The sequence below is a fragment of the Devosia sp. genome (assembly GCF_028290625.1).
Taxonomy (GTDB): Bacteria; Pseudomonadota; Alphaproteobacteria; order Rhizobiales; family Devosiaceae; genus Devosia.
The window spans coordinates 57,672-115,342 of record NZ_JAQGJM010000030.1; the positions used below are offsets into that span (position 1 = coordinate 57,672).

Here is a 57,671-nt window from a genome sequence, read left to right on the forward strand (position 1 = left end):
CCAGCAATGCGACCTTCGGCCGGCGATTGACCACGAGAGCAGGCACGTTCGCCGCTGCCGTCACGGCTAGTTGCAGGGCGCCGAGGCGCGTGCCGGCGGCGACCAGAACCTGCCCGGCGGAAAAGTCATTGCCGATCGGACGAATGCTGCGGCCGGGCTTGGGCTGCTCCGCAAACTGAACGGTGCTCCCGTTTACCGTCGCCTCTTCCTGCATGATCACCGCGTTGGCGCCGGTCGGAACCGGCGCGCCGGTAAAGATGCGTACGCATTGGCCTTCGTCAACCGGGCCGGCAAAGCCCGCGCCGGCCTGCGACATGCCGATAATGGCGAGACTGCGTCCCGGCACCGCGTCCTGTGCACGCACCGCATAGCCATCCATGGCGCTGGCGTTGAACGGCGGCTGGTCGTGGCTGGCGACGACGGGTTCGGCCAATACCCGGCCCGCCGCCTCGCGCAGGGGCACGATCTCGGGCTGCGCCTCGGGCACGCGCTTCAGAATTGCGGCAATGGCGTCTTCGACGGGCAACAGGCTCATGGCGTGCGCACGAAGTCGCCGGACTTGCCGCCCGATTTTTCCAGCACGCAGATATCGGTGACCACCATGGCGCGGTCGATCGCCTTGGCCATGTCGTAGAGCGTCAGCGCGGCGGTGGAGGCAGCTACCAGCGCCTCCATTTCCACGCCGGTCTGGGCGGTGGTCTCGGCGGTGGCGTGGACGACAATTGCCGTAGCGCTTTCGGCCTCGATCTCGACGCTGATCTTGGTCAGCGGAATCGGATGACAGAGTGGAATGAGATCCGAGGTCTTCTTGGCGGCCATGATGCCGGCAATGCGGGCTACGGCCAGCGCATCGCCCTTCTTGAGCGAACCACCCATGATCGCGGTCACCGTCGCCGACTCTGCGATGATCCGAGCCTGCGCTACCGCCCGGCGCCGCGTGACCGCCTTGTCGCCGATATCGACGATATGGGCTTCGCCCTTGGCGTTGAGGTGGGTCAGGCCGCCTTGTGCCATGCCTATGCGCTCACAGTGCCCATAAGCAGGGCGCGCGTGGCGGCGACAACATCGTCTTGGCGCATCAGGCTTTCGCCGACGAGGAACGAGCCGATGCCGGATGCCTCGTCCAGCTTGCGCACATCGTCGTGGCTGAGGATGCCGCTTTCGCTGACCAGCACCTTGCCGGCCGGCACACCAGCGGCCAAGTCGATCGATGTTTCGAGGCGCGTCTCAAACGTACGCAGATTGCGATTGTTGATGCCGATGAATTCCGCGTCAAGCGCCAGCGCGCGGTCGAGCTCCAGTTGGTCGTGCACTTCTACCAGCGCGTCCATGTGCCATTCCTCGGCGGCATCGAGCAGGTAGCGCGCCACGTCGTCGCCGACGGCCGCTAGGATGATCAGGATGCAGTCGGCACCCCAGGCGCGCGCCTCTGCGACCTGATAGGTTTCGAACAGGAAGTCCTTGCGCAGGACCGGCAACGTCACGGCCGCACGCGCCTCGATCAGGTAGCTCGGCGAGCCTTGGAACGAAGGCCGGTCGGTCAGCACGGAGAGGCAAGTCGCGCCACCGGTCTGGTAAGCGCGAGCGATCTCGGCGGGGTTGAAGTCTTGCCGGATCAGGCCCTTGGAGGGGCTGGCCTTTTTCACCTCGGCGATCAGCGCATATTGCTTGGCCGCGCGCTTGGCTTTGATGGCCTTGAGGAAGCCGCGCGGCGCTGGCTGGTCATGAGCCATAGCCACGACTTCGGCCCAGGGTCGCATGGCCTTGGCCGCTGCGATTTCCTCGCGTTTGTACGCTTCGATCTGTTTGAGAATATCAGTCATGATCTCGCCCGTTGGACACCGCGATGAGCCGCGCCAGCGTCTCCTTCGCCTTGCCGCTGTCGATGATGTCGGCGGCCAGTTCGGCGCCGGTTTTGAGGTCTTGCACGCGGTCGGCGACAATCAGCGCGGCCGCCGAATTGAGTAGCACGATATCGCGATAGGCGCCGGGCTTGCGGTCGAACAATTCATGGACCGCTGCAGCGTTATATTCAGGATCGCCACCGAGCAAATCCTTGGGATCGCTGCGCTCGAGGCCCGCATCCTCTGGCGTCACTTCAAAGCTGCGCAAATCTCCACCGGATATCTGGGCCACGAAGCTGGGGCCGGTGACGGTGAGTTCGTCCAACCCATCACTGCCATGGAAAACCCAGGCCTTGATGGCACGGTTGGCGAGAAGGGCGGCAGCGACCGGCTCCACCCATTCCTGCGCATAGACGCCCAGCACATAGCGGCGCACGCCGGCAGGGTTGGATTGCGGACCGAGCAGATTGAACATGGTCCGCACGCCCATTTCGGCGCGCGCGGGGCCGACATGGCGCATAGCCGGATGGTGCGAGGGCGCGAACATGAAACCGATCCCGGCTTCATTGATGCAGTGTGAAATCTCGGCGGGGGTCAAATCCAGCTTGATCCCCAGCGCTTCGAGTACCTGCGATGCTCCAGACTTCGATGACAAAGCCCGATTGCCGTGCTTGGCCACTGGCACGCCCGCCGCTGCTACGACAAAAGCGCTGGCGGTGGAAATGTTGAGCGTACCGCCGCCATCGCCGCCGGTGCCGACGATATCGATGGCGTGTTCGGGGGCGTCGACCGTTACCATCTTCTCGCGCAGGATCGAGACGGCCGCGGCGATTTCGCCGACGGTCTCGCCCTTGACGCGCATGCCCATGAGGAACGCACCGATCTGGCTGGGCGTGGCATTGCCCTCCATGATCGTGGTCATCACGCCGCGCATTTCTTCGCCGGTGAGGTCGCGGTTGGCCGCGATCTTGTTGAGAGCTGCCTTGATATCCATCACGCGGCCTTCTTCTGGTTGAAGTCGCGGGCCAGGTTCAGGAAATTCTGCAGCAGGGCATGGCCGTTTTCGCTAGCGATGCTCTCGGGATGAAACTGCACACCGTGCACGGGCAGGGTCTTGTGCTGCATGCCCATGATGAGGCCATCATCGGTCGTCGCGGTGATTTCTAGTGTGTCCGGCAGGGTCTCTGGCTTGACGATCAGCGAGTGATAGCGCGTGGCTTCGAAGCCGGAATTGAGGCCGCGGAACAGGCCCTTGCCAGTGTGGTTGATCTTGCTGGTCTTGCCGTGCACCAGATGCGGGGCGCGAATCACGTCGCCGCCGAGGGCCTGGCCGATGGCCTGATGGCCGAGGCAGACGCCCAGGATGGGCATTTCGCCCTTGAACCGGTCGATCAGCGCCAGGCAAATGCCCGCTTCATTGGGCGTGCAGGGGCCGGGCGACAGCACGATAGCCTCGGGCGCCATGGCGGCGATTTCGTCGAGCGTGATCTTGTCGTTGCGCACGACGGTGATGTCAGCGCCGAGTTCGCCCAGGAAGTGGACGAGGTTGTAGGTAAAGCTGTCGTAGTTATCGATGACGAGGGTCTTGGTCATTTCTGAACTTTCCACTTGGACGTTTTCCAAACCACCGGGTCATTCCCGCGCAGGCGGGAAACCCTGTTTTCAGAACTCGCCCCGCCATCGCAAAACAGAGGTTCCCGCCCGCGCGGGAATGACGCCGTGAGTGTGGATGCTTCTCAAACCGCTCATTGCCCTATCCTGGCTTCGCCAGCATAGCGTAGCGCTTCCTCGGCGGCGCTGAAAAGGGCACGCGCCTTGTTTTCGCATTCGGCCTGTTCGAGTTCCGGCTGGCTGTCGGCGACGATGCCGGCACCGGCCTGCACGAACAGCTTGCCGTCCTTGAGGATGGCGGTGCGCAGCACGATGCAGGTGTCCATGGTGCCGTCGGCGCCGAAATAGCCGACGCAGCCGCCATAAATGCCACGGCGCGAGGATTCCAACTCGTCGATGATTTCCATGGCGCGCACTTTTGGCGCACCGGACACCGTGCCGGCCGGAAAGCCCGCCGCTAGCGCATCGACGAAGTCATATTTCGGATCGAGCACGCCCACCACATTGGAGACGATGTGCATGACGTGGGAATAATATTCGAGGAAGAACTTGTCGGTGACCCTGACCGTGCCGGTCTTGGCAACCCGGCCCACATCGTTGCGGCCCAGATCGAGTAGCATTAGGTGCTCGGCCAGCTCCTTCGGATCCGACAGCAGCTCAGCCGCCAGCTCCTGGTCGCGTGTCGGCGTGGCGCCGCGCTTGCGGGTGCCGGCGATGGGGCGGATGGTGACCTCGCCATCTTGCACCTTGACCAGGATTTCCGGGCTCGATCCGGCGACCGAGAAGTCGCCGAAATCGAGGAAATACATATAGGGCGATGGGTTGGTGCGGCGCAGGGCGCGGTAGAGCGCTGTCGGGGGCAGGGTGAATTCCGCCTCGAAGCGCTGGCTTAGCACCACCTGGAAGATATCCCCGGCGGTGATGTAGTCCTTGGCCCGGGCCACCATGGCAAAATACTCGTCTTTCGACGTGTTGCTGGTAACGGCGATCTTTTCCAGATCGGGAAGGGCAGGGGTCGTCGGCAGGGCCTGACCCAGCCGCTGGATGGCATCGTCGATATGCGACTGCGCCGATTCATAGGCCTGGCGGGCCGTGACCCCATCGCGGACATAGACCGGCGCGGTGAGATAGAGCTCATCCTTGAGCGTATCGAAGATCGCCAGCATGGCCGGGCGCATCAGGATGGCCTCGGGCAGGTTCAGGTGGTCCGGATTGCTGTCGGGCAGCTTTTCCATATAGCGGACCATTTCGTAGCCCAGAAAGCCGTAGATGCCGGCCGATTGCGGCGGCAGGCCTTCGGGCACTTCGATCTTGGAGCTGGCCACCAGATTGCGCAGCGCATCCAGTGGCGCCTCGGCCAGCGGCTCGAAGCGGTCGACGTCGATATGGGCGGCGCGGTTGATCGAGGCGGCGCCATGCTCGACTTTGAGGATCACGTCCGGCGCGAGGCCGACGATCGAATACCGGCCGCGAATGGCGCCGTCCTGCACGGATTCGAGCAAGAAGGTGTTCTTGCGGCCGGCCGCCAGCTTCATATAGGTGCCGATCGGCGTTTCGAGATCGGCGACTACGCGACGCCAGACGATCTGGGACTGACCAGCATCGTATTGCACCGCGAAACGCCCAAAGACCTCGTCGCCCATAGTCATTATCCGATTATAGAAGTTGCCGTTATTGCTGGACGCCGAGTTGCAGAGTCTGCGTCAGTGCCTGCTGGTTGATCCGCAACCCGGCTTCGTCGCGCACCGCGGTGACGAAATCGCCGTAAAGACCGATGCGGGCTTCGTTTTCCAGCGAAGCGTTCTGCTGGGTGGCCAGCGGGCCATCAGCCGGGGTCACGGCGCTGACCTGGAACACGATGTGATCGCCTTCCGTGTTCACCGCCGAGCCGTGATGATCCGGACCGCCAGCAAACGCCGCTGCGGCAACCGGGCCGTCGATCGACGTATTGGCTTCGCCAAACCGGGTGAAGGGCAGGCTGGCCTGCGGAACGAGGCCCAGCGCGGACGCCACGTCGATCAGGTCCTCGCCGCTATCCAGGCGTTTGACGATGCTGGCGGTCTCGGCGTCGACCGCCGCATTGACCTTCTCGGTCGTCCAGGCGGTGGCAACCGCATCGCGGACTTCATCCAAGGTCTGGTCGCGCGCCGGGTCGACCTTTTCCAGGTCGAACCACACATTGCTGTTGCCGTTCAGCGTGATCGACGGCGTCAGCTTGCCCTCGGTGGCTTTGAAAATCGCCTGCACGGCCTTGGGACGGTCGGCTTCCGCCAGCGAGGGGATCACAGCCAGTTCGGCGCCGCCCTGCGTTACAGCAGCGTTGTAAAGCGGCAAGCCGAACCGCTTGGCGATTTCGTCGAGCGGCTTGAACGCCGCGCGCAGTTCCTCGACCTGGTCGAGCACGTCAGCATATTCGGTCTTGGCCTGCGCCAGCGCCAGGCTGTGCGCGATCTCGTCATGGGCCTCCGCCGCCGTCTTGGTGTGACCAGCCTCGATTGCCGAAACATGGATCGCCCGCTTGCCGGTAACGCCGTCGATCACCGCATAGCCACCCTGGGCCAGGCCGAACGCGGCCGTCGCCAGGTTCGCATCGGTGATGTCGCGCTGGGCCAGCGTGCCGATATCGGTTGCCGTCAGGCCGTTTTCGGTGACAAGCGCTTCAAATGTTTTGCCCGCAGCCGCGCCGCCTTCGAACGCCGCGATCTGCTCGGGCGTGGCCAACGGCACTTGCTGGATGGTGCGGCGCTCCAGCGTGGTCATAGTGGCCTTGGTGCGCTCATACTCAGCGGCAATGGCCGCCTCATCGATGGTCTTGGTGGCCGCCAGCGTTTCCGGCGACAGCGCCATCAGCCGCACGGTGCGGGTCTCAACGGTACGGAAATCGGTCTGGTGTGCGGCGAGATAGGTTGCGAGATCGGTATCGGTCGGCGCAGCGGGGGTCTCGATGGTGTTTTCGCCGACCACGATATAGTCGACCGTGCGCTTGTCGGCAGCGTAGCGATTGACCAGCGTCGATGCGGCGGCCGGCAGCTTGGTGTCGCTGAACAGCGACAGAATCAATTGCTGGCGGCGCGCTGACTCGCTCTGGGTCTGAAAATACTCGGCTTCGGTGAGGCCGCTCTGGCGCAGCACGTTCTGGAACTGGCTGGGATCGAAATTGCCCAGCGTGCCGGCAAAATTGGTATCCTTGCGCAGCATCTGGCTCAGCTTGGCGTCCGATACGCCAAGACCGAAGTTATCGGCCATCTGGTCCAGCGCCGCGTCTTGCGCCAGGTTTTGCAGCACCATCGAGGGAATGCCCAGGCTCATGGCTTCCTCGGGCGAGGGGACCGACCCGATCTGCTGGGACACCTGTTGCATCTGGATTTGATAGGCTCGCAGGAAATCGCGCGACGTGATGTCGACATTACCCACCTTGGCCACATTATTCGTGCCAAGATCGGTGATCACATTATTGATGCCGAATCCGGCCAGACCTGCCAACAGGCAGACCCCCATCGCCTTGCCGGGCCAAGATTTTGCAAACAGACGCAAACTATCGAGCATGTCAGACGTTCCAGTACGCGAGGGATGGTGCATTCGCCCCAGAGGGCCGGACGCACCGGATTTGAACCGCAGGCTTTACCGCCCTTATGGCGGGATACTAGTAAAGCGTTCCGCGGAAAAAGGGAGACCCTTTTATATCCCGGAAACGCATGGACAGTCGGGGTTAGGGCAAAGCCCGTCCCGGTGCAAGAGGCAGGAGTAGCAAGAGTGACAACCACAATCACGCCGCTGATCGCGGGCAACTGGAAAATGAACGGTTCGCGGGCCTCTCTCGAAGAACTGCAGCAGCTTGCCGGATTGCTGACCACCGGCGAGGCACCCAAGGCCATGGTCGTCATTTGCCCCCCGGCAACAATCCTGCACGCCGTCGCCTCGCAGGGCTCCACCAGCGGCATTCTGGCCGGCGGCCAGGATTGCCACGCCAGCGCCTCGGGCGCCTATACGGGTGATATTTCGGCCGGGATGCTGGCCGATGCCGGCGCGCAATTCGTCATTGTGGGCCATTCCGAACGCCGCGCCGCCCATGGCGAAACCGACCAGACGGTCCGCGCCAAAGCGGAAGCTGCCATTGGCGCCGGCCTCAAGCCGATCATCTGCGTCGGTGAGACCGAAGCCGAACGCGATAGCGATAGGGCAGAAGCCGTGGTCGCCGCGCAACTGGCCGGCTCGGTGCCCGACGCCGCCGAATTGCACGAGGTCATCGTGGCCTATGAGCCGGTCTGGGCCATCGGCACCGGCCGCACGCCCACCAATGACGAGATTGCCCAGATGCACAATCGCATCCGCGCCATCCTCGTCGAACGCTTCGGCGACAAGGGCGCCTCGACCCGGATTCTCTATGGCGGCTCGATGAAACCGCAGAATGCCCGCGAGATTTTGAACATCGAAAACGTCAATGGTGGACTGGTTGGCGGCGCCAGCCTCTTGGCAAAAGACTTCTACACCATTATCTCCGCCGTATAGCCGCGTCACGCGGGGGATGGCCTGCGCCGAATTTCGGCGCAGGCGGAACCGGAGCGTTGAGATTTAGGTCAGGCCGAGCCGAAAATTGTGGGTTTCGAGCACCGGAGCGGAGCGTACAGTTAGGTACGTGAGCACCGGAGCACAGAAAGGCGCAATTTGCAGGCCGGCATCACCTGAATATCAATGCGCCGGGGTGGCATTTGTTTGCGCCCAAGTGTATGACGCCCCATCTTTTGACGGACCGAGACTGAAACACGCATGGCAAACGTCCTGATTGTGGCCTATCTGCTGATCGTTCTGGCGCTGATTGCAGTGATCCTGCTGCAGCGCTCGGAGGGCGGCGCCCTTGGTATTGGCGGCGGCGGCGGCGGCTTCATGACCGCCCGCGGCTCGGCCAATCTATTGACGCGCACTACGGCAATCCTGGCCACTCTGTTCTTCCTGACGGCCATCGGCCTGACCGTGATCAGTGAATTCGATCGCGGCAGTTCGAGCATCCTGGAGGGCGCGACCTCTACTGAAGAGGGCACCGCACCGACCAGCGTGCTGGACGCGCTCAACGCGTTGCAGAGCGATTCGGATCTCCCGGTTCCCGCCGCCGACGGCACCGTGACGCCGCCGGCCGATGCGACCGCACCGGCAGCCACCACCACTCCCGCACCAGCCGCGACCACGCCAGCACCGGCAGCGACCACGGCTCCCGCCAGTGACCTTCCGGTTCCAGTGACGCCAACCCCCGAGCCCGCCCCGGCGGCGCCCGAACCAACACCGGCCGCTCCGGCGACCAACTAAGCGCCGCAAGGCAAACCAAAGAGGGGGATGGAAACATCCCCTTCTTCTTTTTGTGTAGAGCGGTCTTGCCGCCCTGCGAATCGTTCCTGAATCTATGTAAGGTGAGCGCCCATGGCTCGGTACGTTTTCATCACCGGAGGCGTGGTCTCCTCATTGGGTAAAGGTCTTGCATCGGCGGCGCTCGGCGCGGTCCTGCAAGCGCGCGGCTTCAAGGTGCGGCTGCGCAAGCTCGACCCCTATCTCAACGTCGATCCGGGCACGATGTCGCCCACTCAGCACGGCGAAGTCTTCGTCACCGATGACGGCGCCGAGACCGATCTGGATCTTGGCCATTACGAGCGCTTCACCGGCCGCTCCGCCAACAAGCGCGACAACATCACCACCGGCCGCATCTATTCCGACATCATCGCCAAGGAACGCCGTGGCGACTATCTGGGCGCCACCGTCCAGGTCATTCCCCACGTTACCGACGCCATCAAGAATTTCGTGCTTGAAGGCAATGACGAGTTCGATTTCGTTCTGGTCGAAGTGGGCGGCACCGTCGGCGATATCGAGGGCCTGCCGTTCTTCGAGGCCATCCGCCAGATCGGCAACGACCTGCCTCGCAGCCACGCCATCTATGTCCACCTGACGCTGATGCCCTATATAACCAGCGCCGGCGAGCTCAAGACCAAGCCGACCCAGCACTCGGTGCGCGAATTGCGCTCCATCGGCATCGCGCCCGATGTCCTGCTGGTCCGCTGCGACCGCCCGATTCCCGATGGCGAGAAGAAGAAGCTCAGCCTGTTCTGCAACGTGCGCGAAAGCGCCGTGATCCAGGGCCTTGACGTCGCTTCGATCTACGACGTGCCGCTGGCCTATCACAAGGAAGGCCTCGATACCGAAGTGCTCGCCGCCTTCGGCATCACCGATGCGCCGGAGCCGGACCTGAGCGCCTGGACCGAAGTGTCCCACCGTCTCCACAACCCCGAGGGCGAGGTCAATATCGCCATCGTGGGCAAATATACCGGCCTCAAGGACGCCTATAAGTCGCTCTCGGAAGCCCTGGCTCATGGCGGCATCGCCAACAAGGTCAAGGTCAACCTGCAGTGGATCGATAGCGAGGTGTTCGAGCGCGACGAGCCCGCGCCCTACCTCGAGCATGTGCACGGCATCCTGGTGCCCGGCGGCTTCGGCGAGCGTGGCTCGGCCGGCAAGATCGAAGCGGCCCGCTTCGCCCGCATCAAGGACGTGCCGTATTTCGGCATCTGCTTCGGCATGCAGATGGCCTGCATCGAGGCCGCCCGCAACATGGCCGGCGTCAAGAATGCCAGTTCCACCGAATTCGGCCCGACGAAAGAGCCGATCGTCGGCATGATGACCGAATGGGTCAAGGGCAACCAGACCGAGAGCCGCGATGCGGCGACCGACCTGGGCGGCACCATGCGCCTGGGCGCCTATCCGGCCCAGCTGACCCGCGGCTCGCGCGTCGCCGATATCTACGGCACCACCCACATCTCCGAGCGCCATCGCCACCGCTATGAGGTGAACATGGACTACCGCAAGGTGCTGGAAAAGAACGGCCTCTTGTTCTCCGGCGTCTCGCCCGACGGCAAGCTGCCCGAGATCGTCGAACGCACCGACCATCCCTGGTTCATTGGCGTGCAGTTCCATCCTGAACTGAAGTCCAAGCCGTTCGAACCGCATCCTTTGTTCGCCAGCTTCATCGCCGCCGCGATCGAGCAGAGCCGGCTGGTTTGACGCGCATCGTCACCGACCGGCTGGTCCTGCGCCGGCCGGTCATGCACGACCTCGACGCTATGTTCGCCATCATGTCGAACCCCGGCGCCATGCGCTATTGGTCGACACTGCCCCATGCCAGCCTGGACGTGACCCGCCCCTGGCTGGAAAATATGATCGCCCGCACCGCTGCCGGCGGCGAGGACTTCCTGATCGAGTTCGAGGGCCGTGTCATCGGCGATGTCGGGGCAGGGCGCCTGCCCGATTTCGGCTTCATCATCCACCCCGATTTCTGGGGCCGAGGCTTTGCCACTGAGGCCTCAAAAGCATTTATCGACTATGCCTTCAGCCAGACCGCCGCAACCGAACTCGCGGCTGATGTCGATCCACGTAATGCGGCGTCCTTGCAAGTTCTGGCCAAGCTCGGCTTCACCGAAACCGGCCGCGCCGAACGCACCTTCCTGCTCGGCGACGAATGGTGCGACAGCATCTATCTCGCGCTGCCGCGTCCATCGCGCTAAACTGTGCGTTCAATCGCTCGGGATCCAACCATGGCCGACATCATCAACCTCCGCACCGCTCGCAAGCGTAAGGCGCGTGACGAGAAGGCCGAAACGGCCGCGCAGAACCGCATAGTCTTCGGCCGCACCAAGGCTGAGAAGGATTTGACGCAGGCCAAGGCCGAGCAGGCCGCCAAGAAGCTCGACGGGCATAGGCGCGAGGAGTAGGCGGCGCCGCCTAATGATCTTAACCACCGCAAGCCCCACCAACTCGGTGTCATACCGGCGAAGGCCGGTACCCATCCTGAGATATCGCTCCAGCCGCAAGGTGGCTGGGATAGCGACGCGATCTAGCGGTGTGCTGCACCATCTCGGGATGGGCCCCGGCCTTCGCCGGGGTGACACCGTGGATGTGGGTAACCTGTGCCCCTAGCCGGCCCAGCGTTTGCCCTACCAGTTCACCTCACACACCCCGCCAGCCCCGGCAAACTGTAGGCTCTTGTCGGTATATTCGAACAGCTCGATCTTGACGCCGTTGGGATCGGCCAGCCACGACTGCCAGGTGCCGTCGGCGCCCAGCTTCTTGTCCAGGGCGCTGACGCCATGGGCGCGAACCTGCGCCACCGCCTCATCCATATTGGTGACTTCGAGGCAGATGTGGTTGATCGCATTGGTCTCCGCGAAAGCCGCCGCGTCCTTCTGGAACACCTCGATATGCGTGGCCTCGCCCGCGTCGAGATAGTAGCCGATCAGCTTGCCGGCCTTCATGAAGCGGAACACCACCTCGATCCCCAGCACGTCGCGGTAGAATTTCTCGGTCGCCTCCAGGTCGTGCGCAAAAATGCAGACATGGGCGATTTTCTTGATGATCTTGGACAAACGGGCCTCCTCGGCAGTGCATTATCGATAATACAACCATCGATAGCCGGATCAGTGTCTGTCCACAAGCCGGCCGCATGGAACAGCGCCAGAGAAATAATTTAACCAGCGCCAATGCCTTTTCTCCGTCGCAACGAAGGTCTACACACCCCGCATTGTCGATAATGCGGAACGGACATCATGGCTAAAGTCGTCGTCATCGGAGCAATGGGACATGTCGGCACCTATCTGGTGCCGCGCCTGGTCGAGGCCGGCCACGACGTCGTCGCCATCAGCCGGGGCAGGGCCCAACCCTATTCGCCGCACCACGCCTGGTCCCGCGTCGAGCAGCGCGTGATCGACCGCACCGCCATGGAAGCCGACGGCAGTTTCGGCCCGGCCATTGCCGCGCTCAACGCCGATATCGTCATCGACATGATCTGTTTCACGCTCGCCAGCGCCCAGCATCTGGTCGAGGCCCTCGACGGCAAGGTCAGCCATTTCCTCCATACCGGGACCATCTGGACCCACGGCTTCTCGACCGTCGTCCCGACGCTGGAAGAAACGCCCAAATATCCTTTCGGCGACTACGGCGTGCAAAAGGCGGCCATCGAAACCTATCTGCTCGAGCGCGGCCGCCGCGACAATTTCCCCGCCACCCTGATCCATCCCGGCCATATCGTCGGCCCCGGCTGGTCGCCGCTCAATCCGGCCGGCCATTTCAACCCCGCGGTATTCTCAACCATCGCCCGCGGCGAAACCCTGGCGCTACCGAATTTCGGCCTCGAAACCGTCCACCATGTCCATGCCGACGACGTCGCGGTCATGTTCATGAACGCCATCGCCAACTGGAGCGGCTCGATCGGCGAAAGCTTCCACGCTGTCTCCTCCGGCGCGCTGACCCTGCGCGGTTATGCTGAACACATGTTCCGCTGGTTCGGCCACGAACCCAAGCTCAGCTTCCAGGGCTACGAGGCATGGGCCGCAACGCAGAGCGCCGACGAAGCCAAGGCCACCTGGGAACACGTCGCCCGCAGCCCCAATTGCTCCATCGCCAAGGCCCAGCGCCTGCTCGGCTACGCGCCACGCTATACCTCTCTGCAGGCAGTGGAAGAGGCCGTGAGCTGGCTGATCAAGGACGGGCAGGTGAGCGCTCCCGCCAAATAATTTGGCGCACCCTCTTTGATTCGTCACACGCCGCGTCTAGACAGGGCCAACACTGCGCAAACCCAGCCAGGAAAGGGCTTTCCATGTCTTCGATCATCCACGTCCAGGGCCGCCAGATTTACGACAGCCGCGGCAACCCCACGGTCGAAGTCGATGTGGTCCTCGATGACGGCAGCTTCGGCCGCGCCGCCGTGCCCTCGGGCGCCTCGACCGGCGCCCATGAAGCCGTCGAATTGCGCGACGGCGGCAAGGCCTGGCTCGGCAAGGGCGTGACCCAAGCCGTCGAAAACGTCAACTCGGTGATCTTCGAGGAGATTCAGGGCCTCGACGGCCTCGACCAGCTCGGCGTCGACCAGGCCATGATCGAACTCGACGGCACGCCCAACAAGTCGCGCCTCGGCGCCAATGCCATCCTCGGCGTCTCGCTGGCCGTGGCCAAGGCCGCCGCCGAATCGAGCGAACTGCCGTTCTACCGCTATATCGGCGGCCCCAATGCCCATGTGCTGCCGGTGCCGATGATGAACATCATCAATGGCGGCCAGCACGCGGACAACCCGATCGACATGCAGGAATTCATGATCCTGCCTGCCGGCGCAGAAACCCTGGCCGACGCCGTCCGCATCGGCTCGGAAATCTTCCACACCCTCAAGAAGGGTCTGTCGGCCGAAGGCCACAACACCGCCGTCGGCGACGAAGGCGGCTTCGCGCCCAACCTGAAATCGGCCGAAGAGGCCCTCGGCTTCATCATGAAGTCGATCGAAAAGGCCGGCTACCGCCCGGGCGAGGACGTGTTCCTCGGCCTCGATTGCGCCGCCACCGAATATTACAAGGGCGGCAAATACGCCATGGACGGCGAAGGCAAGAGCCTGTCTTCGGACGAGAACGTGGCCTTCCTCGCCGATCTCGCAGCGCGCTTTCCGATCGTCTCCATCGAAGACGGCATGGCCGAAGACGATTGGGAAGGCTGGAAGGCCCTGACCGACGCCATCGGCAAGAAGGTTCAGCTTGTGGGCGACGATCTGTTCGTCACCAATACCGAGCGCCTCGTCTCCGGCATCAAGATGGGCGTCGCCAACTCCATCCTGGTCAAGGTCAACCAGATCGGCACGCTCAGCGAAACCTTGAACGCGGTCGATACCGCCCACCGCGCCGGCTACACCTCGGTGATGTCGCACCGCTCGGGCGAAACCGAAGACTCCACCATCGCCGACCTCGCCGTGGCGCTGAACTGCGGCCAGATCAAAACCGGCTCGCTGTCGCGCTCGGATCGCCTGGCCAAGTACAACCAGCTCATCCGCATCGAAGAGCAGATCGGCTCCTCGGCCAAGTATGCCGGCTATTCGGTGGTCAAGGGCCGCTAAGCCAATCATCGTCCAATAGAAAAGGCCCGGCAGCGATGCCGGGCCTTTTTATTAGGCACAAATCCTCCAGTACTCCCCCTCGCCCCTTGCGGGAGAGGGACAGACCTGACGCGTTCAGCGGAAGGTCAGGGTGAGGGGTACTGCTGTCCGAGACCGCATCGCCAATCGATGCCGAAGAACCCCTCATCCGCCCTTCGGGCACCTTCTCCCGCAAGGGGAGAAGGGTGACAACTGATAACGCCGCGCCCCTACTGGAACGCCGTCTCCGCAAAGCTCCGCAGCTTCCGCGAATGCAACCGTTCCGCCGGTTGGTCCCGCAAGATCTCCATCGCCCGCAGCCCGATCAGCAAGTGCCGGTTGACCTGGGTCCGATAAAAATCCGATGCCATGCCCGGCAGTTTCAGCTCCCCATGCAGCGGCTTGTCCGACACGCACAGCAGCGTCCCGTAGGGCACCCGGAACCGGAATCCGTTGGCCGCGATGGTCGCGCTTTCCATGTCGAGGGCAACAGCACGCGATTGGCTCAGGCGCTGGGTGATCTCGGCCTGGTCGCGCAGCTCCCAATTGCGGTTGTCGAACGTCGCCACGGTCCCCGTCCGCATGATGCGCTTGGTCTCGAGCCCTTCGAGCTGGGTGATCTCCTCCACCGCCTGCTCCAGCGCCACCTGCACTTCGGCCAGCGCCGGGATCGGCACCGACAGCGGCAGGTCGGCGTCTAGAACATGATCCTCGCGCACATAGGCGTGGGCCAGCACGTAATCGCCCAGCTCCTGCGAATTGCGCAGGCCGGCACAATGCCCCAGCATGATCCAGGCATGCGGGCGCAGCACGGCGATGTGGTCGGTGATGGTCTTGGCATTGGACGGACCGACGCCGATATTGACCATGGTGATGCCGCGGCCACGATCCGCCGTCAGGTGATAGGCCGGCATCTGCGGCACGCGCGGCGTCGGCTTGCCGACCGTGCCGCCACCCAGCCGCTCATTGGTGGTGATCACATTCCCGGGCTCGATGAAGCTGGTATAATGCTCGTGCCCGGTCGCCATATGCTCCTTGGCGACCCGGCAGAACTCATCGATATAGAAGCCGTAATTGGTGAAAATCACGAAATTCTGGAAGTGATTTGCGTCGGTGCCGGTGTAGTGGCTGAGCCGGTACAGCGAATAATCAACCCGCGGCGCCGTGAACGCGGCCAGCGGGTAGGGTCCGCCCTTGGGCGGCACGAAGGTGCCATTGGCGATCTCGTCGTCGGTATTGCCGAGATCGGGCGCGTCGAACACGTCGCGCAGTGGAATGTTGAGCGCGTTGAGCGCCTCGCCATCGACCCGGTCATTTGCCGCCACCGCGAAATGCAGCGGGATCGGCGTGTCGGATTCCCCGATATCGATCGTGCCGCCATGGTTCTTCAGGATGACGGTGAACTGCTCCTGGAAATAGGTACGGAACAGGTCGGGCGCCGTCACCGTGGTGCGGTAAAGCCCCGGCGTATGCAGGTAGCCGTAGGGCAGGGTGGATGAGCTTTTGCCGTAGCTGGTCGAGCGCACTTCGATCTGCGGATAGCAGGCGCGCACCTTGCCCTCGGGCACGATACCCTGGGCCAGCGCGTTCAGATGGCCGCGGATGAAACCGGTATTGCGGTGGTAGATTTCGGCGAGATAGGCCCAGGCTTTTTCAGGATCGGTGAAAGATTGCTTCTCAAGGCGCGGCGGGCTGATCGTTGTCATTCTTGTTCTCGTTTGCGGGCCCCGGATTGAGCCCCCCGTCTGGCGGACGATAGATTGCGATAACCCCATGCCATGACAGTTTATCGGCGTGGCGGCAATCGCGGCCCGGCGGTCTGGCGCTTTTCACACTTGAGTGAATGCCACTTTTCCTGCCGCAATTGTGTACCATCTTGATAGCAGTTCAAGGGACACGCAAGCGACCCATGCGCCCCGCGAACTAGGGACTTCCAATCTGCCGCTTGTCCCCCAAGCCCTCAACAGTGCGGTGGGTGGATTTCCCCCAGGGCTGTAATGGTAGCAATACCGTTGCAGCCCTTTTTCTTGTTCCCGTCATGTCGGTTAGCCATACGTTCTGCGCCTGGGGCGTAGACGCAGAGCCGCGATTTCCGTAAGGGAAACCCATTCCCCGCAAGCAGCTCGCCCCGCCGGTTTCGGCGCCGCGGACATTCCATGGAGTGCAGCATGGCAGCCAAGATCATTGACGGAAAACTGTTTGCCGAAGGCCTCCGAGGTCGCATTGCCGGCCATGTCGCGCGACTGAAATCCGAGCACGGCATCACGCCGGGCCTGGCCGTGGTCATCGTCGGCCACGATCCGGGCAGCCAGGTCTATGTCGCCCAAAAGGCCAAGCAGACCGTCGAAGTCGGCATGCATTCCGAGAAATATGAATTGCCCGAAACCGTCAGCGAAGCTGAGGTGCTGGCGCTGGTCGAAAAGCTCAATGCCGACCCCGCCATTCACGGCATCCTGGTGCAGCTGCCGGTGCCCAAGCACATCGATTCGCTCAAGATCATCCAGACCATTTCCCCCGACAAGGATGTGGACTGCTTCACGCCCGCCAGCGTAGGCAAGCTGGTCATCGGGCTGCCGGGGCCGGTGTCCTGCACGCCCTTGGGCTGCCTGATGCTGCTGCGTGACCAGCTCGGCTCGCTCTCGGGGCTCGATGCGGTCATCATCGGCCGCTCCAACCTCGTCGGCAAGCCGATGGCGCAGTTGCTACTGGCCGATAGCTGTACCGTCACCATGGCCCACTCGCGCACCAAGAACCTCGCCGAGGTCGTTCGGCGGGCCGATATCGTCGTTGCTGCCGTTGGCCGGCCAAAAATGATCCAGGGCGACTGGATCAAGCCCGGCGCCACCGTCATCGATGTCGGTATCAACCGCATCGATGCCCCCGAGCGCGGGGAGGGCAAGACCCGCCTGGTCGGCGACGTCGACTATGCCGCCGCTGCCGAAGTCGCCGGCGCCATCACCCCCGTGCCCGGCGGTGTCGGTCCTATGACCATTGCGTGCCTTTTGGCCAATACCATTACCACCGCCTCGCTGATCAACGGCCTGGTACCGCCGAGCGATCTGACGGCATGATCGGCGACGACCACGATCCGGGCGGCAAGGTCCGCCTTGCGCTGCCCCCAGGCGTCCATGGCGACGCCATCTTTAGCGACCACCAGCACCGCCAGATCATGCGGCGCTGGACCGGGGATCGCTTTCCGGATCGCTACAGCCTGTTCATCGGCATGAACCCCAGCACGGCCGACGCCATGGTCAACGATCCGACCTGCGCTCGCGAATGGAATTTCAGCCTGCGCGAGGGGTTCTTTGGCATGGCCAAGGGCAATGTTGGGGATTATCGCGCCACCGATCCGAAGGCGCTGCTGGCGCCGGGCGTGGTGGCGTCATCGCCGGCTAATTTGCCGTCGCTGTTGGAAGCGGCCAGGGGGGCGAGCTTGGTGGTTTTGTGCCATGGCAAGCTCAACCGGGTGTTGGTGGAGCCGGCGCGGGAGATCGTGGCGGCATTGCGGGCGCATGACATCAAGATCATGTGCTTCGGCACCAACGCCGATGGGAGCCCGAAGCACCCGCTGTATTTGCGGCTGGATACGAAACTGGTGAAGTACGAGGGGTAGAAACCCCTCATCCGCCCTCCGGGCACCTTCTCCCGCAAGGGGAGAAGGGGGAAAGAGACGAGAGTTCTCACTCGTCAACCCTCGCCCCTTGCGGGAGAGGGACAGGTTGCGACGCGTTCAGCGGAGCAAGCAGGGTGAGGGGTCCTTACGCCGTCCCAGCCAAATAAAACCGCCGTGCCACCGTATGATCGCGTAGCGCCGTCGCCTGCAACTTCCCCGTCAGCGCATCAACGACCTTGCTGGGCTCAACCACTGCCGAAGCATCCACCACAACGCTGGTGAAAACCGGCCGCATCCCCAGCCGCACCTCCTCCAGCAGGTCGAACAGTATCGCCCGCACATCGCCGCGCCCGGCGCACGCCACGCACTGAAACCCATCCGCATGGCCATGCCCAGTGTTAGCCGTCAGCCGCACCAGCGCTGTACCGCTGTCGAGCGGCAGCAGCCGCCCGGCAGTGGTCACCAGCGTTACCGGGATCTGGTCCGCCCTGATCTGAACCGCGGCGCCCATCACTCGGCCGCCGCTACTGCTGGGCCGGGGATGTAGTTCAGGATCGGGCCCAGCCACCGTTCGACCTCAGCCACGCCCATACCCTTGCGTTCGGCATAATCAAGCACCTGGTCGTGCTCCACCTTGGCGACACCAAAATAGTAGCTCTCGGGATGCGCCAGGTAGATGCCCGATACCGACGAGCCCGGCCACATGGCAAAGCTTTCGGTCAGCGTCACGCCAGCCTGCTTCTCGGCGTCCAGCAGCTTGAACAGCGTGGTCTTCTCGGTGTGGTCCGGCTGCGCCGGATAGCCCGGGGCAGGGCGGATACCGCGATAGCTTTCGCCGATCAGTTCGTCGGGTTTGAACGTCTCGTCAGGCGCGTAACCCCAGAACTCGCGACGCACCTTTTCGTGCATTTTCTCGGCGAAGGCTTCGGCAAACCGGTCGGCCAAAGCCTTGACCAGGATCGACGAATAATCGTCGTTCTTCTGCTCGAATTTTTCGGCGATCGCCACTTCCTCGATGCCAGCCGTGACCACGAACCCGCCGACATAGTCGGGTTTGCCGCTATCGACTGGCGCGATGAAATCAGACAGTGCGATATTCGGCTTGCCATCGCGCCGGCTGAGTTGCTGGCGCAGTGTGAACAGCGTCGCCAATTCTTCCTTGCGGCTCTCGTCGGTGAACAGGCGGATGTCGTCGCCCACGGCATTGGCGGGCCAGAAACCGACCACGCCGCGCGGCTGGAACCATTTTTCGTCGATCACCAGCTTGAGCATGGCCTGTGCGTCGGCAAACAATTGCCGCGCGGCCTCGCCCTGCTTCTCATCTTGCAGGATCGCCGGATAGCGACCCTTGAGCTCCCAGGTCTGGAAGAACGGCGTCCAGTCGATATATTTCGCCAGCTCTTCGAGGCTGAAATCGGCGTCGGTGAACGTCCGCGTTCCGAGGAAGCTGGGCACCGGCGGTGTGTAGCCGGCCCATTCCGGCTTGAAGGCATTAGCGCGCGCCTTGATCAGCGGCAGTCGCTGCTTGTCGTTCTCGGCCCGCTCATGCGCCGCCGCCGCCTTGGCATACTCGGCGCGCACATTCTCGATGAATGCAACCTTGGTGTCGGGCGACAACAGGTTCGACACCACGCCAACCGCGCGGCTGGCGTCGTTCACGTAAACCGTCTGCCCGGCATGGTAGCGCGGATGGATTTTGACCGCGGTGTGGACGCGACTGGTCGTAGCCCCGCCGATCAGCAGCGGGATGTTGAACCCCTCGCGCTCCATCTCGCCGGCCACATGGGCCATCTCGTCCAGCGACGGCGTGATCAGGCCCGAGAGCCCGATAATGTCGACATTCTGCTCCCGCGCCGTCTGCAGTATCTTGGCGACCGGCACCATCACGCCGAGATCGATGATCTCGTAATTGTTGCAGGCCAGCACGACGCCGACGATGTTCTTGCCGATGTCATGGACATCGCCCTTCACCGTCGCCATCAGAATCTTGCCCGCGCTCTGGCGATCGCCGGCATTGCTGCCGCCGTTGGCCAGCTTCTCGGCCTCCATATAGGGCAGCAGCAGCGCCACGGCCTGCTTCATCACCCGGGCGGATTTGACCACCTGCGGCAGGAACATCTTGCCCGAGCCGAACAGGTCGCCGACAATGCTCATGCCGGCCATGAGCGGGCCCTCGATGACATGCAGCGGTCGCGCGGCCGCCTGGCGGGCTTCCTCGGTATCAGCATCGATGAATTCGGTAATGCCATTGACCATGGCATAGCCGATCCGCTCCTCGACCGATTTATCGCGCCAGCGCAAATCCTTGGCCGCCGCTTCCTTGCCGCTGGCGCCGCGATACTTTTCGGCGATTTCAAGAAGCCGGTCGGTGCCGTCGGGGCGGCGGTTGAGGATCACGTCCTCGCAGGCGTCGCGCAGCTCTTTGTCGATCGACTCATAGACCGCCAATTGCCCGGCATTGACGATGCCCATGTCCATGCCGTTCTGGATGGCATAGTACAAAAACACAGCATGCATGGCTTCGCGCACTGGCTCGTTGCCGCGGAACGAGAAACTCAGGTTCGAGATACCGCCCGAAATATGCACATGGGGCAGGGTGTCGGTGATGATCCTGGTGGCTTCGATGAAATCGACGCCGTAATTGTTGTGCTCCTCGATGCCGGTCGCGATGGCGAACACGTTAGGATCGAACACGATATCTTCCGGCGGGAAACCGACTTCCTCAGTCAGAAGCTTGTAGGCCCGCGTGCAGATCTCGACCTTGCGCTCAAGCGTATCGGCCTGGCCCTGCTCGTCGAACGCCATCACCACCACGGCGGCGCCATAGGCGCGCACCAGGCGGGCATGATGCAGGAACGCTTCCTCGCCTTCCTTCATCGAGATCGAATTGACCAGCGCCTTGCCTTGCACGCACTTCAGGCCAGCCTCGATCACCTCCCATTTGGAGCTATCGATCATGATCGGCACGCGAGCGATATCGGGCTCGGCGGCGATCAGGTTGAGGAACTCGACCATCACCGCCTTGGAGTCGATCAGGCCCTCATCCATGTTGATATCGATGATCTGCGCGCCGTTCTCGACCTGATCGCGGGCCACAGCCAGCGCAGCCGTATAGTCGCCGGCCGTGATCAGCTTGCGGAACCGGGCCGAGCCGGTGACATTGGTGCGCTCGCCGACGTTGACGAAGGGAATATCCTTGGTCAGCGTGAACGGCTCCAGCCCCGATAGGCGCATTTGCGGCGCGATCTCAGGCACTTTGCGCGGCGGATGCGGACGCACGGCCGCGGCGATGGCGGCGATATGGTCCGGCGTCGACCCGCAGCAGCCGCCAACGATATTGATCAGCCCCTCTTCGGCGAAGCGCCCGAGTTGCTCGGCCATGATCTCCGGCGTCTCGTCATAACCGCCGAATTCGTTGGGCAGGCCGGCATTAGGATAGGCACAAACGAACGTGTCGGCGATGGCAGAAATTTCGGCGATGTGCCCACGCAGCAGATCAGCGCCCAAGGCGCAGTTGAGCCCTATAGTGAACGGGCTGGCATGGCGCAGCGAATACCAGAACGCCGTCGGCGTCTGCCCGGACAGCGTGCGCCCGGACAGATCGGTGATCGTGCCCGAAATCATCATCGGCAGCTTGATGCCTTTTTCGGCAAACACTTCCTCGGTGGCGAACACCGCCGCCTTGGCGTTAAGCGTATCGAAGATGGTCTCGATCAGGATGATGTCCGCGCCGCCATCGATCAGCCCGCGCACCTGCTCGCTATAGGCCACCCGCAGCTCGTCAAAGCTGACCGCCCGGAACCCCGGATTGTTCACGTCGGGCGAAATCGAGGCCGTCCGATTGGTCGGCCCCAGCGCCCCGGCCACGAACCGGCGCACGCCATCCTCGGCCGTGGCCCGGTCCAGTGCCCGACGCACGATCCGCGCGCCCTCGAAATTCAGCTCATAGACAATCGCCTCCATGCCGTAGTCGGCTTGGGCAATGCTGGTGCCGGAGAAGGTATTGGTCTCCACGATATCCGCCCCGGCCTTGGCATAGGCATAGTGGATGTCTTCCAGCGCCTTGGGCTCGGTCAGGATCAGCAGGTCATTATTGCCCTGCAGCGGTTTCTGCCAATCCTTGAACCGGTCGCCACGGAAATTGTCCTCGGTATAGCCGAGCCGCTGGATCATGGTGCCCATTGCACCATCGAGGATCAGGATGCGCTCGCGCGCCGCCGCCGTCAGCGCCGCCAGAATTTCGGCGCCATCGCGGAGGGCAGGGGGAGTTGATGAAGTTGAATTTGAGCTCATCATCGTCGTCCTATCTGATCGTTCAATACAGCCAGTCGAAGCACTCATATAAAGATATCTTTATATCATTCAAGCGCCAAAAGCCAGTGACGGCTCGTCCTTTGGCTTCGACACAATTGCCACCAAATCGTTTAACGCTTCGCTCGCCTTAACCGAACCGAAACCCAAAATCCGTTCCATACGCGCGGGGATGGCGAGCATGGGGTAATGTCCAGGCTACAATAGTAAAGAGCGTATGACGTTGAGTACACCGACATCCCCCTGGCGTAATGCCACTCGCCTTGTCGCCCTTACCACCTTGCTTGCGCCGATACTGGCTGCCTGCGGTGGCGGCGGCCTTGGAGCCACCGTCAAGCGCGGCGCCTTTTCCTCGGCGGAATACGGGGTAGGGGTGTCGCCCCGGGTCACCAACAATCCAAATCCGCCCAAGGGCGGCGGCCGCTATCAGGTCGGCAAGCCCTATACGGTGCGCGGCAGGGTCTATACGCCTACCGAAGATCCCAATTACCAGGCGGTCGGCGAAGCCTCGTGGTACGGTTCTGACTTCCATGGCCGCCGCACCGCCAATGGCGAAATCTTCTCGGCCAATGCCATCACCGGCGCTTCGCCGGTCCTGCCGCTGCCATCTTATGTTCGCGTTACCAATCGGGAAAACGGCCGCTCGTTGATCGTCCGCGTCAATGATCGTGGCCCCTATATGCCCGGCCGCATCATGGACCTGTCGCATCGCGCCGCCGAAATGCTGGGCTATGTGAACGATGGCCACGCCCAGATCGCCGTTCAATATGTCGGCCGCGCGCCGCTCGAAGGCGACGACACCCGCATGTTGATGGCCAGCTATGATGGCCCATCCGATTTCGGCCGCGGCAGCGGCGGCAACACGCGCTATGCCAGCAATGACGGCACCAATAGCATGGTCGACATGGCCGGAAATTTCTTCGGCAGCCTGTTCTCCTACGCCGATACCACGCCCGAGCAGCAGGATGCCGCCATCGAAACCGCCCATGCGGCTGTCGATGCAATGGCCACACGCTCGCCGGCGCTGCAGGATTGGGTGGAGTCGACCGATCTCGACGCCCGCGACATCAAGCTCGGCCTTGGCGTCTTCTCCAACCAGGACAAGGCCATCGAACTGTCGGAACGCTTCGCTTTCCTCGGGGCTGTCGATGAGGACCAGGTCACCGTCAATGGCCGCCCGGCGACCCGGCTCACTCTCACGCATTTGAAGCCCGGCGTGGCCCGAACTGACGCCCTGGACCTGGCTCGCGAACTTGGCCTCGAGGACATTACCGTCTATTAGTGTGTATCGGGCGGCATAAGCCGCCACGGCTGCAAGACCTGGTGGAATTGAGGACGATCGTGAAACGGCTTCTGTGGCTTGCCTTTGCGATCCTGACCCTCACGACGCCCGCCTTCGCCCAGGCCGCGGCGGCCTTTGATACCAAGGCCAAATACGCCATCCTGATGGACGAGCAGTCCGGCACCATCATCTTCCAGAAGGACGCCGATACCGCCATGGAGCCGGCCAGCATGGCCAAGCTCATGACCATTGCGGTGGTGTTCAACGAAGTCCGTTCCGGCCGGGTCAAGCTCACCGACGAATTCTTCGTGTCGGAAAATGCCTGGCGTACTGGCGGTGCCTCCTCGGGCGGCTCCACCATGTTCGCCGAACTCAATTCCAAGATCAAAGTCGAAGACCTGATCCGCTCGGTGGTCATCCAATCGGGTAACGACGCGGCCATCGTGCTGGCCGAAGGCATTGCTGGCTCCGAACTCAGCTTCGCGGCGATGGAGAACGAGCTGGCCGGCACGATCGGGCTGGAAGATTCCCATTTCGTCAATCCGACCGGCTTGCCGGATCCCGACCAATATATGACCGCCCGCGACTTGGCCGAAGTCGCCCGCTACCTGATCCGCGAATTCCCCGAATATTATCACTACTTCTCCGAGCCCGAGATGGAGTGGAACGGCATCAAGCAGCCCAACCGCAACGCGCTGGTCGAGCTGGGCATTGGCGTCGACGGCCTCAAGACCGGCCACACCGAGGCCGCCGGCTACGGCTCGGTCATCTCCACCGCTGAAGGCGGCCGCCGCCTGATCGCCGTACTGCACGGCATGAAATCCATGGCCGAGCGCACCGAGGAAGGCCGCAAGCTGATCACCTGGGGTGCCCGCGCCTTCGAACGGGTTTCGGCATTCCCCGAAGGCCACATCATCGGCTACGCCAACGTCTATGGCGGCACCAGCGGCAGCGTCGGTCTCGTCGGTGAGGGTGAGGTGGCGCTCTACCTGCCGCGCGGCTCGCGCAAGTGCCTACAAGCTAGCATCGTCTATACCGGCCCCCTGATGCCGCCGGTCGAGCAGGGCGCCAAGATTGCGGAACTGCGCGTCTTCTGCGATGACAAACTGGTGCAGACCGCGCCGCTATTCGCCGCCGACACGGTGGAAGAGGGCGATATCGTGCGCAAGGCGAGCGATGCGCTCAAGCAGTTGGCGCTGGGCTGGCTTTAGAGCATCGTGTGGAAAAGTGGGAACCGGTTTTCCACTAAAACGATGCGACCACTAAGGATGAGAACCTTATGGGACCTGGTCCCATAAGGTTCGAACAGGGAACGACATTACCGATGCTCGACGCTTCCCAGGCCAGCCGCGCTCGCTTCATCACCTTCGAAGGTGGCGAGGGCGTCGGCAAATCCACCCAGGTCAAGCGCCTGTTGGCGAGCCTTGCCGAAACCTCGATCCAAGCCGTACGCACCCGCGAGCCAGGCGGCACGCCTAAGGCAGAGGCCGTGCGCTCGTTCATCCTGCAAGGCCGTTCGGAAAGCTGGGGCGCTGGCGGCGAAGCGGTGCTGTTCGCCGCTGCCCGCCTTAACCACGTCAATGAGCTGATCGCGCCCAATCTGGCCGCGGGCAAATGGGTCATCTCCGACCGTTTCCACGATTCCACCCGCGCCTATCAGGGCCTCACCGGCGGCGTCGATGACAAGTTGATCGCAGCGCTCGAAGCCCTGGCTTTGGATGGGCATGCACCGGACCTGACCATCGTGCTCGACATGGACCCTGAGATTGCCTTCCGCCGCGTTGCCCAGCGCGCCATCGAAGATGGCCTCGCCCTCACAGGCGACCGCTTCGAAAAGGAAGACATAGAGTGGCACAAGCGCCTGCGCGACAGCTTCCTGTCCATCGCCAAGGCCAATCCGAACCGCTGCGTCGTCATCTCCGCCGATCAGGGCGAGGATGCGCTGGAAGCGGCGATCTGGGCCGTGGTCAGCGACAAATTCCCCGAAGTGACGGGCAGGGCGCGCGCGTGACCGATCCCGATGGCCTGGAGGATGTGGCTGCGCCGGAGCAGCACCGCACGCTTTGGGGCCACGCCGCCGCCAAGGCCACCATTCTCGAACGCCTGAACAATCATCGCCTGCCCGGTGCCATTCTACTGCATGGCCCTCAGGGCATCGGCAAGGCAACGCTGGCGTTCAATCTCACCCGCCTGATTTTCACCGCCACCGGCGACGAAGATGCAAACCGCGTCGATCAACAGGTCGCGGCGCTCTCCCACCCAAACCTGGCCCTGCTGCGCCGCCGGCCCAAGGACGCCAAGGGCTACTACACCGTGATCCGCGTCGAGGACGTGCGCAACCTGCGCGAAGACCTGCACCAGACGCGCGGCCGTGCCGGCCACCGCATCGCCATCATCGACAGTATCGACGATTGCAATCCGTCCGCCGCCAATGCGCTGCTGAAAACCCTTGAAGAGCCGCCGGCCGATACGACGTTCTTCCTAGTTTCCCATCGTCCCGGCCAGTTGCTGCCGACCATCAAGTCCCGCTGCCACAGCCTTGCGCTCCGCCCATTGGCCGATGCCGATGTCCGAGCCGTGCTGGCCGACCAGCGTCCGGACCTGCCATCCGACCAGTTCGACCGCGCAGTGTCCCTTGCTGGCGGCCGCCCCCGCCGCGCGTTCGAAACGCTGACACTCGAGGATGGTAGCGCTCTGGGCGCCCTCCAGGCCTGGTTCACCGCCCCCAATCGCCACCCAGCCGCCGTCCATATTCAACTGGCCGAGGCGCTGGGCGCCAATACCCAAAGCACCGAACTGTCCTTCGCGCGCGAAATGCTGACCGATTGGCTGGCGACCGAGGCCCGCAATGCTGCCATCCAGCCCGGTGGCCGCTATCGCCTTGCCTCGGCCAATGCGCTATGGGACAAGGCACAGGCCCTGCTTGCCGAGGCCGACAGCATCAACCTGGATATGAAGCAGACGCTCGTCGCTATTTTCGACGCGATCCGCAAGCATATCGAGACCACCACACCAGTTTCCATCGAGCCCTGATGACCGCCAAACCCTTTTACGTCACGACCGCGATTTCCTATCCGAACGGCGCCCCCCATATCGGCCACGCCTATGAGATGATCGCCACCGACGCCATCGCCCGCTTCAAGCGGCTGGAAGGGCGCGACGTCTATTTCCTCACCGGGACCGACGAGCACGGCATCAAGATGGTGCAAACCGCTGCCGCCCAGGGCGTCACGCCGCGCGAGCTGGCGGACCAGAACTCCGCCGAGTTTCGCCGCCTGGCCGAAACGCTGAACATCTCCAACAACGACTTCATCCGCACCACCGAACCGCGTCACCACGAGGCCAGCCAGACCATCTGGAACAAGATGGCCGCCAACAACAATGGCGACATTTTCCAGTCCACCTACAAAGGCTGGTACTCCGTCCGCGACGAAGCCTATTTCGATGAAGACGAACTGACTGAAAAGAACGGCAAGCGTTTCGCGCCGTCCGGCGCCGAAGTCAATTGGGTGGAAGAACCCACCTATTTCTTCCGCCTCTCGGCCTATCAGCAGAAGCTACTCGACCTCTACGAGGCCAATCCGGATTTCATCGCGCCGAAAGAACGCCGCAACGAAGTCATCTCTTTTGTCAAAGGCGGGCTGCAGGATCTCTCGATCTCGCGCACCACTTTCGATTGGGGTATTCCGGTGCCCGACGCGCCCGGCCACGTCATGTATGTCTGGGTCGACGCCCTGACCAACTACATTACCGGTGTCGGCTTTCCCGATATGGACAGCGAGCTGTTCAAGAAATTCTGGCCGGCCGACCTGCATGTCATCGGCAAGGACATCATCCGCTTCCACACGGTCTATTGGCCTGCCTTCTTGATGAGCGCCGGCATCGACGTGCAGCATCGCGTCTTCGCCCACGGCTTCCTGACCGTCGATGGCCAGAAGATGAGCAAATCGCTCGGCAACGTTGTGGATCCCTTTGAATTGGCGTCGGAGTTCGGCGTCGATCAGTTGCGCTATTTCCTGCTGCGCGAAGTCTCCTTCGGCCAGGACGGCGACTATAGCCGCGACAAGCTGGTCAACCGCGTAAACGCCGATCTCGCCAACAATCTGGGCAACCTGGCCCAGCGCTCACTGTCGATGATCAACAAGAACCTCGACGGCAAGGTGCCCGAGCCGGGCGAGCTGACGGCCGACGATCTGGCGCTGCTCGCGGAAGTCGATGAGGCCATCGCCGCCGCGCAAAGGGCCATGGACGGCCAACTCGTCCACGAAGCCGCCGGCGCCATCATCGCCGCGCTCAGCTCCGCCAACAACTACTTCGCCGCCCAGGAGCCTTGGGCTCTGAAGAAGACCGATCTGGCCCGCATGGGCACAGTGCTCTACACCACCACCGACACTGTGCGACGCCTCACCATTCCAATGCTGGCCTTCGTACCCCAGTCGGCCGAAGCGCTGCTCGATCAACTGGCCGTGCCGGCCGACGAGCGCCTGCTCAGCCATGCCCAGACCCCGAACCTATTGCGTCCGGGCACCGAACTTCCGGTGCCGCAGGGTGTGTTTGCCCGCCTCGAGCGCAAGGCCGAATAGACCATGCTGATCGACAGTCACTGCCATCTGGACTTCGAGGCGCTCGCCGGCGACATCGACGGCGTTTTAGCCCGCGCTGCTGCTGTCGGCGTTACCGGAATGGTAACAATATCCACACTGGTGGATAACTTTTCCACGTACGCCGCCATCGCGGAACGTTACCAGAACGTGTGGTGCTCGGTCGGCACCCATCCGCACAATGCGGACAAGGAATTGCACATCCAGACCGACGATCTGGTGCGCCTAAGTGCCCATCCACGTTGCGTTGCCATCGGTGAAGCCGGTCTCGATTACTTCTACGACAATGCACCGCGAGAGGCCCAGGCCACGGGCCTTCGCCGCCATATCGCCGCCTCCAGAATCACCGGTCTTCCACTGGTTATCCACAGCCGCAAGTGCGACGACGACATGGCAGCGATCCTGACCGAAGAAGCCGGGCAGGGGGCCTTCCCCTTCGTTCTGCACTGCTTCACCGCCGGTCAGGACCTGGCCCGCACCGCGCTCGATCTGGGCGGCTATATTTCGTTCTCCGGCATCATCACCTTCAAGAACGCCGAGGACATCCGCGAAGTCGCCAAGTTCGTACCGGCCGACCGCTATCTCGTTGAAACCGATGCACCTTATCTGGCGCCGATCCCGCATCGCGGCGCCTCCAACGAGCCGAGCTTCGTGCGCTTCACGGCCGAGAAGGTCGCCGAAGTCCGTGGCCTGACCCTCGAAGCGCTCGGCGCCGAAACCACCGCCAATTTCGCCCGGCTGTTCTCCAAAACCGGACTGGCATGATCTTATGGCCGACGCGCAGAAGATCATTGCCACCGTGCTAGGCTGTGGCTCGTCCGGCGGCGTGCCGCGCATCGGCAATATCTGGGGCGATTGCGACCCGGCAGAGCCACGTAATCGCCGCCGCCGCTGCGCACTGCTGATCGAAGGCTGGACCGAAGGCGTCGCCGAGCCGACGCGCATCCTCATTGATACCGGCTGCGACCTGCGCGAGCAATTGCTGGATGCCCAGGTCGATCGCGTCGATGCGGTGCTCTATACCCACGAGCATGCCGACCACACCCACGGCATCGACGATCTGCGCGTTCTGGCGCTCAACAACCGCCAGCGTGTCGATGTCTATTTCACCCGCGAAGCCGGTGCCCGTATCCGCGAGGCCTTCGGCTATTGCTTCACCGCGCCACCCGGCAGCGACTATCCACCTATCCTCAATGCCCATGAAATCGAGGCCGGCGCCGTCCTGTCGATCGATGGACCCGGTGGCGCCATCCGCATCGACGCTTTCAGCCAAGTGCATGGCAACATTGAGTCTCTTGGCTTCCGCGTCGGCAATTTTGCGTATTCCTGCGACCTATCGGCCATTCCCGCGACCTCCGACGCCGCCGTATCTGGCCTGACCGTCTGGATCGTCGATGCGCTACGCCACGCGCCACATCCCAGCCATCTGAGCCTGCCGGAAACCCTGGGCCTGATCGAACGCTTCGCGCCAGGCCAAGCCGTGCTCACCAACATGCACATCGACATGGACTATCGGACGCTGCAATCGACTTTGCCCGCCAATGTCCAGCCAGCCTTCGATGGCATGCACATCGACGTCGTCGCCGGAACCATCATCAATCTCTGATCCAACTTATCCTCGGGCCACTGGGGTGGGCTATGATAGCCCACGTAATCCGGCATCAGCGACAGCGAGAAAGCCGATAAATCCAACCGAACGCCCAAAGCTCCATAGAATCCAAGCTTTAGCTCAATCAAAAAGTTCCATAATATATATTATGCGAATCACGGATGCAAGGAACGGTGGCTCGGCAGATGTCCTACGCAATCCAATTTGGCACTGGCGAGTACCCAATTTGGCACTGCGGTCACCACCCCGGCGCCATCTGGGATTGTTCGACGGCATAAATAGCCCCTGAGATCGCGTCTGGATCGGTGCACTCCCAGTCTTCAATCGCCAAGAGCCGGACTTGGTCATCACTAGAGACAAAGGTAGCCTTCCCCCAAACCGGTTCGATGTCCCGTGCCTTCGCGAAGTCGGCGAATGCGGCGCTGGCATCTTCCCCTAACCGGAAACTGCCGAGCAATTGGTGCCGGGCAGGACGTTCCAAGCCATCGATCAATATGGGTCTACAGAAATTGCCAGACATTGGGTTGATCGTTCCGTGGACCGGCACAAACCAAAGTTCGCTGTCGACTGAAAGCAGCACCCCAATGGCATAACGGTCGAAGCGAGCATCGATAAAGGCATCGCCTCGGAATTTCCCCTCGATGCCCTCAAACTCGTATCTATACCACCAGACGCCGGTCTCGCCATGTCTGTCGACAGTGATCCAGATATCCGTGACCTTGAGCACCTTACCTTCCACAAGCCTTTGCTGCTCATACGGAAGCTTGCGCATGGAAGATTCCGGGTCCAGGTCCTCGGCAAAGCCCACATAGTCGCCAGGCAACGGGAGATCAGCGCAACAAGTCGCCCTAGCCGAGTCGCTGAAGCCGACGAAATCTAAGCCGTCAGAGGTCAAAAAGTGGATACCACGCATCGCCGTCCTCGCTGAGTGAAGCGATTGTGCGGGAAAAGCCAGCAAGGGACACGAAGGCGACGAAATTAGTTGATCGATCTTGTATCTGAGAAATTACTACCAATTTGTGCATTCATGTGATACACGGGCTGCATGATGGACATAGAACCCTACTCCGCCGAACAGAAGCGCCACGTCCGCGAGGTCCAAGACCTGTGGGCGCGGTACGCCCCCCTCATGGCCGAAAGCCGTGACCTGGTCGGAGGCATGCAATGGAAGACGATCCGGGGCCGGGAATACCTGTACCGCTATGCCCCCGACCCCGTGACCAAGAAGAAGCGCTCCACGTCACTGGGACCGCGAACGGCGGAGATCGAGGCGATCTATGCGCGCTTCATGGAACGCCGGACCCTGGTGAAGTTGGACCTGCCGCCCCTCGAGGAGGCTGTCTCCACCCAGGCGCGGGTGTCCAAGGCGCTGCGCCTCGGCAGGCTGCCGCGGGCGACAGGCGAGTTCCTGGGCAAGCTGGGCAACAGCGGGCTGGGCGCGCACCTGGTGGTGACGAGCGAGCTTGCGATGTTCGGCTATGAGACCGTGTTCACGCGGGAATTCCCCTCGATCGAGACCCCTGCCCTGCAGTTCATGCTGCTGGACGACGCGATCGCCGTGGACCTGCTGACGGAATTGGCCTCCGCGTTCCCGGGTGTCACGTCGCGCCAGCATCGCTCCGGCAAAATTGCCCTGGCGTACGAAGACATCCATTTCGAGATCTGGTCTCGAGCCGACTTCATGGGCGAGCTCGAACACCAGGGGGAATACGACCAGGTATACTGCATCGGCGAGCGCCTCGAGGGCGACCCGATCGCGACGTTCACCTTCGACCGCTCCGGTCGACCGGTGCCGCTATCGGTGCCAGATCCGATCGCCTTTTCGATGATGGCAACGGTGCGTGGTGGCATCGACGCCGAACTCGGACCCACCCTTGCCCGCCTAGCGACCCGAAGCGGACGCTTTGAACTGGAGGACCTCGAAATTGAAACCTTTCCCGAGCTTGCGGCCCACCTAGACCTGGGTCCGCGCCTCTAGCCAAACCGACGACATCGAACTGAAGCAGCCGCGGACCCACAGGTCCGGGCACGGCATTCCATTGCCGGAAAGGAGGCCCCATGGCCGACATCACCGATCACCGCCCGCCGTTGACCATCACCGGAACGCTCGCGTCGTGGGCCGACCGACTGCGTGACAAGTCCAGATCCACCGTGGAATGCTACCTGCGCGATATCCGCTTTGTGGCCGACACCATGGCATCGACGCTCGGTCGCCAGGCGGTGCCGCAGGACCTGATGGATCTCGGCACTCACGATCTTGCTGCGCTAGTCGCATGTTGGAGGGATGCTCCGTCCACTTGCCGTCGACGCCTCGTCTCCATCCGCAGGTACGGGCTGATGCTTGCCAACACATGCGGAATGACCGGCCCCCTCCTCCATGCCGGTTTCCCTCGGATCGATGTCAGGACCGAAGGCCCGGTGCTGGAGGCGGACCTCCTGGCACTTGCCGCTCCCACCGGGAACCGGATGGATTGGACCGTCCTGCGCGACGACGCCATCCTGACCTTGGTCATGGAGCGTGGCCTGACGACGGGAGAACTGAACCTGATCGACTGCCGGCACCTGACTGGCCCGCTCCTGCTTGTCAGGAATCCGTCTGGCAAGGCCAGGTTCGTAGAGCTATCGGCGAAGGCCGCCGAGGGTATCGATGCCTATCGCTCGCGTTGCCCCTACCCCGTCGCAAGCGAAGGTGCCCTGTGGCTGAATACGTTGGGTGGACGCATGTCGCCACGTTCCCTCCAACTGATGATAAGGCGCCGCAGGGCGCTGGCCCACCTGTCGCCGGGGGTGGTCGCAGGATCGTTCCGTCGCCATCGCATCCGGTCTCTCGCGGCGTCCGGCATGCCGCCGGACCGCATCGCCAGGCAGATGGGTATCGGAGCCGGTACGGTGCTGGTTCACCTGGCAGCGGGCTAACGCCTCGGAAACCACTACCGCAAGCATGCAGGCAGGACGGGGTCCGCGTCAGGATCCCGTAAACCCCTGCCGTTCCATGTTCAACCGCCGACGGGCCGCAGAGTTCGAGGCACAGGGAAATCGCGCAATGGCCAGTCAAGTCAACGCCTGGGAAAACGAACGGATCAAGACGCTGGACGAACGTTGGGAGCCATTGGCGCCCGGCGTCGATCGCTTCCGGCTGCCCGGCAACGAACCCGTCCGCCGCATCATCACCGGGCGCCGGACGGCAAAGGTCGGCGCGTTCTGGAGCTGGAAGAACGACGCGCACGTCGCACACGAATCCACCGGCGAGGAATGGTTCGCCCGCATTCTCGAGGTGCACCCAAGCGTTACCGGTTATTTCGGCCAACCGGAGCAGATACGCGTAACCGTCGAGGGTCAAAGCCGTCCGGTAAAGTACACGCCCGACTTCCTCGTCATGATGGGCTTTCGGGAATTGCGCGTGGAATACAAGCGCTTCATCGATATCGCGCCGCCCGCCACCGTCGATCCGCGGGACGAGCTCGGACGCTACCGCTCGGAGAAGGCGGCCAAGATGCGCCGGCGGCTCCGGTTGGTGCGGGATGCCTACCTCCGCTGCGGCATCGCCTGGCGTCTCGTCACCGACCGTGACCTCGCGGCAATGGCGAGCAAGGCAACCGTGGACGAGATCGTCGCCAACGCCGGCAGGCCGGTGACGGAGGAGGATGCAGATCGACTGGTCGCCTTCCTGGCAGCAAGGCCGGCTCGCAGCGCGACCATGCTTGAATGCTGCGAGCAGTTGCACGACTCCGAATTCCCGCGCGGCGATGTACTGGCGCGCATTCCCGAACTCGTGCTCTCCATCGACCTCCATGCCCGGATCGATGACGAGACCGCCGTCACCCTGACGAGGGCAGTGCAATGAACGAACTGCTACGAAACGGTTTCGCTGCCGGCCAGCCCCTGCCCCGCGCCTCTCTCGACGACATGATGGCCGACGACCTCAAGGTCGACGACATCGTCTTCATCGACGAGATCGCGCACAAGTTCCTGGCCAAGATCGAGCACGGTCCTCACGTCTTCTGGAACGGCGACCAGGAGAAGCAGGTTCAGTTCGGCACTGCAGAGCTATTGAACCTGCAGGCGGAACACCGCTACTACCGCCCGGGACGCGGCGCGCCCAAGTTCGCTAAGCCCGCCGATGCCGACGAGCATCGATCGCGCCTGCGGGTAGCCTTCAACGCTTTCCCGGAGGCAAGCCGCCGCAAGGCCGAGGCGAAGTACCTCTTCGTCACCATGTTCAAGACCATGTCTTCGAAGCCGGATGCCGACATCGTCCGGAACGAGGGCAGCGCGAAGAAGGTCATCGAGGCGGTGGAAGCTGCGGTGGAGAAGTCCAACGCGTTGCTGCCTGACGACCGGAAGATTGTACTGCCCCAGAACCGGTCCCCTCGCTCGGTCCTGCGCTGGATCGCCAAGGAAGAGGCCTTGCAGCTGCAGGGGTCAGGGCTACTCCACGGCACCTGCGTGACGCCGAGGCCACAAACCATCCCGCCCAAGGTCTACGAGATCGTCGCTGGCGAGATCCGTCGCATGGTAGGCGTGTCCCACAAGTTCGGGCCCACGAAGATCCTCATCATGGTGAAGGCGAAGATCGAGGAATACAACGACAGGCATGGCACCAAGCTCGAGGCACCGTCGCTGACAACGGTGCAGAACGAGTACCGCCGGTTCGACGCCTGGATACGATTGGCCAAGGCGGAGGGCGTTGCAAAGGCCGATCTCGAATACGGATCGGTCGGCAAGCTGGAGCGGCCCGCACGCATCCTGGATCTCGTCGAGGTGGATCACCACAAGTTCGACTTGCACCCCGTTACGGGTGACCTGGGAAAGACCCATCTCGGCGTCGAACTCGCCAAGGGCGGCCTCGACCGGTTCTGGATCTGCTTGGCGCTCGACGTCCATAGCGGGTATCCGCTCGGGTTCGCCATCACCTTCGAACCCGGCGGCCTCATCCCGGCCGTCATGTGCATCGACCACGCCATCCGTCCCAAGACCTATGTCGGCACTTGCTGGCCCGACATACGGGGAGACCTCCTCGGCTTCGGCAAGCCGGTCAAGCTGAGGTACGACAACGCCAAGGAATTCGTGTCGTTGCAGTTGCAGCAGAACTTGGCGCGTATAGGCGTCGGTTTCGAGCTGGCCGTCCCAGGCAAGCCGAACTCCAAGCCGTACGTGGAACGCCATTTCGGGACGATCGAACGGGACTTCGTCCATTGGCTGGCGGGATCCACTGGTGCCAACATCGGCGAAAAGGGCGACCGACGCCCGCAGAAGGAAGCCGCCGTCAACCTGGACAGCTTCACCATGCTGTTCCACCAGTACCTGATCGAGTGCTTTGCCCGCAGGGAACAGAACGGCCTCGACGGGGACACACCAGAGCAGCGTTGGTTGCGCGGCGCCAGCAGCGCGTCGCACCGCCCGCGTCCGCTCACCCCTTACGAACAGTCCCGCTGGGATGTGGTCACCACCCTCGAGCCAGATCTCAACGCTACCGACGAAGGCATCCGGTGGAAGAACATTTTCTATCAGTCCCCAGAGGTGCAGGCCATCCGGCGCCATGCCGGCCATTACGGCCCGAGATCCAAGACCCTGACCCCGGTGCGTGTCCGCATTCCGCTGCTTGACGTCAGCCGGGCCTACGTCGCTGTCCCGGTCGGCACGCCGGGCTTTGCCGCCGACCACCCGGGCGAGATCCTGGCCGTCGCGACGAACCCTCATGTGGCGGGCCGCACCGTGTGGCAGCATCAGGTCGTGTGCGACGACCTTAAGCGCAGCGGGGGCAAGCCCACCAATCCCACGGACTACGAACTCGGCTTCAGGCGGCTGTTCCGCAACGCCATGGAGGCCATGGGCGCCAATGTCGACGGCGATCCCGGCAAGGTCACCCTCACCGGCGGCCAGGCGCCCAGGTTCGCCGGCGTGTACCTGGTAGGGGCGGACCAACCGGCCTTCGCCAAGACCAAGGAGACGCTGGATCGCTACGACCTGCTCGCCGAATTCGCCGACGCTGACGCTGACGGCATCGTCTCACAGGGAGCGGGCGTGCCTGAAGAACCTGCGATGGAAACATCCAAGGTTCCGGGAAAGACGACTGCAGAATCCGCATGGGGCGCTGCCCCGATCGATGACGACGAGGAGTGAACCATGGCCCTTGACGAGCTCGTCTCGAACGTCGCCGAAGCGGGCGACGAAGCCACGAAGGTTGAAATGGCCGGTTGGGATATCGACCGCAGGCTTCGCCGTATCCAGAAGATCTATATTCTGCACCCAGGCGTTCGTACGGCGTGGCAACAACTGGAATCCACGTGGAAGTACGGCATGCGCCTGCGGGAGACCAGCACGGCCTATATCACAGCGACCAGCCGCTGCGGCAAGACGGAGACGGTCAAGCAGTTCGTCAAGGAAAAGACGGGGCGGATGATCCCCAACGAACGCGTCCGGTCGTCGGTTCTCGTCGAAGGCAACGGCCATCGCGTTCTCTTTCTCGACTGCACCAACGGAGCCACGCCACGCCAAGCCGCCAAGTCCATCCTCGATACGCATTTCCTGCCAGTCCCCAGGATCTCGGAAACCGAGGCAAGCGAGAAGCTCATCTTCCACATGGGCGCGAACAAGGTTGACATGTTCATCATCGACGAGGCGCAGAAGATGACAAAGGGCGGCACCGGGCAAGGCGCCGAAGATTTCGCCAACTGGCTCCTGACCTTGGAAAACTCGAGAAAGTTCCGCATCGTGGTGACGGGTGGCCCCGCGCTCCGAGAGCTTATGAACTCCCACCCGACAATCCGTGACCGCAAAGACTCGTTCGTGCATATCGCGCCGTTTGCTCATCGCACCGCCGCCGATCGCGACGCCTTCCGAACATTCCTCAGTGAAGTCGACCTAAGGATGCCGTTCATCGGAACCCCGCTGGGGGATGCCCGTCATGACGACGCCTTCTTCTACGCCACGCGCGGTCGGCCCGGGATGCTTTCGAAGCTGCTGGAGAAGGCAACCGTGGCCGCTTTCGAGGTCGACGAGGACGTAATCCCCTCAGTCTTGCAGGTCCAAGACCTTGCGCGAGCCTGCGAAGTCTTGATGCGCGAAGAGGACAGGATGCTCGGTATCAACCCGTTTTCCCACTCCGGTCCCTTGCCTTCGATACCGCGTAGCCTCGCTGAGGAAACGGTACACAGCCGCGATCTACCGCCCGATGTGCGCACGCCCAAGCGTCGCGGTAGTCGCATATCGAAGCGTCCGGGATGAGCGATAGCTTCCTTCGAGCCTGGCGGAGGCCGGCACCGTTCCATCCAGACGAGGATGCGTTATCCCTGGTCGTTCGCATGGCGACCTACGGAGACATGTCCATCGACGAGTTCAAGTCGCGCTACCTGGACGCCGCCCACGACTGGCTCATCTACCTGCCGTTCAAGATGGAGGTGCTTCGTCGGCTCGGCGTCATCGCCAACGTGGCCCTCGTGCCTCTCGCGGACAACGCCTGTGCCGGCACGGTCGATGTCCCGGCGTCAAGGTCGGGCAGCCCCAAGCACTTCCGCGGGAGGACCCTTCCGGACGGATGGATATCGCTCGACAAGCGCGTGGCGCCAGGAATGCTCCGTTCGGACGGCGACGATCCCTACATACGCCTAGCATGGCGGTTTTCGGCCTTCCCCTGCGATCCGATAACCGGCGAGACACTGCTCAACCGCTGCCCATCGTGCAGCGCGAACTTGAACTGGGACACGAAGAAGATCGAGAGTTGCCACCAATGTCGTTTTGACCTGCGCAACGCTCCCCCGTCATTCGCGGATACTCAGGTCCTGCAGGACGTCCGGGCCATCGCGGGAGCCATCGGACTAATTGACGGCGTCAAGGCCGGACCCATTGACCTGCCGGCTCCGCTGGGTGACTTGGATCTGGAGCAGCAGCTAAGCGTGCTGCAGTGGTGCGCCAGGCTCCGTGGCGCCGTCGAGAGGACGGGTACTTCCGGCGGCCCTGCCACTGCCCATATGGGCCTGAAAATAGCGCGGGCTTGGCCCGCTCCCCTGCTTGAGGTGGCAGACCTCCTGTTGAGGCAATACGATGCCGGCCAACGCGAACAGTATCCGATCCTCGTCGAGATGCTGGACGGCGTCAGCCCGCATACGCTGAGGGACTTGATGATCGAGCAGGCGTCGGAAGCGATGAGCGCCGCCTGGTTCGCCGTGCGAGACCGATACGCTTCCACGTGGCGCGGCAAGCCCCGCCCCGAATACATGGACCTCACGGCCTTCAGAATCAGGGATCGAACGAACTGATCCAACGCGCTACCCGCGCCAGCCCCGCGCGCTCCAGCCTATAGACCGCCTGGTGCCCTGAGCCGGCAATACCGACCAGCCCACTTGCCACTAGATGCGGCAACCATTCGCCGAGCGAGTGGTGGTCGGCAAGCTGCTGGGCCAAATCGAACTCGGTCATCGGCCTGACTGACAGCAGCTTCAAGATATGGCGGTTGGAGGGGTGCCCCAGCGCCTGGAATACCGCATTGTCGAAGATGTAGTCTGGATCGCCCGGGAAGGGCGCCGGGAACGGGGCGCGGTACATCGGTTGCGGCCTTGTGCATAACCGCTACGATCATCGCTCTAACACGTCAGCATTAGATTAAGGTGGCTGGACGGCAGGTGAGTCCGCTCGCCCTGCCAGTGCCAGAATCCGTCGCGAGGAATCCGGGTGGTGCCAGAATAACCCGCGATAGTGCCAAATTGGCCGGGTGAGAACCCCCCAGGAAATCACATTTTTAGCGTAGGGCCAGTGTCAAAATCTGGGACCTGCGACAGCAGATCGCTCATTCGGCCACCCGCCTCCAATCCTCCGTCGCTGGACGACATGCACCAGCGTCCTTGCTAAGCTCGGCGAACCCGATTCCAAGCCGAGCCCGCCATGCAGCCCTCCAGAGATATCTCCCGCCTGATCGAAATCATGGCCGCCTTGCGCAATCCCGTTGGTGGCTGCCCCTGGGATCTGGTGCAGGATTTTTCGACCATCCGGCACTACACCATCGAGGAAGCCTACGAGGTTGCCGACGCCATCGAGCGCCAGGATCTTTCCGACCTGCGCGAAGAACTCGGCGATCTGCTGCTGCAGCCGATCTACCACGCACAGATGGCCAGCGAGGCCGGCCACTTCGACATCGGCGACGTTATCTATGGCATCACCGAGAAGCTGATCCGCCGCCATCCTCACGTCTTCGGCGACCTCGACGCCAATGATGCGGAGGCAGCCCAAGGCCGATGGGAGGCCATCAAGGCTGAGGAACGCGCCGCCAAGGCAGCGCGTAAGGGCGAGGTCATTCCTTCGGTGCTCGACGACGTGGCCGCCACCCTCCCCGCTCTGGCGCGAGCCGAAAAGCTGACCAAGCGTGCGGCTCGTGTCGGCTTCGACTGGCCCGATCTCGCCGCCGTTGCCGCCAAGGTCACCGAGGAGTTGGAGGAAGTCGCCGAAGCCGCTGCATCGGGCGACGCCGCCGCAACCCACGAGGAAATTGGTGACCTGCTGTTCGCCGTCGCCAACCTCGCGCGCCACGCTGGCGTCGATGCCGAGGCCGCCTTGCGCGACGCCAATCAGAAATTCACCCGCCGCTTCCACCACGTCGAAGCGCGAGTGCGCGAAGACGGCGTGGTGATCGAGGCGGCAGGTCTGGAGCGCCTGGACGGCTATTGGAACGAGATCAGAGCGGCCGACAAAGCATAGCTACGCTACGCGTCCGAGCTGTCGATCCGCCCGTTGAACCGTTCCAGGAACGCGGTCTTCTGCCGTGGCTCGATCCGCACGACGAAACCGCTGCCTTTTTCGTTTGGCTCATCGCGCGAAATGATCTCGGCGTGGCTATGCAGCCAGCCGATATCCGCTCCGGCGCTATGTGGCACGTGCACATGGTACGTGCGGCTCTTTTCCGCCAAGCCCGCCTCGATAGCGAGTTTGAGCTGATCCAGCCCCTGCCCAGTCTTGGCCGACACCGGCACCACCGCCGATACCTTGCCGGTCGGCGTCGCCGTATTCAGCAACCCGTCCGGATCGTCGGTCGCCGACAGTAGGTCGATCTTGTTCCACACTTCGATGATCGACGTCGTGTCGGTCGACACACCGAGATCGCCCAGCACCTTGAGCACGTCCAGCGCCTGCGCCAGATGATCCTCGTTGGCGACATCGCGCACATGCAGGATGATATCGGCGTCCAGCACCTCTTCCAGCGTCGCGCGGAAGGCCGCGACCAGATCGGTCGGCAGGTCCGCGACGAAACCAACGGTATCGCTCAGCATGATCTGCCGGCCATGCGGCAGCTCCAACTTGCGCACGGTGGTGTCTAGCGTCGCGAACAGCAGGTCCTCGGCAAATACCCCTGCCCCGGTCAGCATATTGAAAATGCTGGATTTTCCGGCATTAGTGTAGCCCACCAAGGCCACTGTTGGCGTATCGCTGCCCTTGGCCCGCTGCTGGGCACGGGTCTTCTTGACCTTCTCCAGCCGGTCTTCGAGCAACACGATTCGGTCGGTAATCTGACGGCGATCGCTTTCGATCTGGGTTTCACCTGGGCCGCCCATGAAGCCATAGCCGCCGCTGCCGCGCTGGCGCTCCAGATGGGTCCAGGACCGCACGAGGCGACCCTTCTGGTAGTTCAGATGCGCGAGTTCGACCTGCAACACGCCTTCGCGTGTCGCCGCCCGCTCGCCGAAAATTTCCAGGATCAGCGCCGTGCGGTCCAGCACCTTGGCGCCGGTTTCCTGCTCCAGATTGCGCTGCTGGATCGCCGTCAGCGACGCATCCACCAGCAGCAGATCGATATCCTCGGCCTTCACGCGAGCCTTAAGGCTCTCGGTATGGCCCCCGCCAATGAAGGTCGACGGCTTGACCTCGCGCACCTTGATGACCTCGGAGAACACGACATCGAGGCGGATCGCCTCCGCCAGTCCTTCGAACTCGGCCTTGCGCGCATCGATCCCGTGCTGGGAAAAGCTACCGCGCACATCGGGCACCACGAGGCCCGCCCGGGTCGCATGTTGTTGCTGGTCGATAAATGCTTTTGGGCCGCCCGGTGCGGCGGCCTCATCGTCGTCGTGTTCATCCATTGCTGGGATCAGTCGCTATCTTGGTTCTGTTCGGGATCGAACAGTTGGATCGGCGCACCCGGCATGATGGTCGAAATCGCATGCTTGTAGACCAACTGCGATTGCGCATCGCGCCGCAGCAGCAGGCAGAAATTGTCGAACCAGGTGATGACGCCCTGCAGCTTCACCCCGTTCACGAGGAAGATCGTGACCGGCACCTTCTGCTTGCGAACGTGGTTGAGGAAGGAGTCCTGAAGATTTTGTTGTTTTTCACTCGCCATTGAGGCCTCTTCTCGCGGCATTGCATGCCGCTGTTATCATTGCCTGGGAGTGCCAGGTCTCGCCAGGGACAGCCGCCCTGCCCCCGTACAGCCAACAATCGTTAGACCGCTAACGACTATTACACAGAACACTTTTACTGCCTACCCGCGCCCCACGCATGGCACGCGCGATATTTCAGTACGGTCACAGACCGAGCGACTTGATCTTGCGGTGCAGTGCACTGCGCTCCATGCCGACGAACTCCGCGGTCTTGGAGATATTGCCGCCGAACCGCTCGATCTGCGCCACCAGATATTGCCGTTCGAACACTTCGCGGGCGTCGCGCAGCGGCAGGCTCATCAGATGTGCCGATGCGTCGGTGTCGCCTACTGTGGGCAGAACTTCGCCGATATCGGACGGCAGCATGGCGGCGGTGATGATCCCATCCTCGGGCTGCTGGTCTTTCATGAGAATCAGCAGGCGCTCGATCGAGTTGCGAAGCTGGCGCGCATTGCCCGGCCATTCCTGTGCCTGCAACACCGCCATGGCGTCGTCGCCAACCGTCAGACGCTGCAGATTGTGCATACGGCAGACCTGGTCGATGAACACATTGACCAGCGGCGGAACGTCCTCGCGGCGCTCCTTGAGCGGCGTCAACGGCAGCGGCACGATCGAGAGCCGGTGGAACAGGTCGGAGCGGAACTCGCCCGACTCGATCTGCGCCGCCACGTTCTGCGAGCTGGCGGCGATGATGCGCACGTCGATCGGCACCGCCTGGGTGCCGCCGACGCGGGTGAAGCGATTTTCCACCAGCGTGCGCAGCAGCGCCGTCTGCGTCTGCGCCGGCAGCGTCGTCACTTCGGACAGATAGAGCGTGCCGCCATGCGCCTTCTCCAGCGCACCGACTTCGGCCCGTAGTGTCCCGGTTTTCTCGCGTACCTCGCGGCCGAACAGCACCACCGGCACTTCCTCGGGCGCGTAGAGCGAGGCGTTGATCTCTACGAATGGCGCATCGGCGCGCGGGCTGCGTTGATGGATTAGCCGCGCCACCAATCCCTTGCCGGCACCCGATGGCCCGGAGATGAAGATGCGCGAATTGGTCGGCGCTGATTTCTCGATCACGCCACGAACCTGCTGCAACGCAGGGGACGAACCCACCATGTCGCCGCTCTTGGCCGACGAACGTTCCTTGAGCTCGGCCACCTCGTTGCGCAGCCGCGTTGCCTCCATCGCCCGCTGGGTGATGTGCAGCAGCCGGTCGATCTTGAACGGCTTCTCGATATAGTCATAGGCGCCGCGCCGGATCGCCGACACCGCCGTCTCGACATTGCCGTGCCCCGAAATCATCACCACCGGCATGTCCGGATGCTGGCTCTGGAACACGTCGAGCAGTTGCAGCCCGTCGAGCCGCGATCCCTGCATCCAGATATCAAGGAACACCAGGCTCGGCCGCCGCCGCGCAATCTCGTTGAGCCCGCTATCGGCATCATGGGCCTGTCGGGTCTCGAACCCCTCGTCCTCCAGGATGCCGGCGATCAGGTCACGGATATCGTCTTCGTCGTCGATGATCAGAATATCGAGTGCCATTATTTGTGCACGACCGCTGCCAGCAGCGGCTCCTCCATTTGGGCGATCATTGCCTCGGTTCGCTCGGCAATCTCGCCGTCATTCGATGTCTTGTGGGGAGAACTCAGTGGCAGCGTAAAGGTGACGCAGGCACCCACGCGCCCATTGGCATCGGGTTCGGCATCCACCAGTTCGACCAGGCCACCATGCTGCTCGATGATCTTGGCCACGATGGCCAAGCCGAGCCCGGTCCCCTTTTCACGGGTCGTCATATAGGGTTCCAGCAGGCGCTGGCGGTTATCCTTGGGCCAGCCCTTGCCATTATCCGAGACGGCAATCCTAGCATGGTTGCCCTCGATCTGGCCCTGCACAAGAATGGCAGGTTTGAAATCCGATATATCCACTGCTTCAAAAGCTTCTACCGCATTCTTGATCAGGTTGGTCAAACTCTGTGAAATCAGCCGGCTATCGAAATAGGCGTAGATCGGCATTTCCGGCAATTCGGTCTGAATGCTGATTTCCGGCAATCTTACGCTTTCCAGGAACACCGCCTGCCGCACGGTATCGCTTAGGTCAGCCACTTCCGGCGCCGCCTCAGGCATGCGAGCAAAGGCCGAAAATTCATCGACCATGCGGCCGATATCGCCCACCTGACGCACGATGGTGTTGATGCACTTGTCAAAGACCTCGCGATCGTCCTCCAGCCGCGTACCATAGCGCCGGCGCAGGCGTTCTGCCGAAAGCTGGATCGGCGTCAGCGGATTCTTGATCTCGTGGGCAATGCGCCGCGCCACGTCGGCCCAGGCGCTGGTGCGCTGCGCCGATTCAAGGTCAGTGATGTCGTCGAAGGTCAGCACATAACCCTTGGATTCGGTCATCGAGCCCTCGCGGGTCAACTGCACCTGATAGGTCTTCCGGTCGGTCTCGTTGCCGAGGTAAATCTGGTCGCGCACCTGTCCTCGCCGGGCCGAGCGGGCCCGCTCGAGGATCGGCGTCAGTTGCGGCATCACCTCTTCGATGGCTTCGCCCATCATGGCGATTTCGTCGCGGCCCAGCATTTCGCCGGCGCGCGCATTGACCAGCGTCACCGCTCCGAACGGATCGAGCCCGATAATGCCGGCCGACACGCCTTCCACCACGGCTTCGGTGAATTGCCGTCTTTTTTCGTTCATCTCGCTGGCGCTTAGCAGCGCTTCGCGCTGACTCTTGAGCTGCTGCGTCATGCGGTTGAAGCGGCTGGACAGATCGCGGAAATCGCCCCTGCCCTCCTGCACCGGCACCTGCACGTCAAGGTCACCCTGGCTAACCCGGTTCGACGCGATCATCAGATTACGAATCGGGTCGACGAAGCGGTTGGCCAACGCGATACCGGTCCACAACGCCGCCAGCAGCAGCACCACCGCCAAGCCCACATACATGATGGTGAAGGTGATCTGGAACACCAGCCGGTTGGAGGCATATTGGCGGTATTCGGTGATGTTCTCGTCGGTCAGCCGCATATATTCGAGCACTTCGGCGTCGACCGGCCTGGCCACGAACAGGAAGGTATTGTCGTAGCCGCGCAGCTTGACCACCGAGCCGACCAGATTGGTCGACCCCGGCGCGATCGACGTCGGCGTGCCCTCGACCACGCCCTGGGTAATCCCCTTCGGCAGCTTCGGGCTGGCACCCTGCACATTGATCTGCGCCCGCATCAGCGTGTCGCCGTCTTCTGAGATCAGCGACGTGAACGGCAGCGAACGCGTCACCGCCAGCGCGGTCAGGATGCGCTGGAAGCGATCGCGATCCGACTCGAAGGTGCCGCGCGCCTGCTCCAGCTCGGTCGCCACCCAGATGATATCGTCGCGCAACACCTGCGCATGTTCGAGCATGTAGGAGCGCGCCACCAGCCGCGAGCTTTCCACCATGGCCCTGGTGCGTTCGGAGAACCACTGGTCCAGCCCCTGGTTGAGCGCAATAGTCGCCACGACGGCGACGATCACCGCCGGCACGGCCGCCACCAGCGCGAACATTGTCACCATGCGGATCTGCAGCCCGGCACCCGCCTGGTTCTGCGCCCGCGCCTGCACCAACAGCATGGCCTCGGTCACCACCAGCGCGATCATCAGCAGCACCAACACGCCGGTGACGATCCAGATGATAGTCCAGACTTCTGCCGAAGGCTCGATATTGGTGGTGCCGGACAGGATCAGGAACGAGATCGACGACATCGCCACGGAGGCCAGCACCACGACGAGGCCCAGCATGCGCAGCGCACGGTTATTCTGCACGGCAAAAAACGGCGCCCGTGGCGGCTTGGGCGTCGTCGGCGTCGTGTTGCCAATGCCCTCGATCGGTGCTGTCGCGTCGCTCATTTCAAAAGCCAAACGGCTTCCTCCGCGGGAGACAACAGAGTCTGGCCCAATTTCGCCAACCCTTCAAGACAATTGTTGCCAAAATGTGACACTGATGACCGGCGCCCTGCGGGCGCCAAAACATGCCTGTGGCATGTTTTGAGGTCATCAGGCCCGAAGAGCTATGCTCGCAGGGCCCGGACGCGCCACAAACTCGATCCCAAACTACGATGTCGTGGCGCCCTCATACACCATTCGTGCTTCGACTTCACCCCGCTTCGGCGCTCCCAACCGCCCGCCAAACGACTCACACTTGATCGCTGCAGCCATGGAGGCGAACCGCATGATCCACTCCATCGGCCGGCCTTCGATCAGACCGAGCACGAAGGCGCCATGGAAAACATCCCCTGCCGCCAAGGTGTCGCGCGCCACAATCCTGGGAGCGGCACAATGGCGAACCTGATTGGTGTCACGGTCGCACCAATAGACGCCACCTACCCCGGCGGTCACCGCCACAAAGCTATCGAACTGCGCCGCCAGCCGTACCACCGCCGCAGCCGGGTCCGCACACCCCGTCAACTGCTCCGCAGCCGGCTCGGACGCCACGATATGGCTCGCCAGCGGCAGCAGCAGTGCATGGGTCTCAGCCCGGGCGACATCAGCATCCAGAACCGCTGGGATCCCCGCCTGCCGCGCTGCGGTCAGCGCCTGAGCCGCCGCTAGGGGCCAGCGAACGTCCACCAGCACAGCCGAATGCGTCTGCGTCGAAATCGCTGGCATAGCCGCCGGCGCTGAAAGCAGCGCAGGATCGTAATGCGGCACGATGATGCGTTCACCGGCCTGATCGACCAAGATCGTCGCAAAAGCCGACCGTGCGCCTGAAACGGTTCGCACCGCGCCGCAATCGACGCCCTCGGCCGCAATTTCCCCGATGAGGCGTATCCCGGTAGCATCTTCGCCAACCGAAGCCCACAGCGCCACGGCACCGCCCAGCCGCGCAACGGCGGTCGCCGCGCTCGACGCCATGCCGGCCGCAATTTCCACCGCCGCGACCGGAATGAACTTCCCCGGCCCCGACGGCAGTTCCGCCATCTCGAAAATCGTATCCAGCGTCAGCGCGCCAACGCACAGGATCGGCAGCACGCCCTCACCCGTTCCGGCGGCTATGCTTGACGATCTCGATGCTGTGCGTGCGGATTTTCTTGCGCAGCGTATTGCGGTTCAGCCCCAGCAAATCCGCTGCCTTGATCTGGTTGCCGCCGCAGGCATTGAGCGCCATGGCGATCAGCGGCGCTTCGACCCGATCGATGACCCGTTGATACAACCCTGCTGGCGGCAGGTTTGGCTCATATTCGCGCAGCAACTGGCCGACATGGGTTTCGACCGCCATCGATACGTCCATCGGCCCGGCAGCTCCGGCCGCTTGGGGCCTGTCGCTGATATTGAGTTCGTTCTGCACGATCTCGGCGGAAATACTCTCATCGGCATAGAGCGCCGACAGTCGCCGCACCAGGTTTTCCAGCTCGCGCACATTGCCCGGCCAGGAATAATTCTGCATCAGCCGGATCGCCTCCGGGGCAATCGACTTGATCGGCTCCCCCTCGCGCTGCGAGGTCTTGAGGAAATGCGTCGCCAAATCGCCGATATCGTCGATGCGCTCGCGCAGCGGTGGCAGGCGGATCGGCACCACGTTGAGGCGATAGAACAAATCCTCGCGGAACAGGCCCTGCCGGATCATCTGGCTGAGGTCACGATGGGTGGCGGCAACGATGCGCACATTGGTCTTGATCGAGGAGCGGCCCCCGACCATCGTATATTCGCCCTCCTGCAGCACGCGCAGCAGGCGGGTCTGGGCATCCATCGGCATATCGCCGATTTCGTCGAGGAACAGCGTGCCACCCTCGGCCTGCTCGAAGCGGCCCGACGAGCGCGTATTTGCGCCCGTAAAGGCCCCCTTCTCGTGCCCGAACAGTTCCGCCTCGATCAGGTCACGCGGAATCGCCGCCATATTGATCGCCACGAACGGCCCGTTGCGGCGCTTGCCGAAGTCATGCAGCGCCCGCGCCACCAGTTCCTTGCCGGTGCCGCTCTCGCCGGTGATCATCACCGTCAGGTCGGTCTGCATCAGCCGCGCCAGAGCGCGATAGATGTCCTGCATCGCCGTGGAGCGGCCGACCAGCGGCATGGTCTCGCCCGGCTCCTCGGCCTTGCGCTCCGCCCGCGTCGGCTTCTTGGCATCGGCCAGAGCCCGCGCCACCACCGACAGCACCTCGGTGATATCGAACGGCTTGGGTAGATATTCGTAGGCGCCGACTTCATTGGCGCGAATGGCCGTCATGAACGTATTCTGCGCGCTCATCACGATCATTGGCAGGTCGGGCCGAAGCTTCTTGATCTTGGGCATCACCTCGAAGGCATTGCCATCCGGCATCGCCACGTCGGTGATCAACACATCGCCCTCGCCCCGGCTGACCCAGTTCCACATCGTGGAAATATTGCCAGTCGGGCGCACTTCGTATCCGGCTCGCGTCAGCGCCTGGTTCAGCACCATACGGATCGCGGCATCGTCGTCGGCAAGCAGCACAACATGGCTCATTTGACGCCAACCTCTTCGAACGGCGATGTACTGAAGGCCCCGCTGGCCACCGGCAGCAGGATACGGAAGCGCGTGCGGCCGGGGCGGCTATCGCAATCGATTACCCCGCCATGGTCGCCAACGATCTTGGCCACCAGCGCCAGCCCCAGTCCGGAGCCGTTCTGCTTGGTGGTCACGAATGGATCGAACAGGAATGGCAGGATATCCGGGGGCACGCCGGGGCCATTGTCTTCGATGACGATTTCTAGCGGCAGCGAGATGCGCTCGGAGACACCCATCACGCTGATGCGGATGCCAGGCCGGAATGCAGTGAAGAACTTTATCTCTGGTTTCTGTGTTCGCTCAAGGGCTTCCGAGGCGTTTTTCACCAAATTTAGGAAGATTTGGATGAGCTGATCGCGATTGCCGAACACGGGCGGCAGCGACGGATCGTATTCTTCCGAGAAGGCAATGCCCTGCCCGACCCCATTGCGGGCCAGCAGCTTAACGCGATCCAGCACCACATGAATGTTGATCGGCTCGCGCTCCAGCGGCCGCTCGTCGCCAAACACTTCGACCCGGTCGATCAGCCCGACAATGCGGTCGGTCTCCTCGCGGATCAGCCGGGCCAGAGGAACCTCATCGCTGGCAACACTCTGCTCCAGCAATTGCGCCGCGCCACGGATGCCCGATAGCGGGTTCTTGATCTCGTGGGCCAACATAGAGGCAAGGCCCGTCACCGAGCGCGCGGCGCCACGCGACACCATCTGCCGGTCGATCTTGTCGGCCATGGTGCGCTCCTGAATCAGCAGCGCCACACGGCCATCGGTGTCCGAGATTGGGCTGGCGAAAACGTCAGCAATGCGCTCGTCGCCGAACCGCGACGAGCCCACCCGCACGCGATATTCCGTCATCGGCGCCCGTCGCAGCATAACGGTCTCGACCAGGCTGATGATCGGCGAGCCGAAGGCGATCAGATCGTCCAGCCGTTGCCGGGCAAGCACGCTCATCGACGCGCCAAAAAAGGCCTCGGCGGCATAGTTGACGAAGACGATCTGGTGCTGCTCACCGCACACGATGATCGGCTGCGGCAGCGCCTGCAATACGGCGGTCGACGTCTCCGCCCCCAAAGCCTCGATCATGCTGCCGCCTTCCAGTCGCCAGAAAAAATGTCGCCAATCATCGCCAGTACCGCTTTCGGGTCGTCATTATTCAGCAGGGCATTGCGCACGGGCTTGTCCAGCGCCAGCCCCGCCGCCTCGGCATACCAGTCGAGATGCTTGCGCGCCGCGCGCCCACCGACCTGCACGCCATATTCGATCAGCATCTGCTCGTAGTGTTCCTGGATCAGCGCCGCCAGTTCGTCGCCTTCAGGCGCAGCCATAGGCGCTTCGCCCCGCAACTGCGCCCCGATCTGGCCGACCACCCAAGGCCGCCCCTGCGCGCCACGCCCCAGCATGACCGCCGCCGCACCCGACTCGGCCAGTGCCGAACGCGCGCTTTCCAGGTCGATGATGTCGCCATTGACCACGACCGGCACGTCGACGGCATCGACCACGGCGCGGACCGGTGCCCAGCGTGCTGCGCCCTTGTAAAACTGCTGCCGCGTCCGGCCATGCACGGTTATCATCCGCGCCCCGGCATTGACCGCGCGCCGCGCCATGTCCGGCGCATTGAGGCTATCGTCGTCCCAGCCCAGCCGCATTTTGACCGTCACCGGCAGCGGCGTTGCCGCCACCACCGCGTCGACCAGCGTCATGGCGATATCGGGTACGCGCATCAGCGCCGAGCCGGCATAGCCGTTGGTTACGCGCTTGGAGGGACAGCCGAAATTGATGTCGATGATGTCGGCGCCGGCCTCATAGGCAATCTTGGCGCCCAGTGCCATCCATTCGGGCTCGCAGCCGGCCAGTTGCACGACGTGGGGCAAATTGCCCACCTTGCCGAGCTTGCGCACCATATCGCCATTGCCGGTGGTCAGCGCCGCGCTGGCGATCATCTCGGACACGACCAGGCCCGCGCCAAAGCGCTCGGCGATGTCGCGGAACGGGCGGTCGGTGATGCCAGCCATGGGTGCGAGGAACGCGGTATTCCGGGCAGACTGGTTGCCGATGCTCAACTCGCAGGCATTTTCAGACAAGGACTGCACCAGAAACGGTCAATTTTGGAATGCTGCCTGCACAATAGTCAAAATGACGCCGCGTGCAACCACTTATCGCCCGTTCAATCCAATTTGAGCAGGCGCCCTTGCCGCTTGCCGGGGCCAGCGTTAGACCACGCAGATACGACAGTTTCTTGTTCGAGTGCCACCCCTCATGCGTGCTAAATCCATCGCTGTCATCATCGTTGCCGCGGGTCGCGGCGAGCGCGTCAACATCGATGGAACCACAGAACCCAAGCAATACCGGCTTCTTGCCGGCACGCCAGTGTTGAGCCGGACCATTCGGTCCTTCCTCGATTATCCGCACATCACCCATATTCTGCCCGTCATCCACGCTGATCACAGCGAGCGCTATGCGGCGCTGGGCCTGAACGATTCCCGGCTGCTGCCGCCCGTAGTAGGTGGCGCCGCACGGCAGGCCTCGGTGCTGGCGGGCCTCAAGGCGCTGGCGCCGCTGCGGCCCGATCTGGTGCTGATCCAAGATGGCGCGCGGCCGTTTGCCACGCCGGACCTGATCGGCGACGTGATCGCTGTGCTGGAAACCCATGATGGCGCCCTGCCCGCGCTGTCGGTCACCGATACCATCAAGCGTTCACTGGACGGCCAAGTCGTTGTTAATACAGAAGATCGCAGCCAGCTTTTTGCCGCCCAGACCCCGCAGGGCTTTCGCTTCGGCCAGATTTTTTCCGCGCATATGCGCGCCGCGACCAATCCGCGCCAGTTCACTGACGATGCCGAAATCGCCGAATGGGCGGGACTGCGCGTCGCCATGGTCATGGGCGGCCGGGACAATATCAAGATCACCCATCCCGAGGATTTCGAGCGGGGCGACCGCATTATTCTAGGAGACGAGCCCATGGAGACCCGCGTCGGCACGGGGTACGACGTGCATCCGTTCGAGCCCGGCGACGCCGTGTGGCTGGGCGGTGTGCGCATTCCGCATACGGCAAAGCTGCAGGGGCATTCCGATGCCGACGTGGCGCTGCATGCGCTGACCGACGCCATTTTGGGCGCCATCGGCGAGGGCGATATCGGCACCCATTTCCCGCCCAGCGATATGCAGTGGAAGGGCGCCGCATCGACGGTTTTTCTCAAGCATGCTGGATTTCTTGTTGGCAAAGCCGGTGGAAGGATTGTCAATCTCGACGTGACAATCATTGCCGAGCGGCCCAGGATCGCCGAACATGTTCCAGCGATGCGCGCTGTCATCGGCGCCGCGTTGGAGATTGAGACGTCAAGGATCGCCATCAAGGCGACAACAAGCGAACGGCTCGGCTTTGTCGGGCGGGAGGAAGGGATCGTGGCGATGGCAAGTGCGAGTATTGAACTGCCGAGGTATTCCTGATGGCCGCGGCAGCAAAGACGCCGGTCGATCCGGCCCAGCAGATCATCACCCTTCTCACCGCAGCTAACAAAACCATCGTTACCGCCGAAAGCTGCACCGGCGGCATGATTGGCGCGGCGCTGACCGACATCCCCGGTTCATCGGCTGCCTTTTTCGGTGGCTACATCACCTACGCCAATAGCGCTAAGTCACGGATGATCCATGTGCAGGCAAGGTTGATCCGCGACTATGGCGCGGTCAGCAACCAGGTCGCCCGCGCCATGGCTGACGGCGCCCGCAATACGGCGCATGCCGATTACGCGGTAGCGGTCACCGGCATTGCCGGCCCCGATGGCGGCAGCGAGAAGAAGCCGGTCGGGCTGGTCTACGTCGCGGTGTCGTCGGAACTGGCGACGCTGGTCATCGAGCACCGCTTTGGGGATCTCGGCCGCGCCGAAATCCGCAAGCGCAGCGTTGCTGCCGCGCTCGATGTGGTGATGCAGGTATTGACCGGAACGCAGGCAGCCGAGCGCTAGTCGCCGGTGTTTAACGCAATTGTTCCCCACCCACCGTTCTTCCCGCGGGCTTGACCCGCGGGTCGTTGGTCCCTTGTGCCGTGCCGTTGGAGGCCCGCGGATCAAGTCCGCGGGAAGGTCGGTGGGTGGGAGGGATCAAGCTCAAGACTAGGTTCAAGCTCAAGATCAGGCTAAAGCCCGAACGACCTGGTCGCGCTAATCCCCGTACCGCCGGTCGGCCTCGTCGACAAAGGCCTGGATGATCTCGGCCTGCTTGGCGGCGAAGGCCGGTTCGGCGACGGCAGCGATCAGCACGTTGGAAATCTTGAAATCGACCTCGAAGCGCACACGGGTGCCCATGCCCTCCTGCTCGAAGCTCCAGACGCTGTCGAGATAGGCGAAGGGGCCGTCGACGGCCTTGGCCTTGATGGTCATGCCGACGCGGTCATTGATGACCCGGCTGGTATAGGCTTGGGTGATCGGACCAAAGAACAGCGTCATCCTGGCCAGCACCGTATCGGCGGCGGCGGCGGCGGGGTCAGGGCGGACCTCCATCGCCTTACAATTGGGCACGAAGCGCGGATAGTCCTCCAAATCAGCGACGGTGTCGAACATGCGCTGGGGCATGTGCGGCACATGGTGTTCGAAAAAACGCTTCATCAGTGACCAAGCTTTGCCAGGCGAGCGGCTTTGAGGGCGGCAAAGTCCTCGCCGGCATGGTGGGACGAGCGCGTCAGCGGGCTCGATGAGACCAGCGAAAAGCCCTTGGCGGTCGCCACGGTGGCGAACGACTTGAACTCATCAGGTGTGACGAAGCGGATCAGGGGATGGTGCTTCTTGGTCGGCTGCAGGTATTGGCCAATGGTCAGGAAATCCACATCGGCCGAACGCAGGTCGTCCATGAGCTGCAGCACTTCGTTGCGCTCTTCGCCAAGGCCAACCATGATCCCCGACTTGGTGAACATAGTGGGGTCGAGTTCCTTGACCTTCTGCAGCAGCCGGATCGAGTGGAAGTAGCGGGCGCCAGGGCGAACCTTAAGGTACTTGGACGGCACGGTTTCCAGATTGTGGTTGAACACATCGGGTTTGGCCGCGACGACGATCTCCAGGGCGCCTTCCTTGCGGAGGAAGTCCGGCGTCAGGATTTCGATGGTGGTGCGCGGGTTGCGGGCACGGATGGCCAGGATCACGTCGGCGAAGTGGCGGGCGCCACCATCGGCCAGGTCGTCACGATCCACCGAGGTGATGACGACGTGCTGCAGCCCCAGCTTCTCGACGGCCTTGGCGACATTTTCCGGCTCGTTCGGATCGAGCGGCCCGGGCATGCCCGTGCGGACATTGCAGAATGCGCAGGCGCGGGTGCAGATCTCGCCCATGATCATCATGGTGGCGTGCTTCTTGCTCCAGCACTCCCCGATATTGGGGCAGCCGGCCTCTTCGCACACGGTGACCAGGCCGTGCTCGCGCACGATGGCCTGGGTTTCCTTGTAGATCGGCGAGCCGGGCGCCTTGACCCGGATCCAGTCCGGCTTGCGCAGGGTGACGGTATCCGGGCGGTTGGCCTTTTCAGGATGCCGCGGACGGTCGATGGAATTGTCGATGAGCGTAACCAATTTTTGGTCCTGACTGGGCAAGAGCTGCCCGCTATATCGCTCCCAAGGCGTGCCGGTTCAACCCGGTCTATAGTTTATCGCGCGATGACGCGCGCTATGATGATGACGACTACCGCGCCGATCGTTGCAGTGATGACCTGGCTCAGCAAGACGTTCTCGATCGGCAGCGAAATCTTCGCTGCAGTCAGCAGATAACCCCCGACGAACGAGCCAATGACGCCAACGATCAGATTGCGCAGCAGCCCGCCGCCACCCAGCACGAAACCCGCCAGGGTTCCAGCGACAAGGCCGATGGCGAGGAAAATCCAGATTTCAGTGGTCATGCCATTACCTCAGCGATTTCGACCCATTCGCCTTCGCGGTTGGCTGACAGGATGGTGGCCTGCACCAAGGCCAGGGAATGCAGGTTATCCTGCCCCGAACTGAAGCGCGCCGGGATCGAACCGCTTTCGATGACCTTGGCGACCGCTGCCAGCGTGCCGGTGCGATCGGCGAATTCGATCGGCTCCAAGGTTACCGCCTCGGGCTGCGCATCGCGCGCCCGCGTCGTCAGTCGGTCGGGACCGGTCTTGCCCATGAAGTGATCGCGAGAAGTCCACCAGATTTCGCCTTCGGAGCAATCCATGGTCCACTCGCCAGCCCATGGCGTCACCGGGCCGCTGCTCATCCACGAGCCGCGATAGGAGACGATGGTGCCCTTCTCGAACTCGACTGTCGCCACCCCGATCGGATGATGGCCAAACGGGCTGGCCGCCGGGTTCCAGGTGCGGCAGGAGACGCGCTTGGGATTGTCGTTGAGCACCATGCGCATCAGGTCGAAATGGTGGATCGACATATCAGCCAAGAGCGGATCGGGCATGTCCCAATAGCGGTAGCCCTGGCTGGGGGCGTGGCGGCGGAATTCGATCGACACCAGATTGACCGGGCCGAATTTCTGCGCGCCGATCAGCTCGGCGGCGGCAATCGGCGCGGGCTGGAAACGATAGTTCTGGCTGACCATCAGGATGCGGTTATGCGCCTCGGCCAGCGCTACCAGTTCCTTGGCCTGGGCGATGGTGGAAGCAAAGGGCTTTTCCACCAGCACGTTGAAGCCCAGCTCCAGCGCCTGCTTGACCACCGGATAATGCGCCTCGGTGCGCAGCGTGGCGATCACCAGATCCGCTTCGGTGCCCTTGGCGGCTTCCTCAAGGCTGAGGAAACAGCGCTTTTCGTCGATCCCCAGCTCGGTCTGCACGCGCTTAATGGCTTCGGGATTGGCATCCACATAGCCCACCATGTGAATAGCGGGAACTTTGGGGATAACTTCCTTGGTCCAGCTGAAACCCCAGTGTCCCAGGCCGACTTGAATGGCTTTGACCATGTGGATAACTCCTTGAAAACCTGTGCAATGCCTGCGGAAAGCGGCAGCTAGATGTTCAGCGCGCGTCCATAGGCGTCGAGCACACTTTCCTTGAGAGTCTCGCTCAGGGTCGGATGCGGGAAGATGGTGTGGATCAATTCTTCCTCGGTGGTTTCGAGGTTCATCGCCACGACAAAACCCTGGATCAACTCGGTGACTTCGGCACCCACCATGTGGGCACCGAGCAATTCGCCGGTCTTGGCATCGAAGATGGTCTTGACCAGCCCGTCGGGCTCGCCCAGTGCGATGGCCTTGCCATTGCCGACGAAGGGGAAACGGCCGATCTTGATCTCGCGGCCGGCTTCCTTGGCCTTGGCCTCGGTCAGCCCGACGCTGGCGATCTGGGGCTCGCAATAGGTGCAGCCCGGCACCTTGGATTTGTCCAGCCCGTGCACCTTGAGGCCGGCAATGGTCTCGACGGTGACGACGGCCTCATGCTCGGCCTTGTGCGCCAGCATCGGCGGGCCGGCCACGTCGCCGATGGCCCAGATGCCCTCCACATTGGTGCGGCCATAGCCGTCGATGACGATGGCGCCACGTTCGGTTTTCACGCCGACTGTCTCCAGCCCGAGGCCTTCGATATTGCACATCACGCCGATGGCGGAGATCAGCTTGTCGCCGGAAATTTCCTGCTTTTCGCCGGACTTCAGCTCGACGAAGGCCTTGACGCCGTCCTTGGTCTTTTCAACCTTGGCGACCTTCGCATCGGTCAGAATCTTGATGCCGCGCTTTTCCAGCCGCTTGCGGGCGAGCGCGGAGATTTCGGCGTCTTCCACGGGGAGAATCTGCGGCAGCAGCTCGATGATGGTCACCTCGGCGCCCATCGAGCGGTAGAACGAGGCGAACTCGACGCCGATGGCGCCCGAGCCCATGACCACCAGCGACTTGGGCATGGTGGAGGGCTTCATCGCCTCGAAATAGGTCCAGATTTTGTCGCCATCGGGCTCGATGCCAGGCAGCACGCGCGGGCGCGCACCGGTGGCGATGATGATGTTCTTGGCGGTGTAGGTGCCCTCGCCCCGCGGGTTCTTCGGCACCGGGCCCTGCGGCTGGACGATCGCCTTTTTGGTGGGCGCGACCTTGACCTCGCCCGGCTTGGTGATGACGGCTTCGCCCCAGATGATGTCAACCTTGTTCTTTTTCATCAGGAACTGGACGCCATTGTTCATCTGCGCCGCGATGCCGCGCGAGCGCTTGACGATGGCGTCGAGATCAAAGCCGTAGTCGCCGGCGGTGAGGCCGTAATCCTTGGCGTGGCTCATATGGCCATAGACCTCGGCCGTGCGCAGCAGCGCCTTGGTCGGGATGCAGCCCCAGTTGGAGCAGATGCCGGCCATATGCTCGCGCTCGATGATGCCCACCTTCATGCCGAGCTGCGCTGCGCGAATGGCGGCCACGTAGCCGCCGGGACCGGCGCCGATGACGAGAAGATCGTATTGGTCAGCCATTGGGGCCTCCAGAAAGTCGATTGCGCCGGGTTAGAGACCCAGCATGGATTTGACGACGGGCACCAGGCCCTGCCCGATTGCGCGTGTATTGGCGGCGTCCAGATGCACGCCATCCAGCGGGTCGGGCCTGGCGACGGTCGAGGCATCGAAGAAGCCGGTGCTCAGTTCCGCCGCGCGGCGGGCATAGTGATAGGCGAACTCCGCCGATTCCTTGGCCGCATGCGGCAGGCCACCGAAATGGCCGAGCATGTCGGCGTTTTCGCTGTCGATCACCAGCGGTGGCGAGACGATGACGATGCCCGGCACCGGCTCACCCAGCATGTGGAAATGGCCACGGGTGAGTTGTACCAACCGGCGCATGCCGTAGGAGGCCATCAGCGCCGTGCCGAAAATGGCGGGCTTGAGGTCATTGGTGCCCAACATGATGACGACGAGGTCGAGCGGGGCGTGGCTGGCGAGCAAAGTGGGCAGGATGTGCGCACCGTTGCGGTCGGCATCGGACGTGAAATCGTCGGACGAGGTGGTGCGGCCGCCCAGGCCTTCGGCGATGACGCGAACCTGGCGGCCGAGACCAGCCTCTAGGGCTCCCGGCCAGCGGTCTTCATAAGCATGACGCGGCCCGCCCGGCTGCGGATTGGCGCCATAGGTGATGCTGTCGCCGTAGCAGAGAATTGTCTTCATAGACCCAACGCCTTTTCAACAATCAAGACCAGCGCCACGCCAATCGCCCGCGTGTTCGGCCCATCCAGATGCACGCCATCGACCCGCGACGGGGTGGCGACGGTGGACGCATCGAAGAAATACGCGCCATTGTCCTGCGCCACCTTGGCATAGACCGACGCCAGCTTGCGCCACTCCTCGATGCTGCGATCCATCACCGGAAGGCCATCGGGATTGTCGCTCGGGCCGCAATGGGGCGGCGCGACGATGATAACGGCGGGCACGGTGCCACCCATGTCATAGGGATGGGTCTGCACGATCTGCACCAGCCGCCGCATGCCGACGGCAATGGCGCTGACCTTGCCGCAGATGAACGGCTTGAGGTCGTTGGAGCCCAGCATGATGACCACGGCGTCGAGCGGCGTATGCGTCGCCAGCAGCGTGGGCAGGACGCGCGCGCCGTTGCGATCCGCCGCGGTGCTGTAGTCGTCGAACATCGTCGTCCGTCCGCCCAGCCCTTCGGCGATGACGCGGGCCCGGCCGGTTAGCCCGGCCTCCAGTGCCGAAGGCCAGCGATCCTCATAGGCATGGCGCAGCAGTGTCGCCGCGTTGGTGCCGAAGGTCAGGCTGTCGCCAAAGGCGAGGACGGTTTTCATGCGCTAGAGTCCTGCCTTTCGAGCCAAGTCAGCAAGGCTTGAGCGACTGGACATCGGAACTTGCGGCGGCGCGCTGGCGCGCAGCGCGAAGGGATTGCCCGCCGTCCATTCCTTATAGTTGGCGGCACCTCCAAAGTAACAATCGCTACGGCCGTTTGCGGCGTCGAACTGGAAGCAAGGCAACTCCCACCCCTCCGTCAAGGTGGTGCTTGTCCATCGACCAGTCTGAATCGTGTCGTGTTTGGATGTCCACCACAACAGTTGCCCACCCGGTGCAGTGTAAAGGATCAGCGCACCCGTACCGAGCAGAGGCCGCAATG

General features: G+C 62.8%; 55 protein-coding genes (2 of these 55 cut by a window edge). 25 read left to right on the plus strand and 30 right to left on the minus strand.

Annotated features, from left to right (window positions below; translation table 11 throughout):
- The 7 genes from glp to JWR51_RS16515 all read right to left on the minus strand — a co-directional run.
- Positions 1–535, minus strand: partial view of a gephyrin-like molybdotransferase Glp gene (gene glp / locus JWR51_RS16485; protein ID WP_299749849.1) — the 5' portion only. 674 nt of this gene lie to the left of the window's left edge; the window shows 535 of its 1,209 coding nt (coding positions 1–535); the start codon lies at positions 533–535; the stop codon falls past the left edge of the window.
- The gene (moaC, locus tag JWR51_RS16490; RefSeq protein ID WP_299749852.1) at positions 532–1,014 is read right to left on the minus strand and encodes a cyclic pyranopterin monophosphate synthase MoaC; all 483 of its coding nucleotides are present in this window, start codon (positions 1,012–1,014) and stop codon (positions 532–534) included. Before moaC ends, glp begins: the two co-directional genes overlap by 4 nt.
- A gap of 2 nt (positions 1,015–1,016) precedes the next feature.
- Entirely contained in the window at positions 1,017–1,823 is an 807-nt protein-coding gene (gene trpC / locus JWR51_RS16495) for an indole-3-glycerol phosphate synthase TrpC (RefSeq protein ID WP_299749855.1), read from the minus strand.
- On the minus strand, positions 1,816–2,838 hold the full coding sequence (gene trpD / locus JWR51_RS16500; protein WP_299749858.1) for an anthranilate phosphoribosyltransferase: 1,023 nt from the start codon (positions 2,836–2,838) through the stop codon (positions 1,816–1,818). Before trpD ends, trpC begins: the two co-directional genes overlap by 8 nt.
- A complete protein-coding gene (locus JWR51_RS16505; protein ID WP_299749861.1) occupies positions 2,838–3,437 on the minus strand; it encodes an aminodeoxychorismate/anthranilate synthase component II in 600 nt (199 codons plus the stop codon). The genes trpD and JWR51_RS16505 overlap by 1 nt, the downstream gene beginning before the upstream one ends.
- Positions 3,438–3,589: 152 nt before the next feature.
- Positions 3,590–5,098: an anthranilate synthase component I gene (gene trpE, locus JWR51_RS16510; RefSeq protein ID WP_299749864.1), complete on the minus strand. Its 1,509-nt coding sequence runs from the start codon at positions 5,096–5,098 to the stop codon at positions 3,590–3,592.
- Positions 5,099–5,126: 28 nt separating this feature from the next.
- Positions 5,127–7,001 (minus strand): peptidylprolyl isomerase, encoded by a 1,875-nt coding sequence (locus JWR51_RS16515; RefSeq protein ID WP_299749867.1) that lies wholly within the window; start codon positions 6,999–7,001, stop codon positions 5,127–5,129.
- A 207-nt stretch (positions 7,002–7,208) separates the two neighbouring features.
- Here JWR51_RS16515 and tpiA point away from each other — a divergent pair, with 207 nt between their 5' ends.
- The 5 genes from tpiA (at position 7,209) to JWR51_RS16540 (ending at position 11,203) form a co-directional block, all read left to right on the plus strand.
- Entirely contained in the window at positions 7,209–7,964 is a 756-nt protein-coding gene (gene tpiA, locus JWR51_RS16520; RefSeq protein WP_299749870.1) for a triose-phosphate isomerase, read from the plus strand.
- A gap of 258 nt (positions 7,965–8,222) precedes the next feature.
- Positions 8,223–8,756, plus strand: a complete 534-nt coding sequence (gene secG, locus JWR51_RS16525) for a preprotein translocase subunit SecG (protein WP_299749872.1) — start codon at positions 8,223–8,225, stop codon at positions 8,754–8,756.
- Positions 8,757–8,867: 111 nt separating this feature from the next.
- Entirely contained in the window at positions 8,868–10,496 is a 1,629-nt protein-coding gene (locus tag JWR51_RS16530; protein ID WP_299749875.1) for a CTP synthase, read from the plus strand.
- On the plus strand, positions 10,493–10,996 hold the full coding sequence (locus JWR51_RS16535; protein WP_299749878.1) for a GNAT family N-acetyltransferase: 504 nt from the start codon (positions 10,493–10,495) through the stop codon (positions 10,994–10,996). Before JWR51_RS16530 ends, JWR51_RS16535 begins: the two co-directional genes overlap by 4 nt.
- 30 nt (positions 10,997–11,026) lie before the next feature.
- A complete protein-coding gene (locus JWR51_RS16540) occupies positions 11,027–11,203 on the plus strand; it encodes a DUF4169 family protein (RefSeq protein ID WP_299749881.1) in 177 nt (58 codons plus the stop codon).
- Between the two features lie 222 nt (positions 11,204–11,425).
- On the opposite strand, the gene JWR51_RS16545 is transcribed toward JWR51_RS16540, so the two are convergent.
- Positions 11,426–11,854, minus strand: a complete 429-nt coding sequence (locus JWR51_RS16545) for a VOC family protein (RefSeq protein ID WP_299749884.1) — start codon at positions 11,852–11,854, stop codon at positions 11,426–11,428.
- A 180-nt stretch (positions 11,855–12,034) separates the two neighbouring features.
- Between JWR51_RS16545 and JWR51_RS16550 the strand changes: the two genes are divergently transcribed.
- A complete protein-coding gene (locus JWR51_RS16550) occupies positions 12,035–13,000 on the plus strand; it encodes an NAD(P)-dependent oxidoreductase (protein ID WP_299749887.1) in 966 nt (321 codons plus the stop codon).
- Between the two features lie 83 nt (positions 13,001–13,083).
- Positions 13,084–14,361 (plus strand): phosphopyruvate hydratase, encoded by a 1,278-nt coding sequence (gene eno, locus JWR51_RS16555; RefSeq protein ID WP_299749890.1) that lies wholly within the window; start codon positions 13,084–13,086, stop codon positions 14,359–14,361.
- Between the two features lie 248 nt (positions 14,362–14,609).
- Here eno and JWR51_RS16560 read toward each other — a convergent pair whose 3' ends face one another.
- A complete protein-coding gene (locus tag JWR51_RS16560) occupies positions 14,610–16,085 on the minus strand; it encodes an AMP nucleosidase (RefSeq protein WP_299749893.1) in 1,476 nt (491 codons plus the stop codon).
- Positions 16,086–16,547: 462 nt separating this feature from the next.
- Here JWR51_RS16560 and folD point away from each other — a divergent pair, with 462 nt between their 5' ends.
- Positions 16,548–17,450 carry a bifunctional methylenetetrahydrofolate dehydrogenase/methenyltetrahydrofolate cyclohydrolase FolD gene (folD, locus tag JWR51_RS16565; RefSeq protein WP_299749896.1) on the plus strand — a complete coding sequence of 301 codons (903 nt, stop codon included), beginning with the start codon at positions 16,548–16,550 and terminating at the stop codon, positions 17,448–17,450.
- A complete protein-coding gene (locus JWR51_RS16570; RefSeq protein ID WP_299749899.1) occupies positions 17,447–17,992 on the plus strand; it encodes a DUF1643 domain-containing protein in 546 nt (181 codons plus the stop codon). The genes folD and JWR51_RS16570 overlap by 4 nt, the downstream gene beginning before the upstream one ends.
- Positions 17,993–18,137: 145 nt before the next feature.
- Here the strand turns inward: JWR51_RS16570 and JWR51_RS16575 are convergent, their stop codons facing one another.
- The 3 genes from JWR51_RS16575 to JWR51_RS16585 all read right to left on the minus strand — a co-directional run bounded on the left by JWR51_RS16575 (position 18,138) and on the right by JWR51_RS16585 (position 22,486).
- A complete protein-coding gene (locus JWR51_RS16575) occupies positions 18,138–18,503 on the minus strand; it encodes a hypothetical protein (RefSeq protein ID WP_299749902.1) in 366 nt (121 codons plus the stop codon).
- Positions 18,503–22,285: a methionine synthase gene (gene metH / locus JWR51_RS16580; RefSeq protein WP_299749905.1), complete on the minus strand. Its 3,783-nt coding sequence runs from the start codon at positions 22,283–22,285 to the stop codon at positions 18,503–18,505. Before metH ends, JWR51_RS16575 begins: the two co-directional genes overlap by 1 nt.
- A 69-nt stretch (positions 22,286–22,354) precedes the next feature.
- Positions 22,355–22,486, minus strand: coding sequence for a hypothetical protein (locus JWR51_RS16585; protein WP_299749908.1), 132 nt, complete (start codon positions 22,484–22,486; stop codon positions 22,355–22,357).
- 40 nt (positions 22,487–22,526) lie between these two features.
- Here JWR51_RS16585 and JWR51_RS16590 point away from each other — a divergent pair, with 40 nt between their 5' ends.
- The 7 genes from JWR51_RS16590 to JWR51_RS16620 all read left to right on the plus strand — a co-directional run bounded on the left by JWR51_RS16590 (position 22,527) and on the right by JWR51_RS16620 (position 29,792).
- On the plus strand, positions 22,527–23,585 hold the full coding sequence (locus tag JWR51_RS16590) for a septal ring lytic transglycosylase RlpA family protein (RefSeq protein ID WP_299749910.1): 1,059 nt from the start codon (positions 22,527–22,529) through the stop codon (positions 23,583–23,585).
- A 59-nt stretch (positions 23,586–23,644) separates the two neighbouring features.
- Entirely contained in the window at positions 23,645–24,796 is a 1,152-nt protein-coding gene (locus JWR51_RS16595; protein WP_299749913.1) for a D-alanyl-D-alanine carboxypeptidase family protein, read from the plus strand.
- Between the two features lie 113 nt (positions 24,797–24,909).
- Entirely contained in the window at positions 24,910–25,596 is a 687-nt protein-coding gene (gene tmk / locus JWR51_RS16600) for a dTMP kinase (protein WP_299749916.1), read from the plus strand.
- On the plus strand, positions 25,593–26,618 hold the full coding sequence (locus JWR51_RS16605; RefSeq protein ID WP_299749919.1) for an AAA family ATPase: 1,026 nt from the start codon (positions 25,593–25,595) through the stop codon (positions 26,616–26,618). The genes tmk and JWR51_RS16605 overlap by 4 nt, the downstream gene beginning before the upstream one ends.
- Positions 26,618–28,168, plus strand: coding sequence for a methionine--tRNA ligase (gene metG, locus JWR51_RS16610; protein ID WP_299749922.1), 1,551 nt, complete (start codon positions 26,618–26,620; stop codon positions 28,166–28,168). Before JWR51_RS16605 ends, metG begins: the two co-directional genes overlap by 1 nt.
- Before the next feature lie 3 nt (positions 28,169–28,171).
- Complete coding sequence (locus JWR51_RS16615; RefSeq protein ID WP_299749925.1) at positions 28,172–28,951, plus strand: TatD family hydrolase; 780 nt, start codon at positions 28,172–28,174, stop codon at positions 28,949–28,951.
- A 4-nt stretch (positions 28,952–28,955) separates the two neighbouring features.
- A complete protein-coding gene (locus JWR51_RS16620) occupies positions 28,956–29,792 on the plus strand; it encodes an MBL fold metallo-hydrolase (protein ID WP_299749928.1) in 837 nt (278 codons plus the stop codon).
- A 241-nt stretch (positions 29,793–30,033) separates the two neighbouring features.
- Here JWR51_RS16620 and JWR51_RS16625 read toward each other — a convergent pair whose 3' ends face one another.
- On the minus strand, positions 30,034–30,708 hold the full coding sequence (locus tag JWR51_RS16625; protein WP_299749931.1) for a hypothetical protein: 675 nt from the start codon (positions 30,706–30,708) through the stop codon (positions 30,034–30,036).
- A gap of 135 nt (positions 30,709–30,843) precedes the next feature.
- On the opposite strand from JWR51_RS16625, the gene JWR51_RS16630 reads away from it, so the two are divergent.
- From JWR51_RS16630 to JWR51_RS16655, 6 genes are all read left to right on the plus strand, one after another.
- Positions 30,844–31,773, plus strand: coding sequence for a hypothetical protein (locus tag JWR51_RS16630; RefSeq protein WP_299749934.1), 930 nt, complete (start codon positions 30,844–30,846; stop codon positions 31,771–31,773).
- An 80-nt stretch (positions 31,774–31,853) separates the two neighbouring features.
- On the plus strand, positions 31,854–32,711 hold the full coding sequence (locus JWR51_RS16635; protein ID WP_299749937.1) for a hypothetical protein: 858 nt from the start codon (positions 31,854–31,856) through the stop codon (positions 32,709–32,711).
- Positions 32,712–32,838: 127 nt separating this feature from the next.
- On the plus strand, positions 32,839–33,639 hold the full coding sequence (locus tag JWR51_RS16640; protein WP_299749939.1) for a hypothetical protein: 801 nt from the start codon (positions 32,839–32,841) through the stop codon (positions 33,637–33,639).
- Positions 33,636–35,918: a transposase family protein gene (locus JWR51_RS16645; protein ID WP_299749942.1), complete on the plus strand. Its 2,283-nt coding sequence runs from the start codon at positions 33,636–33,638 to the stop codon at positions 35,916–35,918. Before JWR51_RS16640 ends, JWR51_RS16645 begins: the two co-directional genes overlap by 4 nt.
- A 3-nt stretch (positions 35,919–35,921) precedes the next feature.
- Complete coding sequence (locus JWR51_RS16650) at positions 35,922–37,022, plus strand: ATP-binding protein (protein ID WP_299749945.1); 1,101 nt, start codon at positions 35,922–35,924, stop codon at positions 37,020–37,022.
- Positions 37,023–37,099: 77 nt separating this feature from the next.
- Complete coding sequence (locus tag JWR51_RS16655) at positions 37,100–38,053, plus strand: hypothetical protein (RefSeq protein WP_299749948.1); 954 nt, start codon at positions 37,100–37,102, stop codon at positions 38,051–38,053.
- Here JWR51_RS16655 and JWR51_RS16660 read toward each other — a convergent pair.
- Positions 38,034–38,339, minus strand: a complete 306-nt coding sequence (locus tag JWR51_RS16660; protein WP_299749951.1) for a hypothetical protein — start codon at positions 38,337–38,339, stop codon at positions 38,034–38,036. The genes JWR51_RS16655 and JWR51_RS16660 overlap by 20 nt on opposite strands.
- A gap of 336 nt (positions 38,340–38,675) precedes the next feature.
- Here JWR51_RS16660 and mazG point away from each other — a divergent pair, with 336 nt between their 5' ends.
- Positions 38,676–39,485, plus strand: a complete 810-nt coding sequence (mazG, locus tag JWR51_RS16665) for a nucleoside triphosphate pyrophosphohydrolase (RefSeq protein ID WP_299749954.1) — start codon at positions 38,676–38,678, stop codon at positions 39,483–39,485.
- Between the two features lie 5 nt (positions 39,486–39,490).
- On the opposite strand, the gene hflX is transcribed toward mazG, so the two are convergent.
- The 8 genes from hflX to dusB form a co-directional block, all read right to left on the minus strand.
- On the minus strand, positions 39,491–40,861 hold the full coding sequence (gene hflX / locus JWR51_RS16670; RefSeq protein ID WP_299749958.1) for a GTPase HflX: 1,371 nt from the start codon (positions 40,859–40,861) through the stop codon (positions 39,491–39,493).
- Between the two features lie 8 nt (positions 40,862–40,869).
- Positions 40,870–41,121: an RNA chaperone Hfq gene (hfq, locus tag JWR51_RS16675; protein WP_046136099.1), complete on the minus strand. Its 252-nt coding sequence runs from the start codon at positions 41,119–41,121 to the stop codon at positions 40,870–40,872.
- A gap of 184 nt (positions 41,122–41,305) precedes the next feature.
- Positions 41,306–42,688 carry a sigma-54 dependent transcriptional regulator gene (locus JWR51_RS16680; protein WP_299749961.1) on the minus strand — a complete coding sequence of 461 codons (1,383 nt, stop codon included), beginning with the start codon at positions 42,686–42,688 and terminating at the stop codon, positions 41,306–41,308.
- Complete coding sequence (locus JWR51_RS16685) at positions 42,688–45,021, minus strand: PAS domain-containing sensor histidine kinase (RefSeq protein ID WP_299749964.1); 2,334 nt, start codon at positions 45,019–45,021, stop codon at positions 42,688–42,690. Before JWR51_RS16685 ends, JWR51_RS16680 begins: the two co-directional genes overlap by 1 nt.
- Positions 45,022–45,225: 204 nt before the next feature.
- Positions 45,226–46,143, minus strand: coding sequence for a PfkB family carbohydrate kinase (locus JWR51_RS16690; protein WP_366525609.1), 918 nt, complete (start codon positions 46,141–46,143; stop codon positions 45,226–45,228).
- A gap of 4 nt (positions 46,144–46,147) precedes the next feature.
- Positions 46,148–47,596 (minus strand): nitrogen regulation protein NR(I), encoded by a 1,449-nt coding sequence (gene ntrC, locus JWR51_RS16695; RefSeq protein ID WP_299749967.1) that lies wholly within the window; start codon positions 47,594–47,596, stop codon positions 46,148–46,150.
- Positions 47,593–48,717, minus strand: a complete 1,125-nt coding sequence (locus tag JWR51_RS16700) for an ATP-binding protein (RefSeq protein WP_299730688.1) — start codon at positions 48,715–48,717, stop codon at positions 47,593–47,595. The genes ntrC and JWR51_RS16700 overlap by 4 nt, the downstream gene beginning before the upstream one ends.
- Positions 48,714–49,715, minus strand: a complete 1,002-nt coding sequence (gene dusB / locus JWR51_RS16705) for a tRNA dihydrouridine synthase DusB (protein WP_299749969.1) — start codon at positions 49,713–49,715, stop codon at positions 48,714–48,716. Before dusB ends, JWR51_RS16700 begins: the two co-directional genes overlap by 4 nt.
- Positions 49,716–49,890: 175 nt before the next feature.
- Here dusB and JWR51_RS16710 point away from each other — a divergent pair, with 175 nt between their 5' ends.
- Both JWR51_RS16710 and JWR51_RS16715 read left to right on the plus strand, forming a co-directional pair.
- Complete coding sequence (locus JWR51_RS16710; RefSeq protein WP_299749970.1) at positions 49,891–51,081, plus strand: bifunctional 2-C-methyl-D-erythritol 4-phosphate cytidylyltransferase/2-C-methyl-D-erythritol 2,4-cyclodiphosphate synthase; 1,191 nt, start codon at positions 49,891–49,893, stop codon at positions 51,079–51,081.
- Positions 51,081–51,596, plus strand: a complete 516-nt coding sequence (locus JWR51_RS16715; protein ID WP_299749973.1) for a CinA family protein — start codon at positions 51,081–51,083, stop codon at positions 51,594–51,596. The genes JWR51_RS16710 and JWR51_RS16715 overlap by 1 nt, the downstream gene beginning before the upstream one ends.
- A 195-nt stretch (positions 51,597–51,791) precedes the next feature.
- On the opposite strand, the gene JWR51_RS16720 is transcribed toward JWR51_RS16715, so the two are convergent.
- The 8 genes from JWR51_RS16720 to JWR51_RS16755 all read right to left on the minus strand — a co-directional run.
- The gene (locus JWR51_RS16720; protein WP_299749976.1) at positions 51,792–52,235 is read right to left on the minus strand and encodes an SRPBCC family protein; all 444 of its coding nucleotides are present in this window, start codon (positions 52,233–52,235) and stop codon (positions 51,792–51,794) included.
- Complete coding sequence (lipA, locus tag JWR51_RS16725; RefSeq protein ID WP_299730666.1) at positions 52,235–53,188, minus strand: lipoyl synthase; 954 nt, start codon at positions 53,186–53,188, stop codon at positions 52,235–52,237. Before lipA ends, JWR51_RS16720 begins: the two co-directional genes overlap by 1 nt.
- Before the next feature lie 74 nt (positions 53,189–53,262).
- Positions 53,263–53,511, minus strand: coding sequence for a GlsB/YeaQ/YmgE family stress response membrane protein (locus tag JWR51_RS16730; RefSeq protein ID WP_299749979.1), 249 nt, complete (start codon positions 53,509–53,511; stop codon positions 53,263–53,265).
- A complete protein-coding gene (locus tag JWR51_RS16735) occupies positions 53,508–54,548 on the minus strand; it encodes a Gfo/Idh/MocA family oxidoreductase (protein WP_299749982.1) in 1,041 nt (346 codons plus the stop codon). The genes JWR51_RS16730 and JWR51_RS16735 overlap by 4 nt, the downstream gene beginning before the upstream one ends.
- Positions 54,549–54,595: 47 nt before the next feature.
- Positions 54,596–56,035 (minus strand): dihydrolipoyl dehydrogenase, encoded by a 1,440-nt coding sequence (lpdA, locus tag JWR51_RS16740; RefSeq protein WP_299749985.1) that lies wholly within the window; start codon positions 56,033–56,035, stop codon positions 54,596–54,598.
- Between the two features lie 30 nt (positions 56,036–56,065).
- Positions 56,066–56,716: an SGNH/GDSL hydrolase family protein gene (locus JWR51_RS16745; RefSeq protein WP_299749988.1), complete on the minus strand. Its 651-nt coding sequence runs from the start codon at positions 56,714–56,716 to the stop codon at positions 56,066–56,068.
- Complete coding sequence (locus JWR51_RS16750; protein WP_299749990.1) at positions 56,713–57,351, minus strand: SGNH/GDSL hydrolase family protein; 639 nt, start codon at positions 57,349–57,351, stop codon at positions 56,713–56,715. Before JWR51_RS16750 ends, JWR51_RS16745 begins: the two co-directional genes overlap by 4 nt.
- A gap of 3 nt (positions 57,352–57,354) precedes the next feature.
- A protein-coding gene (locus JWR51_RS16755) for a hypothetical protein (RefSeq protein ID WP_299749993.1) crosses the window boundary here: on the minus strand, positions 57,355–57,671 show its 3' portion. Its footprint extends 193 nt past the window's final position; only the last 317 of its 510 coding nucleotides appear in the window; its start codon lies off the right edge, out of view; it ends in the stop codon at positions 57,355–57,357.

Coding starts and splice junctions, on each gene's coding strand:
- moaC (WP_299749852.1), bottom strand. CDS start 1,014: ATGGCACAAGGCGGCCTGACCCACCTCAACGCCAAGGGCGAAGCCCAT.
- trpC (WP_299749855.1), bottom strand. CDS start 1,823: ATGACTGATATTCTCAAACAGATCGAAGCGTACAAACGCGAGGAAATC.
- trpD (WP_299749858.1), bottom strand. CDS start 2,838: ATGGATATCAAGGCAGCTCTCAACAAGATCGCGGCCAACCGCGACCTC.
- JWR51_RS16505 (WP_299749861.1), bottom strand. CDS start 3,437: ATGACCAAGACCCTCGTCATCGATAACTACGACAGCTTTACCTACAAC.
- trpE (WP_299749864.1), bottom strand. CDS start 5,098: ATGGGCGACGAGGTCTTTGGGCGTTTCGCGGTGCAATACGATGCTGGT.
- JWR51_RS16515 (WP_299749867.1), bottom strand. CDS start 7,001: ATGCTCGATAGTTTGCGTCTGTTTGCAAAATCTTGGCCCGGCAAGGCG.
- secG (WP_299749872.1), top strand. CDS start 8,223: ATGGCAAACGTCCTGATTGTGGCCTATCTGCTGATCGTTCTGGCGCTG.
- JWR51_RS16530 (WP_299749875.1), top strand. CDS start 8,868: ATGGCTCGGTACGTTTTCATCACCGGAGGCGTGGTCTCCTCATTGGGT.
- JWR51_RS16540 (WP_299749881.1), top strand. CDS start 11,027: ATGGCCGACATCATCAACCTCCGCACCGCTCGCAAGCGTAAGGCGCGT.
- JWR51_RS16550 (WP_299749887.1), top strand. CDS start 12,035: ATGGCTAAAGTCGTCGTCATCGGAGCAATGGGACATGTCGGCACCTAT.
- eno (WP_299749890.1), top strand. CDS start 13,084: ATGTCTTCGATCATCCACGTCCAGGGCCGCCAGATTTACGACAGCCGC.
- JWR51_RS16560 (WP_299749893.1), bottom strand. CDS start 16,085: ATGACAACGATCAGCCCGCCGCGCCTTGAGAAGCAATCTTTCACCGAT.
- folD (WP_299749896.1), top strand. CDS start 16,548: ATGGCAGCCAAGATCATTGACGGAAAACTGTTTGCCGAAGGCCTCCGA.
- JWR51_RS16570 (WP_299749899.1), top strand. CDS start 17,447: ATGATCGGCGACGACCACGATCCGGGCGGCAAGGTCCGCCTTGCGCTG.
- JWR51_RS16575 (WP_299749902.1), bottom strand. CDS start 18,503: ATGGGCGCCGCGGTTCAGATCAGGGCGGACCAGATCCCGGTAACGCTG.
- metH (WP_299749905.1), bottom strand. CDS start 22,285: ATGAGCTCAAATTCAACTTCATCAACTCCCCCTGCCCTCCGCGATGGC.
- JWR51_RS16585 (WP_299749908.1), bottom strand. CDS start 22,486: ATGCTCGCCATCCCCGCGCGTATGGAACGGATTTTGGGTTTCGGTTCG.
- tmk (WP_299749916.1), top strand. CDS start 24,910: ATGCTCGACGCTTCCCAGGCCAGCCGCGCTCGCTTCATCACCTTCGAA.
- metG (WP_299749922.1), top strand. CDS start 26,618: ATGACCGCCAAACCCTTTTACGTCACGACCGCGATTTCCTATCCGAAC.
- JWR51_RS16615 (WP_299749925.1), top strand. CDS start 28,172: ATGCTGATCGACAGTCACTGCCATCTGGACTTCGAGGCGCTCGCCGGC.
- JWR51_RS16620 (WP_299749928.1), top strand. CDS start 28,956: ATGGCCGACGCGCAGAAGATCATTGCCACCGTGCTAGGCTGTGGCTCG.
- JWR51_RS16625 (WP_299749931.1), bottom strand. CDS start 30,708: ATGCGTGGTATCCACTTTTTGACCTCTGACGGCTTAGATTTCGTCGGC.
- JWR51_RS16630 (WP_299749934.1), top strand. CDS start 30,844: ATGGACATAGAACCCTACTCCGCCGAACAGAAGCGCCACGTCCGCGAG.
- JWR51_RS16635 (WP_299749937.1), top strand. CDS start 31,854: ATGGCCGACATCACCGATCACCGCCCGCCGTTGACCATCACCGGAACG.
- JWR51_RS16640 (WP_299749939.1), top strand. CDS start 32,839: ATGGCCAGTCAAGTCAACGCCTGGGAAAACGAACGGATCAAGACGCTG.
- JWR51_RS16645 (WP_299749942.1), top strand. CDS start 33,636: ATGAACGAACTGCTACGAAACGGTTTCGCTGCCGGCCAGCCCCTGCCC.
- JWR51_RS16650 (WP_299749945.1), top strand. CDS start 35,922: ATGGCCCTTGACGAGCTCGTCTCGAACGTCGCCGAAGCGGGCGACGAA.
- JWR51_RS16655 (WP_299749948.1), top strand. CDS start 37,100: ATGGCGACCTACGGAGACATGTCCATCGACGAGTTCAAGTCGCGCTAC.
- JWR51_RS16660 (WP_299749951.1), bottom strand. CDS start 38,339: ATGTACCGCGCCCCGTTCCCGGCGCCCTTCCCGGGCGATCCAGACTAC.
- mazG (WP_299749954.1), top strand. CDS start 38,676: ATGCAGCCCTCCAGAGATATCTCCCGCCTGATCGAAATCATGGCCGCC.
- hflX (WP_299749958.1), bottom strand. CDS start 40,861: ATGGATGAACACGACGACGATGAGGCCGCCGCACCGGGCGGCCCAAAA.
- hfq (WP_046136099.1), bottom strand. CDS start 41,121: ATGGCGAGTGAAAAACAACAAAATCTTCAGGACTCCTTCCTCAACCAC.
- JWR51_RS16680 (WP_299749961.1), bottom strand. CDS start 42,688: ATGGCACTCGATATTCTGATCATCGACGACGAAGACGATATCCGTGAC.
- JWR51_RS16685 (WP_299749964.1), bottom strand. CDS start 45,021: ATGAGCGACGCGACAGCACCGATCGAGGGCATTGGCAACACGACGCCG.
- ntrC (WP_299749967.1), bottom strand. CDS start 47,596: ATGAGCCATGTTGTGCTGCTTGCCGACGACGATGCCGCGATCCGTATG.
- JWR51_RS16700 (WP_299730688.1), bottom strand. CDS start 48,717: ATGATCGAGGCTTTGGGGGCGGAGACGTCGACCGCCGTATTGCAGGCG.
- JWR51_RS16710 (WP_299749970.1), top strand. CDS start 49,891: ATGCGTGCTAAATCCATCGCTGTCATCATCGTTGCCGCGGGTCGCGGC.
- JWR51_RS16715 (WP_299749973.1), top strand. CDS start 51,081: ATGGCCGCGGCAGCAAAGACGCCGGTCGATCCGGCCCAGCAGATCATC.
- JWR51_RS16720 (WP_299749976.1), bottom strand. CDS start 52,235: ATGAAGCGTTTTTTCGAACACCATGTGCCGCACATGCCCCAGCGCATG.
- JWR51_RS16730 (WP_299749979.1), bottom strand. CDS start 53,511: ATGACCACTGAAATCTGGATTTTCCTCGCCATCGGCCTTGTCGCTGGA.
- JWR51_RS16735 (WP_299749982.1), bottom strand. CDS start 54,548: ATGGTCAAAGCCATTCAAGTCGGCCTGGGACACTGGGGTTTCAGCTGG.
- lpdA (WP_299749985.1), bottom strand. CDS start 56,035: ATGGCTGACCAATACGATCTTCTCGTCATCGGCGCCGGTCCCGGCGGC.
- JWR51_RS16745 (WP_299749988.1), bottom strand. CDS start 56,716: ATGAAGACAATTCTCTGCTACGGCGACAGCATCACCTATGGCGCCAAT.
- JWR51_RS16750 (WP_299749990.1), bottom strand. CDS start 57,351: ATGAAAACCGTCCTCGCCTTTGGCGACAGCCTGACCTTCGGCACCAAC.